This is a genomic window from Streptococcus entericus DSM 14446 (assembly GCF_000380025.1).
Classification (GTDB): domain Bacteria; phylum Bacillota; class Bacilli; order Lactobacillales; family Streptococcaceae; genus Streptococcus; species Streptococcus entericus.
Window position 1 is genome coordinate 32,225 of record NZ_KB904183.1, and the last position, 57,163, is coordinate 89,387.

Consider the following 57,163-nt stretch of genomic DNA (forward strand, 5'->3'; position numbering starts at 1 on the left):
TCCAGAGCCAACTCCAGATCCAGAACCAACTCCAGATCCAGAGCCAACTCCAGATCCAAATGATAACACACAACCACCGCGTCAAATTACTGACGTCAACCCTCAAACTGACTCAGGTATCATCGCAGAGGTTCAATCAGCGGATGCCAAGGTGGCAGGCTTGAGAGTGGTCTTCCACAAAGAAACCAATAACCCTGAAACACCAGCCATCCTCAAGGGCACCGACTACGACCTCTTTGATATCGAGCTGGTCGACAAGGATGGTAATGTCACCAAGCCAACTGCTCCGGTTGACGTTTACCTGCCGATTGATGACGGCAAAGATGTCGCTCAAGTGGTTTACTTGCCAAATAGTGACCAGAGCCAAAGCCTGTCATTCACAACAGTGACTCGTGATGGCAAGCGCTATGCCAAATTCACCGCAGAGCACTTCAGTGAGTATGGTATTGTTTATGAGCCACAATCAACACCAGATCCAGAACCAACACCAGATCCAGAACCAACACCGGATCCAGAACCAACACCAGATCCAGAACCAACACCGGTTCCAGAACCGACACCAAATCCGGATCCAAAACCAACACCGGATCCAACACCGGTTCCAGAACCAACGCCAAATCCTGTTCCAACCCCTGGAACCCCTGGTCAAGGTGGGGACACCTCAAATCCTGGTAACCCAGGCATTAACCAAGGTAACACACCAGACACTGGTAATACACCAAATAAACCTGTGGACAAGGATAAGTTGGCTACCGATTTGCTTAAAGCAATTGATGCATCTAACTTGACTGACGAGCAAAAGGGCGATTTGGCTGTCAAAGTGGCACTTGCAGAAACCGAAGCTGAACTCGAAGCTCTTGAAGCAGAGTTCAACAAACTTCGCCAAGCGTCACCAGCTGCTCCGACAATTGATTTGTCAGCAGGTCGTACTGATTTGCTTAAAGCAATCGATGCATCCAACTTGACTGACGAGCAAAAAGGCGATTTGGCTGTCAAGGTAGCATTCGCAGAAACTGAAGCTGAACTCGAAGCCATCAAGGCAGAAGTTGCTAAGCTTATTAAAGCGACAAGCCGACCAGCTACAGCTCCTGCAGCTTCAGCACCAGCCTCAGCGACAGNAGGTAAGAAGGGACTCCCTGCAACAGGCGATGCCCACACAGCTCTAGCCGCTGTCGGCGCAACAGCCCTCTTATCAGCCCTAGGCTTAGCCGGACTGAGAAGACGAGCTAAATAAGCTAATAAAAACTAGATTGGCCATGAGCCAGTCTAGTTTTTTAGCAAATACACACTTAAGTTAGAAAACCTCAATTATGTTATAATAAAAAAAGATAGCTATTCAAAGCAGTCGTTTCAAAGGAGGATATTGTGGACATTAGACTGGCTTTCCCAAGTGAAGTTAATCAAATCATGGAAATTATTGGTGATGCGAGACGCCATATCGCTGGCTATGGGAGTGACCAATGGCAGGGTGCTTATCCTGACCGTGAGATCATTGTTGAGGATATCTTGCAAGGCTATGGTCAAGTTGCTGTGGTAGACGGTCGAGTAGCAGCCTATGTTGCCATGATGGGTCATGAGCCAGCTTATGACTGTCTATTGACAGGGAGTTGGAGACAGCCTGATAAAACTGATTATCTTACCTTTCATCGGATAGCGGTCGCGGAGACCTTTCGTGGGCAAGGAGTCATCTTGGCCCTCTTGGAAGGTTTGATGGAAGTCCGTCAAACTAGGACATTTCGAGCGGATACTCACCCTGCCAATAAAGCGATGCAGCATATTTTTACCAAGCTAGGATTTCAGCAGGTAGGGATTGCTCAGTTACCAGATGGTGAGCGGTTGGCTTACGAAAAGGTAGCTTCAGAAAAAGGTTGATGGTCTTTGCCTGTGGCTGATCAATTTGACCAGTATAACGATTTTTTGGCATAGTTACAATTCATTAGATTTAGACTAGAGTAAATAAATTTCTGGACAGATAAGCAGAGTGGCGGTTTACTATACAAGTGTTCAATCACAAACTTCCAGCAGGAAGTTGCCCTATCGGCAATGGCAGTCCTGAACGGTGACTTTAGCGTTGACTTACCCACAAGATAGCTTCTTGTCTATTTGAATGACGGAGGCTATTTTGCTATAATGAAGAAAATAAGAAAAGGAGCAGACAGATGTTTTTTGAAGAAGCAGATAAAAAAGAGCGTAAGCGTGCAGAGAAAGAAGCAAGCAAGAAGGCTAAAGAAGGCCTTCGGGAACGATTTGAAGTCACTTACTTTACAGTGCCTAGTGATGGCTTGAGAACGTATAGTTTGTTGCTGGATAAGGAGACAGGCGTAGAGTATCTGTCAAATGGACATGGGCTGACGCCGCTTTTGAACGCAGAAGGCAAGCCAAAGGTGCGCCAGTGACTTTCATCAGAGCTTGCTATATATCTCCCATCGGCGAACTTTCCTTGGTAGCTGATGAGACAGGCTTGGTCGGTGCTTGGTTTCTGGGGCAAGCTCACTTTGAACGAGGGTTAAAAGAGCCTGTGGAAATGGGAGATTCTGTCATCCTTCAGCGGTCAGTGGAGTGGCTGGAGAGCTACTTTGCAGGTGAGGCGCCAAAAGTAGCTGTTCCCTTATCTCCTCAAGGCACTGCTTTTCAACAGCGGGTTTGGTCGGAGTTGGCAACCATTCCCTACGGACAGACCTGTACGTATAAGGCCTTAGCAGACCGCCTGCAATGCCGCTCTAGCCAAGCTGTTGGTGGAGCAGTTGGGAAAAATCCTCTGTCCATCTTTATTCCCTGTCACCGTGTATTAGGAAGTGATGGGAGTTTGACGGGTTACGCAGGAGGCTTGGAGCGAAAAAGTTGGCTGTTGGCACATGAAGAAAGTCTCTCCAAATCAACTGATTAGCTCTGCTATGAGACAAAAGAAAGGAAATATCATGACCTATCTCTACTATGAATACCCTAAATGCAGTACCTGTAAGGCTGCTAAGAAAGAGTTGACCCAGCTTGGTGTGGCGTTTGAAGCCATTGACATCAAGGAGACACCTCCGACAGCAAGCCAGCTCAAGGAATGGATGGCAGCGACTGGATTGGAGCTAAAGAAATACTTTAATACCTCTGGCAACAGTTACCGTGCCTTGGGGCTCAAAGACCGTTTTGACAGTCTGACAGAGGAAGAAGCCTTGGATTTGCTAGCGGCAGATGGCATGTTGATCAAGCGACCACTCCTCATCAAGGATGGGAAAATCCTGCAAATCGGCTACAAAACACCTTATGAAGAATTGGGGGTGCAGTAAGATGAGCCGTATCTACCAGATGAGTTTTGCTTCGGTCTACCAAGCCTTGGTCAACAAGGTGGAGCGAAAAGGCCATGCAGGTGCTGATGTCGCCCGAGTTACCACTTGGTTGACAGGCTACAGCATAGAAGAAGTGAGCGATTTTCGTCAATCAGAAGTAACCTTTGGTGATTTCTTTAGACAGGCTCCTGCCTACCATCCAGATCGCACTTTGATTACTGGCAAGATTTGTGGGGTGCAGATTGAGGAGATTACAGATCCTCTTATGCAGGAAATCCGCCGTTTGGACAAGTTGGTGGACTGGTTGGCCAAGGGAAAAACGGTGGAAGAAACATTGGCTAAGTACACCGCCGAAAAATAAAAATTGAGAGCGGGACAAAAATCGGTCATTCGTCAGAATTCGATGAGTCGTTAGCCCACCTCCGCATAGCTCAAACAGTCAGGGAAGTGACTGTTTGAGGTTGGAAATTTGGGAAAGACATTTCCCTCATTAGGGCTGTAAAAACTGATAAAATCAGCAAATTAGAGCCCACTCGACCATTGCGCCTTGCTTGAAAATTAAAAATTACTTGAGAGGTTAGGACTTTTGTCCCAACCTCAATTTATTTATACTTGAAAAGTAATCCTGCTAGAGCAACTAAGGCTCTTGGTTGAAGGCTCGCATTTTAGTTATAGCTAAAAACTATAACCAGCTCCATAAAAAGACTATTATGCAAACTATTTTTTGTCTGTTATAATAAATTCATCTTAAACATTAACCAAAAAGGGAGAGATGAAATGGTAAAAAAATACTTTGAACATGTTGGTAGTTTTTTGCGACCGGAGGCGTTGAGAGTAGCTCGCGAAGAGTTTACAGCAGGTAAAATTTCTGCTGAGGAGCTTACAGCGATTGAAGATAAGGCCATCACAGAACTTGTCGATAAGCAGATTTCGGCTGGCTTGGAAAAAGTCACAGACGGTGAGTTCCGTCGTCTTTACTGGCACTTGGATTTTTTCTGGGGGTTTAATGGTATCGACCATATCCAGGCAGCCGAGGGCTATAAGTTCCATGACGAGACGACCAAGGCTGACTCGGCCATCCTTTCTGGGAAAATCACCGGGCACAACCATCCGTTTGTTGAGCACTACAAATTTCTGGCTCAGCTGGTTGAGGGACGAGGTGTCGAAGCCAAATACACCATTCCAGCTCCTTCTCAGTTCTATTTTGAGTTGATTCGTGATGCTGAGCATGTGGCCAAGTTACAAGAGATTTACCCTGATGTTGAGGAGTTGCGTCGAGATATCCAGGCAGCTTACTTACAAGTGATCAATGATTTGGTTGCAGCTGGTCTCAAGACGTTGCAGGTCGATGACTGCACCTGGGGTGTCTTGGTTGATGACAACTTTTTGACGGCTTGGGGTGCCCTTCAAGGACAAACAAAGGATGAGGTGCGTGAGAGCCTTGCTCAGCTATTTTTAACCCTTAATAATGACGTCTATGAGCATGTGCCGGCTGGGCTTTTGGTCAATACCCATGTGTGCCGTGGAAATTACCACTCAACCTGGGCTTCTCAAGGTGGCTACAATCCAATTGCTAAGGAACTTTTTGCGGACGAAGCAGCAAAGACCTACTTCCTTGAGTTCGACAACGAACGCTCTGGTGGATTTGAGCCACTGGCAGAGTTCAAAGACCCTGACAAGGTTGCGGTATTGGGGTTGATTACTTCAAAATTCCCAGAATTAGAAGACAAGGCAGCGCTCATTGCGCGTATCAAGGAAGCTAGTCAATATATCCCGCTGGAGCAGCTCTGGATTTCTACCCAGTGTGGCTTTGCCTCAACGGAAGAGGGCAATATTTTGACTGATGAGGATCAGTGGAACAAGCTCAAACTGGTCAAAGAGGTTATTGACGAGGTTTGGGGATAGGACAGGAGGAATTACAGATGACAAAAAAATATTTTGAGCACGTTGGGAGCTTTTTGCGTCCTGAAGAATTAAAAATAGCTAGAGCCCAGTTTGCCGCGGGCGAAATCAGTCAAGAAGAGCTGACGGCTATAGAGGATCGTTTAATTACTGAGTTGGTCGATAAGCAGGTGGCGGTCGGTCTTGAGAAAATCACGGATGGCGAATTCCGTCGTGCCAACTGGCATGTGGATTTCTTCTGGGGATTTGAGGGCATTGAGCGGTCTCAGTACGGTGAGGGGTTACATTTTGCTGGTGTCGAGACCAATGACGACTCGGCGATTGTCACTGGTAAAATCAGCTTTAACAAAGCAACTCATCCCTTTATCCAACACTACCGCTTTATCAAACAGCTCGCTGATGAACGAGGAGTAGAGGCTAAGCTGACTATTCCAGCCCCAGCCCAGTGTTTGATTGAATTGCAGCGCGGTAGCAATCTCGAGAAGGCTTTAGCAGTTTACCCCAACCCAGCTGATCTAGCACAGGACTTAGCAGCGGCTTATCGTCAGGCTATTCTAGCTTTTTATGACGAAGGGGCTCGGACCATTCAGTTGGATGATTGTACTTGGGGAGCTATCATGGACGATGCCTTCTTCCAGTCGGTCATTAAAGGCGTGGACAAAGATTTCTTGAGAGAGAATTTCTTGCGAATCAATAATGCCGCCATCGTTGACCTGCCAGAAGACCTGCAAATCAATACTCACGTGTGCCGAGGCAATTACCAATCCACCTATCTGACGTCTGGCTCTTATACCCCAGTAGCGGAAACCCTCTTTGGTCGTGAAAATGCGACAGCCTATTTCCTAGAGTATGACAACGACCGTTCTGGTGGCTTTGAACCGCTAGCAGAGTTCAAAAACCCTGACAAGGTGGCTGTCCTAGGTCTTGTAACGACTAAGGACGGCAAACTGGAAGACAAAGAGCAGTTGATTGCCCGCATCAAGGAAGCTAGTCAACATATCCCGTTGGAACAGCTCTGGTTGGCAACCCAATGTGGCTTTGCCTCAACAGAAGAAGGAAACATTTTGACTGATGAGGACCAGTGGAACAAGCTGAAACTGGTCAAAGAGGTCATTGATGAGGTTTGGGGCTAATGAATACCCGTCGTCTGGCTCAAATTGCTTTACTATCAGCCCTTAGCGTAGCGCTTCGCTACGCTTTTGGCGCTTTTCCAAACATCAAACCAATCACCGCCATATTTCTCGTCCTATCCATTACCCTAGTTCTAGCAGATAGCCTGATGGTGATGGCATTGACCATGGTAGTCACCTCCTTTATCTTTGGTTTTGGTCCTTGGGTGCTCTGGCAGCTACTGGCCTACGGGGTGGTTCTATTTTTGTGGAAAATGCTGTGCTACCCCTTAACAAAGTCCTTAAAATCTGCTACAATAAGAGGAGTTGCCCAATCAGTTCTGGCTGGGCTGATGGGGATTTTATACGGTCTGGTGATTGATAGTGTGTCTGCCTTGTTCTACCAAATGCCAATCTGGGCTTATCTGCTCAACGGTATTAGTTTTAACCTGGCGCATGCGATCTCAACAGCCTTATTTTATCCGATTATTGTTACTATTTTTGCTCGACTAGAGCAACTAACCCACTAAAGGAGACCTCCCATGAGAAAACGACTATCATCTATCTTTGCCTTGATGGCAGTGCTCAGTGTGACAGGCTGTGCAGCTGTGCGATTGGAACAAGAAAAAACGACACCAGCAACAAGTCAGGTGTCAGAACAAATGGTACAGCTGGTCGTGAAGACTGGCGAAACACAGACAGAACAATCGGTGCCACTCAAAGAGGGCGAGACAGTACTTGACCTCTTGAAAGCTCATCACGATGTTGAAGAAACCGATGGCTTTGTTACGGCCATTGACGGTGTTAAGCAAGACGAGGCTGCTAAACTTTACTGGATGTACAAGGTCAACGATGTGATGGCAGATAAATCTGCGGCAGAGCTGACACCAAACGCCGGGGATGTGATTGAATTTTACCAAGAAAAATTTTAAATCGTTTTATCGCACCCGATCGGTGCGATTTTTTTAAGGTTGTGTAATACTTGACGAAATAAAGAGCCCAGCTTCCTTCTAAACAGTTGGGAAGCGGGCTTTAAAAGACAGTTAGCTAACTGATTAGCGTGGTTTTTTCATGTTCAGTCCACTTTTCTCACAAAAACGAGCTGTTGAGGATTGGAAAGTTCTTCTCTATAGTTGAACTGTTCGAAGCTTAGCTTTTTAAGTTGTTTAAGGGTGTTGACGTTTTTTTGTTGAGCTTGCTTGAGGAGAAGACCACGTCCTTTTTTGGAAATGGTAGAATGCGTTTTGAGCTGTCCAGCTTTTTCCTCATGGAAGAGCACTCTGACAAAACGCTCTTGAACAGTCGGTGAAAAGACTGTTTCAAACTCGCTTGAGAGGAGAGAAATCAAGAGGTCTTCGCCGCTGACAGCTTGGTCATAGAGTGGGCGCCAATAGGTTTTGAGGGAGTGACCGTCAATCTTGAGGTGCTGTTGGAAATCTAATCGATGCTCTGCGATGGGGAAAGTCGCCCCAATAACCCCATAGAGGGCGCTGGTGATAAGGACATGTTCTGCTAGGTAGTCAAGGTTCTCGCGATCAATTTGGCGGTACATGAGACCGTTGAAAAGCTGAATGGCTGGGTAGGACGATGCGGTGCCAGCTAGTAGATCCTGCCAACGTTGCCATTCTTTTTGGGCAGCAGCAGGGCTAATCTTGTAAAAAGCAGTCAGCTGGTCAGCTGACAGGCAAGAGACGGCAGCCAGGATAGCTTGGCTTTGTTCTGATAACTGTTGGGCTGGGATAGAGCCAGGATCGGCCATTTCCTTGGCAGTTGGTATTAAAAACTTCATAGCTCTATTGTAAAAGGAAGACTGGCATTTGTCAAAGCCCAGGGATAGATTGAGCGATAGCCGACAAGGGGGCAATTGTACACCTGTAAACCTGTACACCACTAAGATGAGTTTTCCAAAGCTTATCCACAAACCTGTGGACAACTTGTGCAAAAAGAGTGGAAAAGTCTTTCTTTATCCCCTAGAAAAGCAGATTTTCAAAGACATTTCCCACAAGAATAAAAGTTTCCCACAACCTGTGGGAAACTTTTATTCTGCCAGGCGAATCTGAATGCGGATACCGTCAGGATCCTGGAGGAGGAAGGTTTTTTGGTCGTCGCTGACCAGGGTCATCTGATGGAGGGCTGCCCGTTTTTTGGTGGCCAGGAAATCCAGTTCCTGCTTGAAGCTGATGGTCAAATGGTTGAGACCTGCTTGGCCTGGCTGACGTGCGGCAAGGTCTGTTCCTGCCCATTGGTTGAAGGCCAGGTGGTGGTGATAGGTGCCTGAGGCGATGAAGGAGGCTGTTGGCATGCTGAACTTGTCCCCCAGACCAAAGACCTTTTGGAAACGTTGGGAGCTGGTAGCGGCATCTGGCACGCTGAGGTGGACATGGCCCATGCTGGTGCCTGGAGGCAGCTGGTAGCCTTGGGGGCTAGGACTAGCTTGGGCCAGCAGGTCATCCGCAGCGAGTGCCACTGTTGTACCTAGGATGCGCCCATCCTCTAGGATATCCCACTGGCTGATAGGCTTGTCGGCATAGAGCTCGATGCCGTTGCCTTCGGGGTCTTGGAGGTAAATGGCTTCGCTGTAGCCATGGTCAGACCCGCCTTGGAGGGGAACCTGGTTAAGCAAGAGGTGCTTGAACACGGTGGCCAGGGCAGGACGGTCAGGCAGGAGCAGGGCCAGGTGGAAGAGGCCTGCGGTTGGCTCTGCTGGGGTTTGAGCTTGTCGTAGTTCAACCAAGACCTCTGGCTGGTCAGCCAGGCCCAATTGGCTACTGTCGCTGGTTTGCCCTAGCAGGCTAAGGCCGATGACCTGCTGATAGAAGTCGCTTTGCAGTTGCAGGTTGGTCACGTTGAGGACTACCTTGCCCAGGGTGATTTTACTGTCTTTTATCATCTCTAGTCTCCTTTAATGATTGGTGATAATCCCATTTTATCACTATGTAGTGAAAATGTAAATTGATTTGCTTAAAGGGAAAAAGGGGGTGCTCAGCTATTGGCAAAAAAAACAAGCCCCCAAAAGGGAGCTTGCGACTAAATAAAGAGCAGGAGGCTGAGGGCCATGACCAGCATGCCGACGATGAGGCCGTAGATGGACAGGTGGTGCTCGCCATACTCGTGGGCGGTGGGGAGGAGCTCATCCAGAGAGATGAAGACCATGATGCCGGCCACGCTGGCAAAGATGAGGCCGTAGACCATATCGTTCATGATGGGCATGAGCAGGAACCAGCCCATCAGGGCTCCGATGGGTTCGGCAAGACCAGACAGGAAGGAGTAGGTAAAGGCCTTTTTTCGAGAGCCTGTGGCCTGGTAGATGGGGACAGATACGGCCATACCTTCGGGGATATTGTGGATGGCGATGGCGACCACAATGGGGATGGCCAAGTTGGGGTCCTGGAGAGCAGAGATAAAGGTGGCTAGGCCTTCTGGGAAGTTATGGATGGCGATGGCCAGGGCAGTCATGACCCCCATTCGCATGAGCTTCTGTGGTTCCTGCTGGTCCAGGGTCTTGATTTCGTGGGGGTTCTCTTCAGATGGAATTAGCTTGTCAATCAGGGCGATCAGGAGTATACCACCGAAGAAACCAGCCACAGTGGCCCAGGTCCCTGCCCTGTCGCCCAGCTGGTGGCTGAGGAATTCCTGGGCTTTGGGGAAGATTTCGATGAAAGAGACATAAATCATGACTCCTGCGGAGAAACCGAGGCTGATGGAAAGAAATTTTTTATTGTCGCTTCGGGTAACAAAGGCAATCAGGCTACCGATCCCTGTGCTCAGACCCGCTAGGGCAGTGAGCAAAAAAGCGACGAGCAAATTGTCTGACATAGGGGAACTTTCTAGAGTGTTTATGGAAAAAGACTGACGAGGTCAGTCTCTCATGTTAAATAAAAAAAGCTGTATTGGTACCGGTGATTCACGTTTTGTATTGAACCCGCACACTAAAAGCAGGGGGGCGACACGTGCTTAACTTCAGTTGCTTCTGGGTGAGCCAGCCTGCATACTGTTAGGCAAATCTTGTCTCCCGGTAAATACAAAAAATAGTCGGTCAACACTTAGATGTGAATTCGTATACCACAGCCATTTCTTATGATTCTATAATACCAAAAATCTGGCAAAAGTCAAGCTCTTTTACGCAAACGTTCTCATTTTTTTTGGTCTAATCTAATATCAGTAAGGATAGGAGGGTCAGAATGGCTGGTCCGCCTTGGGTGAGGAGGATTTTGGGACTTGAGGTCACGGCTCCGTAAGTGGCTACGCCAGTCACAAACACAGCAAATAGGGTGATCATTTCTTGGTTGCTGGTTATCAAACTGTAGATCATTGCCAAGGCCAGACCTAGATTATAGATTCCTTGGTTTTTGAAGAGTGTGATGACGATTGGATTGGCCTGGTTCGCCTTGCTAAGGTCAAATACCTTAGCCGTCCGATGAGACTGAGGCACCAGGCTCTCCAGATAAAAGATGTAGACGTGTTCTAGGGCCACAAGACTGGCTAAAATTATAGTAATAGGGTGCATGTTGTTGAATTCTCCTTTAGTTGGGTTTGGCCTTGCGGCGGTCAATGGATTCTTTGATTTGCCCCAGAGCGCGCTCGTATTTGCCGGTTTGGTTTGGGGTAAAATAGCTGGCGCTTTTGAGCTTGTCTGGGAGGTACTGTTGGTTGACCCATTTTTCTGGGTAGGCGTGGGGGTAGAGGTAACCCTGAGCGTGACCGAGTTCCTTGCTGCCAGCGTAGTGCCCATCGCGCAAGTGTTTTGGAATGGGCAGGTGTCCATTGGTCTTAAGGTCGGCGATGGCAGCGTCCATAGCTAGGTAGGCAGAGTTAGACTTGGGAGACAGTGCTAGGTCAATGACAACATTGGCAATTAAGATACGAGCCTCGGGGAAGCCGATTTTCTGGGCGGCTTCAAGGGCAGTCACGGTGTGAACTTGAGCATCTGGATTGGCTAGTCCAATGTCCTCATATGCGATGACGGTCAGACGTCTGGCAAGGCTGGGCAAATCCCCTGCCTCAATCAGGCGGGCGGCGTAGTGGAGGCTGGCATCGACATCACTGCCTCGGATGGATTTTTGCAAGGCGGAGAGCACATCGTAATGCCCATCGCCGTCCTTGTCCATGGTGATGTAGGAGCGTTGTAGGCTATTTTCCATGATGTCAAGGGTGATATGTCGGACACCCTTGTCGTCTGGCTGGGTGGACAGCACTGCCAGTTCCAGTGAGTTATAGGCTGACCGCAGGTCGCCGTTGGTCGCTGTGGCGATGAAATCTAGGGCCTGCTCCGCTATGGTCACCGAAAACGCAAAGCCTCGCTCAGGGTCATCCACTGCACGGCGGATAGCGGTCTTGATTTGGTCCATCGTCAGGGGCTCCAGCGCAAAAATCTGGACGCGGCTGCGAATGGCGGGCGTGACGGAGAAAAAGGGGTTCTCGGTGGTGGCGCCAATCATGATGATGTCCCCACTCTCAAGGAGCGGCAGGAGAAAGTCCTGCTTGGTCTTGTCAAGGCGGTGAATCTCATCAAGCAGCAGGACTAGCCCACCTGAAAATTTAGCCTCTTCAGCGATTTCTTGGAGGCGTTTTTTACTGTCGGTGGTGGCATTGAAGGTGCGAAAGGCGTACTTGGTCGTGCCTGCGATGGCGGAGGCGATAGAGGTCTTGCCGATACCAGGCGGACCGTAGAGAATCATGGAGGAGAGGAGTTCGGCTTCAACCATGCGACGGATGATTTTGCCAGCGCCTACTAAGTGTTCCTGACCGATGACATCGTCAATGGTGCGTGGCCGCATGCGGATAGCGAGATTGTGGGGCATGGGAAGTCCTTTCTAATCCCAGTTGATGGTTAGAGAAAGACCAATCTGGTCAGCGAATCGTTGGAGGACGCGTTTTTTATTAGGAGTAGAGAGATTTCGGTAGACATGGATATGGGGCGTGACAGGAGAGGTTTGTCGGATTCCGGATTTATCAAATTTTTCGACGGTTCCCAATAAAAATCGTCCATTTGGCTCGCCTCTGATGACTAGTTCTAAAACTTTTTCAGAGTAGATTGGGGATGTGATGAGATGCTTGAAAAGATTGACGTAGCAAGCGGTAGGATTTTTTCCTGTGAGGATAGTACCATCAGCTAAGGCGATGGTGTAGCCTTGGTGGTGGGGATGGTACTCTTTTTCCGTTTCATTTGTAGAGAGTTCAAAGAGTGGGATATTGGCGACCTCTTCCAAGACATTTTGGGTAATATGCCAGATGTTATTGGCACGAATCTTGCTGATTTTATCAATCCAAGAAGAATTTCCTTGTGTAACATTTTCTAGCTCAAATCCTGCTTCTCGAAACTCTTTGATCAGTAGAGCCTCCAGATAATCCAGCTGAGACTTGTCCAAATGCCCATCTTCTCGACCAAAAAAGATGACTTGATTCCACCAATTTTTTTCCTTATCATGTTGGTGGAGACGAGTATATACGGATGTGGCTGCTTGTCCAATGTAGCGTTTATTTTCGCCAATGAGGATGTAAATACCAGCTTTTTGTGCTTCGGGTAATTGTTTTAGGGCGTTGAGGTCTGAGCGATGTGCTGCAGTTACGACGCCAGGCTCCTTGGTATAGACGGTGATGTTGTCCCGACCGTTGTCTTCTGCGATGATCGTGTGTTGTACCATAGCTTTCTCCTTGTCTTTTCCCCCTATTATACCAAAAAACACTGCCAGAAGCAGTGCTTTTACTTGTTTAGTTGTACTGAATGGTCACGGTGTCTTCGGCGTCTTCCATCAGCTGTCGTGAGGTTTCCAACTCCTGCAGTTGTTGCAGCTCTTGCTCTGAGAAATAGCTGGTATTGAGATAGTGTAAGAAGGGCGATAGGGATAAGATGGCTTTGTCAAGTAGGAGATTATATCCCTCAACTGTAAAAGAAATGGCTGACCAATCGTCTGTCTCAAACTGTGCCAATAAGTCAGTACGTGCGGCTTTGGCTTGTGGTTCTTCGGATTTGTAGAGCAGGTTGTCCAACTGCTGTCTGAACCCAGCTTTGTCCTTGATGAGGTCGTTGAGGGTAAAGGGTGATCCATCTGATTTAGCGTAGAACTGCTTGACGGTTTGTTCGTCTGAAAGCTGAACGTCTAGTCCTTTGGTGCGATAGGTGCGTTGCATCAAATCATAGGCAAGGACGTTTTCCAGCTTTGACTTGCTTGTTTGAGGGTAGATGACCAGCCATTCTTGGTTTATCAGAGACTGCCTTTGTGGTTTGATGTTGTCGATATAGGAATCGACCTGCTGGCGAATGCTGCTTGTCTCATCAGACTGACTGAAAAAGATAAGCTCACTCTCAAAAGCCTGGGTTGCCCGCTGCCCAATGGCATTGATGGTTGGAATATCTGTGATAATTGCCATGTTTAGCTCTTTAAACTCCTTGTTAAAGCGCTGCTGTTGCCAGTGACGTCCTCCAAAAAGTGCAAGCCCAGACAGGGCAAGAACGATCAGTAGAACAATGATAAAACGGTATTTTTTCATTCTGTGCACCTCCTTTCACTATTCATTATAGCATATCCAAGTTTTTTTGCAAACGCTATCTTTTTGCTGTATTGCTGAACAATTAGCGGGTGCTAGAGAGCTCAATAAATGGTATAATAGAGAGGATAGGAGGAGTAGGTAGGCCTTATTCGCTACGCGGTTGTATCATTGCGGTCAATGCCCTCCATCTGTCAGCTGAAAGACGAATGTGCTAGCTTAATTACCAGTACAAGAAGAATGTAACCCCATTTTTAACCGAAAAAGGAGCACCATCATGAGCAAATACGGATTTTTGAGCATTTTAGAGGAAGAGTTGGACAAGCACTTTTCCTACGATTTTGCCATCGACTGGGACAAGAAAAATCATGCAGTCGAGGTCAGCTTTGTCCTTGAAGCGGGACTGCCCGAGGGTGTCTCTTTGGAAGATAGCGGAGCAGATGATGAGGGCGTGGCTCTGGAAGAGTTTGTCCTCTTCTACCACCCAGACAAGTCCAGTTTTGACCCAGAAGACTACCTGGTCGCTCTGCCTTTTGACCCGAAAAAAGGCCTGTCACGAGAGTTTTTGAGCTACTTTGCCCAGTTCCTGCAAGCCACCGCCGACCAAGGGATGGACGACCTACTGGACTTCCTTGCCGATGACATAGCTGATGAGTTTGCCATGGCGTGGAATACAGAAGCCTTTGAACAAGGCAGAGCTGAATTCGAAGAGACAGAGTGGTATGGGTATCCGAGGTATTGAGAATAAATTTGTTGCACCAACAGTTTGAGTTTTCAGGCTGTAAAATAGCCTTGATTTATGACAATCACCTATTGACTATTTTAAGAGATAACAAGCTGGAGATTCCTTTTCCAAATATGTGGGAAATTCCTGGAGGTGGACGTGAGGGAGATGCCCCCCTTTTGATTGCGTATCACGTGAACTCTATGAATAACTAGTCATATTCATTACGGCTGAGCAAATCATCTGGAGTAAATGCTATCCGGGTATACTAAATCCTAGTAAGACAAGTATTTTTGTGGTCGGACATCTTCTTAAAAAGCAAGTTGACCAAATCGTGCTTGACGATGAAGGGGAAGGTTACCAATTCATGCCGATCAACCAGTTTTTAACAGACAAAATCGTTATTCAGCCATTTCAGGATCGATTTAGAGATTACTTAGATAATCATATTGAAAATAGCCAATAACTTCAAGCACGAGTTTAATGTTTAATATACGAAAGTGAGGATTTGAGCATGATCCATTTAAAACAAGCGGTATTTTCAGATTTGGATTGTATTGAAGCTATTCAACGATCCAGTTTTGAAGGATTATATACGAAGTATAGAGACAAAGATAATCCCTACTTAGAAAGTCGGGAGGCAATTGAGGAAAAATTTTCTCGTCCGACTAGCCACTATTATCTTATGGAAGCAAATGATAAGATTGTTGGTTTCTTGCGTGTGCAGATGAATATGGAGGAGACGGAAGGGTGGCTAGGGATTGTAGCAGTTTTACCCGAAGAGCAACAAAAAGGCTATGCTTACCAAGCCATCAACTTGTTAGATGCTACCTTTCCAAAGGTGAATAAGTGGGATTTGCGCACCATTCTCCAAGAAAAACATTTGGTCAGCCTTTATGAAAAATGTGGCTATCGTCAAACGCAACATATCGAAAACTTGCAAGACGGAATGGATTTGGTAGCTATGATAAAGGAAATATCATGCATAACATCTTAACAGATTACAAGACTATCTTAGCCACCTATCCAAATCCTAAACAATTGACCAAGTTAGATAGAAAAAAGCGACACCAACTGTTTCAGGAGTGGTTACAGAAGTCATATGAGAACTTACCAACTTTAGATGAAATCATCAGATTTGGAGATATCTATAAGCCATTATTACAAGCGACATTCTTTGAAAAGCTGTCCCCGGTTTTTTTAGCAGATATCAATACAGGTCATCTGACAGCCATCAAATGGTTACTTGGTGATGGGACAGTTTGTGCCTACAATGAACCATGGGCTTCTGCTTTTCAAGGCTTAAACCGATATACTATCGCTAAGCAAGTTTTAGCAAAGGAACCTGACTATCGTCCTGCTTTACTGTATCTGTATCATCTGATGAAACGACAGATTACTTTTGACCTGCATGAAGTGCCTTGGGGTGTTTTGGTGGAGAAGGGGACTTTGAAGGAGAATTTAGCCTATGTTGACCGCTTTGAGCAACTTAGTCAAAAGTTAGGCTTCTTTGAACAAGATGAGGCTATAGCTGATGAAGCTAGATACCATTACCGTGCATGGGAAAGCTATTTATCTGAGTTGGACAGCTATGAGCATTTTGCACATTATTTGCACAAGATAAAAAATAGAAAAGGACAAAACAATGACCACATGGAACGAAATAACGCTCACGGTAGACCGTGAGGCGCAGGAGGCTGTCAGCAATCTTTTGGTGGAGCTGGGCAGTCAGGGCGTGATGATTGAAGACAGCAGGGACTATCTGGACAAGGAAGACCTCTTTGGCGAAATCATCCCAGAGGTGGCACAGGATGACCGTGTGACCATCACAGGCTACTATCCTGACACGCAGGACTTAGCTGCCATTAAGACCAGCATCCAGGCAGGGTTAGCAGAGATGGTGGCGGCTGGGCTTGAGCTCGGCGAAACAACTCTTGCTAGTAGCGAACTCACCGAGGAAGACTGGGCGGACAACTGGAAAAAATACTACGAGCCGACCCGTATTACCCACGATTTGACCATTGTACCCAGCTGGACAGACTATGAGCCGACCGCTGGGGAGAAGGTTATCCGTCTCGACCCTGGTATGGCCTTTGGGACAGGGACCCATCCGACCACCAAGATGAGCCTCTTTGCTCTGTCGCAGGTCTTGCGCGGAGGTGAGACTGTCCTTGATGTCGGCACAGGCTCAGGGGTGCTCTCTATCGCTAGCTCTCTCTTGGGGGCTAAGGAAATTTTCGCATACGACTTGGACGAGGTGGCGGTGCGCGTAGCAGAGGAAAATATCCAGCTCAACGCGACCACGACCAACATTACCGTCAGCACGGGCGACCTGCTCCGAGGGGTGACGCAGGAGGCTGATGTCATCGTAGCCAATATTTTGGCGGACATCCTGATCCATCTGACCGCCGATGCCTATCGTCTGGTCAAGGATGAGGGCTACTTAATCATGAGTGGTATCATCGCGGACAAGTGGGAGATGGTGCGTGACAGTGCGGAGAGCGCAGGCTTTTTCCTTGAAACCCAGCTCATTCAAGGCGAGTGGAACGCCTGCATTTTCAAAAAAACCGCCGATCGCTCAGGCGTAGTAGGAGGCTAGATGCAGCAGTATTTTGTACATGGCAGAGCGCCGCAGGAGGGGCTGGTGACCATCACGGATAAGGAGACCGCCAAGCACATGTTTTCCGTCATGCGCTTGCAGCCAAACGATGAGGTGGTGCTGGTGTTTGACGATGCCATCAAACGTCGTGCCAAGGTCATCAGCAAAGAGGATCAGACCTTTGAGCTGGTCGAAGACTTGGCAGATATGGTCGAACTTCCAGTCTCTGTCACCATTGCGGTCGGTTTTCCCAAGGGAGATAAGCTGGAGTTTCTGGCTCAGAAGGTCACCGAGCTAGGTGCTAGCCAGCTTCAAGCCTTTCCTGCCGACTGGTCTGTCGTCAAATGGGACAGCAAAAAACTTGCCAAAAAAGCTGAGAAACTGGAAAAGATTGCCCTCGGAGCTGCTGAGCAGTCCAAACGCAATCGTATCCCAGCAGTCCAACTCTTTGAGACCAAGACCGCCTTTCTCCAGCAATTTACAGACTTTGACCATGTCCTCATCGCCTACGAAGAAGCCGCCAAGCAGGGCGAGACCAGCCAGCTTGTCCAAGCCCTAAGCAAGATGCAGTCAGGTGATAAAATCCTTTTTGTTTTCGGACCAGAGGGTGGGATTTCCCCAGCCGAAATCGACCAGCTGACCGCTCTAGGCGCAAAAACGGTTGGTCTTGGTCCTCGTATCCTCCGAGCCGAAACCGCCCCACTCTATGCTTTGTCAGTAGTGAGTTATGCCGTGGAGTTGAAAGGAAGTTAGATGTCAAACCAACTGTTCGCCATTGGCGATGTACATGGAAAATATCATTTATTGCAAGACTTGTTGCAAAAATGGGACAAAACGACCCAGCAGCTGGTCTTTATAGGAGACCTCATCGACCGAGGAGAAGACAGCAAGTCCTGTCTGGAGTTGGTTTGTCGGCTGGTGCGTGAGGAGGGAGCAGTCTGTCTCATGGGGAATCATGAGTGGATGTTTCTACGTTACCTAGATGACCCGACAGAGCGGTATGACCACTACCAGCGTAATGGCGGAGATACGACCATCAATTCGCTCTTGGGACGACCGCTGGATGCGCAGGTCGATCCTGTGTCGGATGCGGTAGCGATCGTAGGGCAGTATGCCGAGATGGTGGACCAGATTCGGCAGTTTCCCTATCTGTATGAGACGCAGGAGTATTTCTTCGTGCATGCAGGGTTGGATTTGAGCTTGCCGGATGTGCGTGAGACAGCCGACTATGACAAGGTGTGGCTGCGCCAACCTTTTCATGAGGGGCAAAACCAGACAGGGAAGCGGATTGTCTTTGGGCATACACCGACCAAATACCTTTTTGATCGTCAGGACTACCTTGACCAAATCTGGACAACAGAAGATGGCAAGATTGGCATTGACGGTGGCGCCGTATATGGCGGTGTCCTCCATGGTGTTGTCTTGGATAAGGAAGGCATCCGTAGGGTTTATTCAGCAGGGGAATCTATTCGTGTTGATTGAACTTTCTGCCGTTAATGTGCTGAAGGGGAAAAGAGTTGTCATATTGATAAAGATAATAAGGATCACGTCTCCGCCACACTGTTGTGGGAGTGGGGACGTGGTCTTTTTTGATTTCCCAAATCAGTTTACTCACAACTAATAGTTCATGTGCAGAAAAGTTAAATTTTTGCTTGACAAGTCCACGCAATCAGTTTATAATCAGAATATACTTAAAAAAAGAATATATAATTTTTAAAAACATGGAGGTCGAAATGGTCTTGCATTTTCCGATTCCTTCGCCACTTATCGAGTTTTTAGTGCTCGGCATTGTCGCCAAGGAACCCTCGTATGGTTATGAAATTAACCAGCGACTCAAGCAACTGACGCCTATCAAGGAGTCTACTCTCTACCCCATTTTGAAGAAAATGGAACTCAATGCCTATCTGGAGACCTACACGGAGTCCCATCAAGGTCGGCAACGAAAATACTATCGACGCACACCGACAGGTGTGGAACGCTTTGCTTTTTTGGAAGCAGAATGGGAACGGTACAGTCACAGTATCGAAGCAATGGCTAAAGGAAGGAGTTAGGTGATGACAAAAGAGATGTTTTTAGCCCAATTAGCAACTGAACTAAGCAGTTTGAGTGAGGCGCAACGCCAGGAAATTCTAGGTTATTTTGAGGAATATTTATCTGATTTAGCTGATAACAAGGAAGCCTTAGCTGAGTTAGGAGAACCCAGTTTGGTGGCACAAGAGCTATTGGCTGGTCTAAAAGAGCAGGAGATTCTTTTTCAAGTGCCGCAAGAAATGTCCTCATCTTCTGGTGTGCCAGCTGTTGACAGGATTTCATTATCTCTGCTGGACTTGGATATCAAACTCATGACGGATGCGGTGGAACAGATCACGCTCAAAATTCCTGAATCATTAAGGTCAGTTATTGAAGTCACGGAAGAAGCCCAGCATGTTTCACTGAGACAGACTGAACCATTGCAAGAACGCTTCAGATTTCATGGGTCGTTCGGTCACCATTTCTTTTCCAATGAGGAAATCAGGCTGATTTTGCCAGCTGCTAACTATCAAGACATCCAGTTAAACAGCCAATTAGGGGACATTCGAGTGGAACAGATTTCTTCTGAATACTTGTCTGTGACGGCGCAAAACGGTGATGTCCTGCTTAAGTCTTGCCAGTTAGGAGAGGCTAGTCTGTCCATAAAAAATGGCGATTTGGACCTTTCTCAAACGAGTGGCAACCAGTTGGATGTGCTGTTGCAAAACGGTGATTTGGCAATAGATACTGGGCAATTTGACCAGATTAGCGTTGAAGCTAAAAATGGTGATGTGTCTCTGAAAACGAGTCAACTCAAAAATGTCCTAGCTACTCTAACCAATGGCGATTTAGCCTGTGAGACGGTAAGGCTTGAACGCCTGATTGCCAAAGGGCAACGTGGGGATTTTGAGCTACATCAGGTTGATTTTTCAAAAGAAATCGTTGTAGAAACTCAGGCAGGGGATGTTGAGATGACATTGACCACCAATGACAAAGACGACATTTATCTGGATGTTGAGACGGCTTTTGGTGAGTATAAGGTGGATACGCTTGAGGGTCGTGTGACAGGTAGTAACGGACGCCTAGAGTTAGGAGATTCAGCAGCTCTACGTCAGATTAGGGCAAAGAGTATGTTTGGTGATGTTGAGATTCGTCGCTAGAGACGGTGATAGGGTTGGTCAGTAATCGGAGTATTATTAACATACCGACATTGTTAAAAGGGATAGCCTTTTGATGGTCAGCTCTCTTAAAATCTGTTATAATGAAAGTGTTATCCATTATTTTCTAACAAGGAGAATGCCATGAAATACATCGTCAATACGTCCAATGACCCTGCCTACAACATCGCTCTGGAGAGCTATGCCTTCCGCGAGCTGGTCAATGAGGATGAGATTTTTATCCTGTGGATCAATGAACCAGCCATCATCATCGGCAAGCACCAAAACGCTATTCAAGAAATCAACAAGGAATACACCGACAAACATGGCATCCATGTGGTGCGTCGTCTGTCAGGTGGTGGGGCGGTTTACCATGACCTCAACAACCTCAACTACACCATCATTTCAAATAAGGCAGATGAGGGGGCTTTTGACTTCAAAACCTTCTCCAAGCCTGTGATTGACACGTTGGCCAATCTCGGTGTGGAAGCCAACTTCACAGGGCGTAACGACATCGAAATCGATGGCAAAAAAATCTGTGGAAACGCTCAAGCCTACTACAAAGGTCGCATGATGCACCACGGCTGTCTGCTGTTTGATGTGGACATGACCGTCCTTGGCGATGCGCTCAAGGTATCGAAGGATAAAATTGAGTCAAAAGGTGTTAAGTCGGTCCGTGCCCGCGTGACCAACATCAACAATGAATTGCCAGAAAAGATTACGGTACAAGAGTTCAGCGATGCCATTCTCGCTCAAATGAAAAAAGAATACCCAGACATGACCGAGTATGTCTTTTCAGATGAGGAACTGGCTAAGATTCAGGACATTCGTGACACCAAGTTTGCGACTTGGGAATGGAACTTTGGCGAAACGCCAGATTATACAGTCGAGCGCAACGTCCGCTATGACGCTGGGAAAATCACCAGCTACATCAAGACAGAGAAGTCCGTTATCGAGTCTATCAAGATTTACGGGGATTTCTTTGGGATTGGTGATGTCAGCGATATCGAAGAGTTGCTGGTTGGCACTCGCTATGAGTATGCGGATGTCTTGGCCAAACTCCAAACCATCGACACGAGCCACTACTTCTCCCGCATGACGACAGAAGAAGTAGCCAAAGCTATCGTTGCCTAAATTCTTTCACCAACCTCTGCTGTCAGTCGTGCAGCAGAGGTTTTGACTATTCTCCTTACACCTTATTTTAGGAAATTTTTAGGGAAAAAGATTAGACTGATGATGTTATACGGTGTTTTCAATTGATTTCTATTGTTGACACTAAATTAAATGCAACAGAAAGGAAGGTTTGACATGACCTTTACCACACTGAGACCAAGAGAGCCACTGAAGTATCTAAAGTGGTGGGATGTGGTTGTTTTGAGCCTTATCATGTTTGGCCGTTTTATTCAGGACTCCATGATGACTTATATCAATTTAGACAACACAGCGACGGCGGAATTGCCAGAGTTTACCAGTGCAGTCAACTGGGCTGCTTTTTGGGGGCAGGTGCCTCTGCTATTGTCAGCATTTTTGTACCTCTGGTGGCGCAGATTTGATTTTTCAAGTTGGCCTATTAAAATCAACTTAAAATCCATTCTTTGGGGGATTTTACTCTTTATCGGCGTTGCTATCATTTTTGACCTTTATTTTATGGTGGCCTACAGTATTTTTCCACCTGAAGAGGCGCTGTCACAGACCAGTGAGGCCGTTCAGTATAGTGCCTCAACCATGCACCCATTCATTGAAAAACTTCAGTCGATTGACTTATCTTTAGTGATTTATTCCTTGTTAAATGGTTTTTACGAAGAGATTTTCTTTTTGGGGATGTGTTTGAGCGTGGAACCCCAGCACCGTAAACCAATTTTCTTTTATTCCCTGATTGTTCGCTATGCCTTTCATACCTACCAGGGCAATATTTCCGCCTTGGCAATTGGTTTCATGCTTGGAACGATTTACTATTTGCTCTACACTCGGATGAAAGAGAAAAATCTTTTCCCATTTTTCTGGGCTCATGCCATCAGTGACATGTTAGGCGTAGGGCTGTTGAGTTATTTCTTATTTTAGCTTTTGATGCTATTATTAGGTTGTTTAAGTTTTCTTTAAGTTTCTGTGGGTATAATTATTTCATTCCTAAAACTTTTTCATAAATCTCCGCAAATGACCTGCTAGTTCTCTAGTGGGTTGTTTGTTTTGTTGAACAAGTGTAGAAGTTTTCTGTAATAATCCTCGTCTCCCCTCGCTTTTCTGGTTTCCGAAGCGAGGGCGTCCAGGACCTCTCCCCAGGTCCTGTCCCTCCTAAAATTTTTTCATAAATCTCCGCAAACAACCTACTAGTTCTCTAGTGGGTTGTTTGTTTTATCTAGGGAGTGTATGCTATAATAAATAGAAAAAGGAGTGTATCATGCAACGTCGTTCACGGAAGTCGTCCTCTCAATCTGGCTTGATTGCTAGTTTATGTCTAGCTATAGCTGCCTTACTACTTGTTTTAGGCTTTTTAGGCAAACAAGTCTTTTTTGAACAAGCTGAACCACAAACGATAGCTCAGCAGCCATCTGTTAGTCAAACAGGGGAAGCAACGTCAACCAGTCGTCAAGAGGTATCGTCAACCTGGATCAAGCAACAGGAGCCTGTCAAAATTCCTATCCTCATGTACCATGCCATTCACGATATGGCACCAGAGGAAGCGCCAAATGCCAATTTGATTGTAGCACCTGACGTGTTTGAGAGCCACGTTAAGGCGCTGAAGGAAGCTGGTTATCACTTTTTGACACCTGCTGAGGCCTACCGTGCCCTAACCGAGAATGCTCTGCCGGCGAATAAAGTGGTTTGGCTGACCTTTGATGATAGCCTCTGGGACTTTCATGACGTAGCCTATCCCATTTTGCAAAAATACGGCGCCACGGCGACCAACAACGTCATCACAGGGCTAACGCAAGAACAGCAGGCTGGACACCTTACCGAAGCGCAGCTCTTGGAGATGCAAGCAGCAGGCATGACCTTTGAGGGGCACACGGTGACGCACCCAGATCTTAGTGCTACAGGGGTTGATGGGCAAATAGCAGAGCTGACCGACAGTAAAACCTATCTCGATCAGCTGCTTCATCAGGAAACCACGACCATTGTCTACCCAGCAGGGCGATACAACGAAGACACGCTAGCAGTAGCTAGTCAGGCAGGCTATAAACTCGGTCTAACCACAAATGAAGGTCTAGCCAGTCTGTCTAACGGCTTATTAACCCTCAACCGAGTGCGGATATTGCCGACCACCACAGCTGATGCTCTCTTGTCCTACATCAGCACCGAGTAACAGCACAACACAAACCGTTTGACCTGTCAGAGCAGGCAGTGTCTCATCAGGACATCAGCGATGCTGGTGTCTTTTTGTGATGGGCACAGTTTGTGCTATAATGAAATTAAGAACAGACAAAGAGAGAAGTTTATGTCAAAAATTATTGAATTACCAGAAGTCCTAGCCAACCAAATTGCTGCAGGTGAGGTGGTTGAGCGCCCAGCTAGTGTGGTTAAAGAGCTGGTTGAAAATGCTATTGATGCAGGCAGTCGTCAAATTACTATCACCATTGAAGAGGGCGGGCTCAAGCTGATCCAGGTAACTGACAACGGAGAAGGCATGGTGCCAGAAGATGTGCCTTTGAGTTTACGTCGACATGCCACCAGTAAAATCAAAAACCAAGGCGACCTCTTTCGTATCCGAACACTAGGGTTTCGGGGTGAAGCCATGCCTTCGATTGCCTCAGTCAGTCTGATGACCATCGAAACCCAGTCCGCAGAGGCAGAGCACGGTCTTAAACTGGTGGCCAATGGTGGTGTTATTGAGCAACAAGAGATTATTTCTCGTCCTGTCGGCACGCAAATCACGGTGGAAAATCTCTTTTTCAACACCCCTGCTAGGCTCAAATACCTGAAAAGTCTACAGGCTGAGACCTCAAGTGTCATCGATGTGATTAATCGCCTCAGTCTAGGACACCCAGAGGTGGCCTTTACCCTAATCAGTGATGGGCGTGAGCTGACCAAGACTGCTGGGACAGGCGACCTACGCCAAGCCATCGCTGGCATCTACGGTCTGGGAACAGCGCGCAAGATGATTGAGATTTCAGCCAGTGACCTGGATTTTGAAGTGTCGGGCTATGTCAGTTTGCCTGAGTTAACGCGTGCCAATCGCAACTACATCACCTTGCTGATCAATGGGCGCTATATCAAGAACTTTTTGCTCAGTCGTGCAATTTTAGATGGCTACGGGAGCAAGCTGATGGTGGGACGGTTTCCGATTGCAGTGATTGACATTCAGATTGATCCTTATTTGGCGGATGTCAACGTCCATCCGACCAAGCAGGAGGTGCGGATTTCTAAGGAAAAAGAGCTGATGGCACTGATTAAGCAAGCTATCGTAGCTAGTCTGAAAGAGCAAACCTTGATTCCAGATGCCTTGGAAAATCTAGCTAAATCCAGTGTTAAACGAGCTGAAAAGCCTGTTCAAACCAGTCTCAGTCTCAAGCAGACCAACCTCTACTATGACACAGAAAAGCAGGACTTTTTCCTCAAAGATCAGCCCCAATCAGTGGTGGTTGAGGAGCAGGTTGACAATCTTGTCAAGATGGTTGACAGCCCTGGTCCGACGGTTAGCTCTGCTATTTCCTCAGAAATTGAGCAAAGACCAGCCAGCGTCCAGTTTGCCCAGAGGGAGGCAGTTAATCTAGAGGACGGGGAACATGGCTGGCAGGCGGATCGCAAGAAACTGTCGCGCTTGGTGGCGAACTTGGAGCAGGAGGAACGGTCGAGCTTTCCAGAATTAGAGTATTTCGGGCAAATGCACGGGACCTACCTCTTTGCACAAGGGCAAGGCGGGCTCTACATCATCGACCAGCACGCCGCTCAGGAGCGGGTCAAGTACGAGTATTACCGGGATAAGATTGGCGAGGTTGACAGCTCGCTCCAGCAGCTCTTAGTGCCCTACCTCTTTGAGTTTTCAGCCAGTGACTTTTTGACCTTGCAGGCAAAGGCAGAGCTACTAAAAGAAGTGGGCATCAACCTTGATCCTTACGGACAGAACACCCTTATCCTACGTGAGCACCCTATCTGGATGAAGGAAGAGGAAATCGAAAGCGGCGTTTACGAGATGTGTGACATGTTGCTGTTGACCGATCAGGTCTCCATCAAGCAGTACCGAGCAGAATTGGCCATCATGATGTCCTGCAAACGCAGCATCAAGGCCAATCACAAGCTAGACGACTACTCCGCAAGGGACTTGCTGGTACAGCTCGCCCAATGTGACAATCCTTACAACTGCCCTCACGGTCGTCCTGTCCTTGTTAACTTTAGCAAGTCAGACATGGAAAAAATGTTCCGCCGCATTCAGGAAAATCATACTAGCTTGCGTGAGTTAGGGAAATATTAGGTTGACAGACTTGTCAACTTGAAGGTGCTAGCAACAGCATGTTCAAGACCTTTTACGCAGCAAATAGGCTCATGTCAACAGATTTTGACTAGGCATGGCGCGCTTAATCTGTTACCTTTAGGGAGGATAAATCAATGACTATCGGGGAGCGTTTGAAGTCTCTGCGACAAGAAAAGGGCTATACCCAAGACCAATTAGCCCAACTGTTGTTGCTGTCTCGTCAGACCATCATCAATTGGGAAAAAAATCGGACAGTGCCAGATAGTGATAATTTGGCTCGCTTGTCAGCATTTTATGGCATTTCGGTAGATGAGCTGCTAGGTCTGGCTAAGGACGCGTTGCCGTTACATCAGCCAACTCGTCGGCATCTCTGGCGATACCTGACGCTCTTATCAATTCTCTTGTTGGGGAGTTTGGTTGCTATCAAGGGCATGCCACTCTTTTCTCTAACACTGTTCGGGCTTCTACTCTTTTACGTTTGGTCGGAGATTTATCACGCTAAACAAAAGAGGTGACCTATGTCTCATAACCGTTCTCTCGTTCCTATTGGCTACCTGTTGCTCTATCTTTTTCTCGTCAAGGGAAAATTTCTGAGCGCCATTTTTCCGCATGGTGTCCATATCTTCGTGTCTTATGGCGTCTTAGCGTTCCTTGCAGCTTATCTCTTTCGGCAAGAGTTAAGGCAGTCTTTCCAAAAAGTGACCTCCTTGGGCTGGAAAATCCTGTGGTGGCTGCTAGGTGCTTATGTTGCTATGGTTTTATTGGGTACGCTTGGCGGGTTGCTGAGTGACACCTTGCTGAGCCTATTTGGCTTAAGTGGCTATCAGTTGCAAAATGATACAGCAATAACGCAGGTTCTGGCTCGGTTTCCAAAAGTTTTGATTTTATTAGTGTTAGGGGTATTGGGTCCCTTTGTCGAAGAAGTGGTTTACCGTCATATTATTTTTGGGTGGTGTCAGAACGTCATGCCTTATGCTCTATCGCTAAGTGTTCAGGCCTTGTTATTCGGAATGATTCACATGCATCAGCTGAGTTGGGCAGAGCTGTTCAGTGTTCTTCCTCACGTCATGAGTGGTCTGGTTTTGGGTTATCTCTATAACAAGGGACAAGGGCTCTGGCTACCTTGGTGGCTGCACAGTTTTGAAAATCTATCTGCCTTTCTGGGAAGTTTTTAAGTCATAAGCCGTGCGGAAAAAGAATGGAAAGTAAAAAGCGTCAGTCGACGCTTTTTGTTCAGCCTAAAAATGCAAGCTGCCAGCCACCCAGCCACCGCAGAGGGCTGCAGTGATGTTAAAGCCGCCCGTGTGGGCGTTGATATCCAGCACCTCGCCGACAAAATGAAGCCCAGGCACCTGTTTGCTCTCTAGGGTTTTGGGGTTAATTTCTTGTAAGTCAACGCCGCCCTTGGTCACAAAGGACTTGGCTAGGCTCATCTTGCCTGTGACAGGGATAGGCAGGTGTTTGAGACGATTGAGCAGTTCCTCACGCTCTTTGTGCGTTAACTGTTTGACCTTTTCAGGAAATGGCTGAGCGATAAAGTCCGCCATCCGTTCTGGCAGGAGGGATTTCAGGGCATTTTTCAAGGATTTTTCACGCTCGCGCTCCAGGTAAACCTCAAGCTCAGCTCGGCTATGGTCAGGTAAAACATCCAAATAAATGGTCTCACCACCCTTAACAAAGGAGGATAGGCGCAGGGCAGCAGGTCCAGACAGTCCAAAATGAGTAAAGAGCAAATCGTGGGTGATGACGTGTTTGCCGTAGGATAAGGTCACTTCGTCCAAGGAGATACCTTGCAAGGCCTTGTGGGGAAAGTCTGTGAGTAAGGGGCTTTCAGCCGCCTCGAGCGCTGTGACTGCTAGCTTGAAGTGCCTAGCGATGTCATGACCAAAGCCTGTCGAGCCTGTTGAAGGATAGGATTTGCCCCCTGTCGCGACGATAAGGCGGTCACAGGTCAGTTGCTCATCTGCTGATTTGACCTGAAAGGTGCCATCACTTTTTTTCACCGAGACGACCTCAAACTGGGTTCGCACCTGTCCGCCCAGCTCTGCGATTTTTCCAACCAAGCAATCAATGATGGTCTTGGATTTGTCCGTGACGGGGAACATGCGACCATGGTCTTCCTCCTTGAGCTTGACCCCATTGTCTTCAAAAAAGCGAATCAAATCATGGTTGTCAAACTGGGAGAAGACACTGTACAAGAAGCGTCCGTTGCCAGGTATACCTGCGATGAGGTCTTCTAAGGTTCCGTTGTTGGTCACGTTGCACCGACCGCCACCTGTGCCAGAGAGTTTCTTGCCAAGTTTTCTGTTTTTATCAACCAATAGGGTCTTCTGTCCGTAGTAGCTGGAGGCTATGGCAGCCATCATGCCAGCAGGTCCTCCGCCGATAACGATTGTGTCATAATGTGTCATAGGTTTATTGTACCATAGTGCAGACAGAAAGTTGCTTATTTTATCTTAACCATAAGGGTTACCACTTTGATTGACGACAGCAGTGATGGTTTGACTGCTGCACGGCTTGTTTCCAGTAGCTTTTGGTAGTCAAAAAAGATGACGCAGATCAGGTGTGACAGTCTATCTCCTAGTTTCAACGCAAAAAATCGAGGAGCAAGCAGCCTCGATTTTGTTTATTTTTTGCTGTAGTCGTCATAAAACTCATCATAAAATTTGTTGTACAGAGATCTTATCACGATGACGCCATGAAATAAAAAGAGAAAAAATCCGTAAAACAAAGTCGCCTGTAAGGAAAATTGCTCTTTGTAATAGAGAGCGCTGACGACAACTAAGTCAACGAAAAATAGTTGCAGTACTGCCTGATTTAGAATTTTTTTCATCCTATAACCTCCTTGAAAATGTGCCAGAAATGTTATCGCTTGCATGTTATCTATCTTTATTTTATCACAAAAGTGGCAAAAAATCGATTGACAAGAAAGTCAGGATAGCTTAACGGCTAACTAATATCAAGGTTTTGTACAGGTAGCGAAGTGGATAGGTTTACTTCCCAAACCGCTCTTCCTCAGCAGGGATGAGTTTATCTCTGATTAAGGTCGAGATGTTTTCCCAAGAATAAATCATCACGCTGACGGTCAGAAGAAGGAGGGCACTTTTTATCCAGTTCTCCCCATGTCTGAGAGCCGAAATGAGACTGCCGATACAGATTCCTGCTGCCAGCCAGAGGGCGTTGAGGGTGTAGCGTAAACGTTTATCTAGTTTTTTCATCTTGTTTTCCTTAGTTGTTGTAGCTTGTGGCTTATAGTAAGTTTTTGAGTTCATAGAGAGCATTCATGGCTTCCATAGGGGTCATGGTCATGACATCCATGTCTCGGAGCTTGGCGTCGATTAGGGAATCAGGTCCTTGCTCAAAGAGGTCTAACTGCCCAGTGGTTGCTTGACCGTCTCTGGTATCGGGTTTGTCTGCTCGGCTATTGTCCAACAAAACAGGCGAAGCCGTCTCCAAGTCGTGAAGGACCCTCTCCGCCCGAGATAGGAGGCTGGTCGGGAGGCCAGCGATTTTGGCAACGTGGATGCCGTAGGACTTGTCGGCAGGGCCATCTGCGATTTTATGGAGAAAGGTCACCTCGCCGTCCTTTTCCAGCGTGGTCACGTGAACGTTGACGAGGTGGGACAGGGTGTCGGCTAGACTGGTGAGCTCGTGATAGTGAGTGGCAAAGAGGGTCTTTGCGCCGATATGGTCATGAAGATGTTCGATGATGGATTGTGCTAGCGCCATGCCATCATAGGTAGCCGTGCCTCGACCGAGTTCGTCAAAGAGAATGAGTGACCGGTCACTGGCACGTCTGATGGCTTGATTGGCTTCCATCATTTCCACCATAAAGGTCGATTGCCCTGAAATCAAATCATCAGAAGCACCAATACGTGTGAAAATAGCGTCAAAGAGTGGCAGGTCACAGCTCTCAGCTGCGACATAAGCTCCCATTTGTGCCATAATGACGGTGAGCGCTAGCTGCCTCATATAGGTAGACTTACCTGCCATATTCGGTCCCGTGATGAGCTGAATGGCTGTGGTCTGGTCAAGGTGAATCGAATTTGGTACATAAACCTGCTTGCCCATGACTTTCTCAACGACGGCATGTCGACCGTCAATGATGGCAATGCGAGCATCTTGGTTAAAGGTCGGTCTGATGTAGTGATTGGTTTCTGCCACAGTCGCAAGGCTTTGAAGCACATCAACCTCGGCTAAGGTTTTGGCCAGGCTCTGCAAACGCCCGATGTAGGTCTCGACTTGCTGCCTGATACGCATGAAAATATCGTACTCCAAGCTGGCAGACTGCTCTCTGGCTTCCAGCATCTCACCCTCAATTTTGGCAAGTTCTGCTGTGCCGAAGCGTTCGGAATTTTTCAGGGTCGCCTTACGGTAAAAATGGTCTGGAACATGGCTGAGCTGTGAGTTGGTCACATGGAAGTAGTAGCCATCTTTGCGATTATAGTCGATTTTTAGGTTGCTAATACCTGAGTTGGCGCGTTCTTTGGCTTCAATGTCTGCAATCCATCCAGTCCCTTCGCGGATGACCTTGCGGTAGCGATCCAGTTGCTCGTCAAAGCCTGTTTTGATGATGTTACCTTCGGTTATCGTATTTGGGGCGTCAGGGTCAATAGCAGAGCTGATGAGGCTTTCTAACTCTGGCAGGCTGTCTAGACGTGTCACCAAGTCTTCCAGACAAGAAGCCCCAAAGCTTGTCAGAATTGCACGGATATAGGGCACCTGAGCCAGGGTCTGTCCCAGCTGTAGCAGGTCACGAGGGTTGGCCTTGCCAAAAGAGACCCGACTAGCCAGTCGCTCAATATCATAAACCCCTCGGAAACTGTCGGTTAGATCATGACGCGTGATAAAGTCATCTAAGAAGGTCTGGATAATCTCCTGCCGATTGCTAATCGCAGCCAAGTTAATCAGAGGGCGGTCGATCCATGCCCGCAAGAGCCTTGTTCCCATGGCAGTCTTGGTGGCATCTAGGAGCCAAAATAAGCTCCCTTGTTTTTTATGTGTCCGACTGTTTTCCAGCAGGTCAAGGCTGGTCTTGGTCGCGTAACTCATCTGGAGATAGTCTTTTGTTTCGTAATGCACAAGAGGTTGCAGGTGCGTGAGTTCCCGTTTTTGGGTATTTTGGAGGTATTGGAGCAACTTGCCCGCAGCAGAGCGTTCAACAGCTGATAATTGCTGGTCTAATAAATGATCGGCTGTGCCCTCTGTTTTTTCCTCTGACAGGAGGAGGTTGAGTTGCTTGGTCAGCAGTTGCTCTTCTGTGTTTGACAAGTCATAGCCGACAACGACTTCTCTAGCTCTCAAGGTTTGGATTTCGCTACAGACTGCCGTAAAATCACTGAGCTGGGTTGCAAAAAACTCACCAGTTGAGACGTCCATATAAGCCAGTCCAAAGCTGCCTGCAAGGCGATCGATGGCAACAAGGAAGTTATTGGCGGCATCTGGCTTGGTCATATCAACCGCCGTGCCTGGGGTGATGACCTGAACGACATCTCTTTTGACCACACCAACAGCAGACTTAGGGTCTTCTAACTGCTCGGCTATGGCTACCTTATACCCTAAATCAATCAAGACATCAATGTACTGCTGGGCAGAATGATGGGGCACGCCAGCCATGGGAATAGGATGTTCAGCATTTTTATTGCGGCTGGTCAAATTGAGTTCTAAGAGTTGAGCAGCCTTGACAGCATCCTCGTAGAAGAGTTCATAGAAATCCCCCATGCGAAAGAGTAAAAAGGCATCAGGGTATTGGGCCTTGATGTCTAAATACTGTTGCATACCAGGGGAAATTTTTTCTTTAGACATGGTCACCTCCGTCAGTTCATTTTTTCCAGTATAGCAAAAATCACGATTTTTTTCAGCCTTTTTCATCTTTGCCTTAGCTTTATTTTGTGGTAAAATAAAAGGAAAAATAATTTTTGGAGACAGATTATGACTGCAAAACAACTCATTGCTCAAGAGCTGGCCAAGCATATTGACCAGTTGGACGAGCAGGCCATCGCTAACCTCTTAGAAAAACCAAAGCATGCGAGTATGGGAGACTTGGCCTTTCCGACCTTCAGTTTGGCTAAGGCTCTTCGTCGGGCACCGCAGGCTATCGCCAGTGACATCGCCGAGCAGATTGACCAGACACAGTTTGATAAGGTTGAAGCAGTTGGTCCATACCTTAACTTTTTCTTAGATAAACGCCAGATTTCAGCAGAAGTATTGTCAGAGGTCATCGCGGCAGGTGAACGTTATGGTGACCAGGCTATTGGGGCAGGACAGACCGTTGCGATTGACTTATCTAGTCCCAACATCGCTAAGCCATTTTCTATCGGACATCTACGTTCGACCGTTATCGGGGATAGTTTGGCCAAGATTTTCCAAAAAATTGGTTACAAAACTGTCCGTATCAACCACCTCGGTGACTGGGGCAAGCAGTTTGGTCTGCTCATTGTGGCTTACAAAAAATGGGGCAATGAAGAAGCAGTGAAAGCAAACCCGATTGCAGAGTTGCTGAAACTTTACGTTCGGATCAACGATGAGGCCAAGGCTGACCCTAGTCTTGACCAAGAAGGTCGAGACTGGTTCCTCAAATTGGAAAACGGCGACCAAGAAGCGCTCGAGCTCTGGCAATGGTTCCGCGATGAGAGTTTGGTGGAGTTCAACCGTATCTATGCTGAACTGGGGGTTCAATTTGACAGCCTCAATGGTGAAGCCTTCTACAATGACAAGATGGACGAAGTGGTTGACCTGCTGGAAAGCAAGGGCTTATTGCAGCTCTCAAATGGTGCTCAGGTAGTCGATTTGACCAAGTACGGCATCGAACACCCTGCCTTGATTAAAAAATCAGATGGTGCTACGCTTTACATCACCCGTGACTTGGCAGCGGCGCTTTACCGCAAGCGCACCTACGATTTTGCTAAGAGCATCTATGTGGTCGGTCAGGAGCAGTCTGCCCACTTCAAGCAGCTCAAAGCTGTGCTTAATGAAATGGGTTATGCTTGGCACCAAGATGTTGAGCATGTGTCCTTTGGGTTGGTGACCAAGGGTGGTCAGAAGCTCTCGACCCGTAAGGGCAATGTGATTTTACTTGAGCCAACCATCGCAGAAGCTGTCAGCCGAGCTAAGGCGCAGATAGAGGCGAAAAATCCTCATCTGGCCAACAAAGATGCGGTGGCTCATGCTGTTGGTGTCGGTGCCATCAAGTTCTATGACCTCAAAACTGACCGCAACAATGGTTATGATTTTGATTTAGAAGCCATGGTATCTTTTGAAGGAGAAACTGGTCCCTATGTTCAGTATGCCCATGCTCGGATTCAATCAATCCTGAGAAAGGCTGATTTTCAACCAGCAGCAGGAGCTTCTTACAGCTTAGATGATGCGGATGCTTGGGAGATTATCAAACTCTTGCAGGAATTTCCAGCCACCATCACACGGGCAGCTGATAAGCTAACGCCTGATGTCATTGCTAAGTTTGCAATCAATCTCGCTCAGAGCTTTAACAAGTACTATGCCCACACTCGGATTTTGGACGATAGCCCAGAACGAGATAGCCGTCTAGCTCTCAGCTATGCGACCGCTATCGTGCTTAAGCAAGCCCTCGCCTTGCTCGGTGTTGAAGCACCAGATGAAATGTAAGAAATTTTGCATGGTTATAGGTTTATTGTTCGGATAGTCCTGTTAACAGCTCATAAGGACTGACGAAAAAATTCCTCTAACCAGTAAAAATAGTTCCACATTTGCCTAAAATATGGTAAAATAGGCTGTATATTATTTTTTTAAGGAGTGTGACAGCATGTCTGCAACATTTGAAAACAAAACAACCAACCGTGGTGTGATCACTTTCACCATCGGTCAGGAGCAAATCAAGCCAGCTCTTGACAAGGCATTCAATAAAATCAAGAAAAATCTTAACGCCCCAGGTTTCCGTAAAGGCAACATTCCACGTGCCGTCTTCAACCAACGTTTTGGTGAAGAAGCTCTCTACGAGGAAGCTCTTAACAGCATCTTGCCTAGCGCTTATGAGGCTGCTGTTGCGGAGCTTGGTTTGGACGTGGTTGCCCAACCAAAAATCGATATCGCTTCTATGGAAAAAGGTCAAGACTGGACCATCACAGCTGAAGTGGTGACGAAGCCAGAAGTAAAACTTGGTGACTACAAAAACTTGGCTGTCGACGTCACTGAAACTAAAGAAGTAACTGACGAAGAAGTAGATGCTAAAATCGAGCGTGCGCGTCAAAACTTGGCTGAATTGGTCGTTAAAGACGGTGCGGCTGAGGACGGAGACACTGTTGTTATCGACTTCGTTGGTTCTGTTGATGGTGTTGAGTTTGACGGCGGTAAAGGTGAGAACTTCTCACTAGCGCTTGGTAGCGGTCAATTTATCCCAGGCTTCGAAGACCAGTTGGTTGGTAGCAAGGCTGGTGAGACGGTCAATGTTAACGTGACTTTCCCAGAAAACTATCAGGCAGAAGATTTGGCTGGCAAAGACGCCCTCTTTGTCACAACTGTCCATGAAGTCAAAGCTAAAGAAGTTCCTGCCCTTGATGACGAATTGGCAAAAGACATCGACGAAGACGTTGAAACTCTTGACGACTTAAAAGCGAAGTATCGCAAAGATTTGGAAGTTGAAAAAGCTGTTGCTTATGACGATGCGGTCGAAGGGGCTGCGCTCGAACTCGCTGTCGCTAATGCAGAAATCGTTGACCTCCCAGAAGAAATGGTTCACGACGAAGTTCACCGTGCCATGAACGAGTTTATGGGTAACATGCAACGCCAAGGCATTTCACCAGACATGTACTTCCAGTTGACAGGAACAACACAAGATGACCTTCACAAGCAATTTGAAGGCGATGCTGAAAAACGTACTCGTACAAATCTTGTTATCGAAGCGATTGCTAAAGCAGAGGGCTTTGAGGCAACTGATGAAGAAATCGAAAAAGAAATCAACGATTTGGCAACAGAATACAACATGCCAGTTGAACAAGTGCGTAGCCTCCTTTCACCAGAGATGCTCAAGCACGATGTTGCGATGAAAAAAGCAGTTGAAGTTATCACCAGCACAGCAACTGTCAAATAAATTTAAAAAATCCGTCCCCTTGGGCGGATTTTTTATCTTACAAGTTCTGATTAGCAATCTCCCAGTCCCCTTGGTAAGGGACTTTTTGATCATTGATGATTTGGTAGGCATCCCTGCCTTTGCCAGCGATGATAACAGCATCCTGACTGGTTTTGGTTTGTGAGAGAGCAAGTCGGATAGCTGCTTCACGGTCCACTTCGATGGTGACAGGACGGTTAATGTGGCTAGCGATTTCTTGGCAGATGGCAAAAGGATCTTCTCGGTTGGGGTCATCTGCCGTTAAAATAATCTGTAGTTCAGGGTAGTGATTGATGACGCGTCCAAAATCGGCACGGCGACTTTCAGCCTTATTGCCTGTCGAGCCGATAATGAGAAAGACCTGTCCTGTTTGGGCAGTTGTCACCACCTTGATGAGTTTGTCGAGGCTGTCACCGTTGTGAGCATAGTCAACAAAAACCTTGGCACCGTTCGTTTGAGTTAGGATCTCCATCCGACCTGGCACGGTGGTTTGAGCGATGCCTAACCTGATGTCAGTTAAGCTAGCCCCCAATCGTAGACAGGCTAATCCAGCAGCGATAGCATTGTCTTGGTTGAAATCCCCCAGCAGTTGGATGCTGTACTGCCCAGCTAATTTTCCTGTCGCTGTAAAGTCAAAGGCAGATGAGGTCACGACACGGTTATCAGAATCCTTACCGTAAGTGTCAAGGTCTCTACCTGCCACCTGCTCAAGCACAACCTCGGCATGGTCCATGCCTGCGTTGATGATAACCGCTCGGCTATTGTCCAATAAGAGCCTCTTGTGAGCAAAATAGTCCTCAAAATTCGGGTGCTCAATGGGGCTGATATGGTCGGGCGTGATGTTGAGAAAGACCCCGACATCAAAGGTTAGTCCGTAGACCCGCTTGGTCAGGTAGGCTTGGCTGGACACCTCCATGATGAGGTGGGAGCGACCGTTTTTGACCGCTTCAGCCATCATGGCAAAGAGATCCAGACTTTCAGGTGTGGTCAGCTGGGACTTGAAAAAGGTCTCGCCGTCTAGGGTTGTGCTCATGGTCGATAGCAGAGCAGGCTTGTGGCTTTGGCGCAAGATATGGTAGGCAAAGTAGGCAGCAGTGGTCTTACCCTTAGTGCCCGTAAAGCCCAACAGTTTCAGCTTATCCTGTGGATTGTCGTAAAAGCGCATGGCAATCAGGCTCATGGCACGTTTGACATCTTTGACGACAATAGTAGAGCAGGAAACATCGTAGGTTTTTTCTGCCACATAATAGGTCAGACCAGCCTGAACAGCCTGCTCCAGATAAACAGGGTCAAAGCCAGCCCCCTTGACGAAAAAGAGGGTATCTGCATCGACCTGACGGCTATCGTAGCTGAGTTTGGTAAAACTGGTGTCAGCCCAGCTAGGAGCGAGAGTGACAAGGTTGTCATCTGCTTTCAATATCTCAAAAATCTCTAATAGGTTTATCATACCTCTATTGTAAACCCAAAGCTGGCATTTTACAAGTGACAGGTAAAAGTTTATAATAAAAAGATAGACTATAGAAAGATTAGGATAACACGTGGTAGAAGAAAACAGTCAAACAAACCAGCTCAGCCGAGAAGAGAAGATGTTACGAGGGACAGCCTGGTTGACTTTCGCTAACATCGCAGGACGTTTGCTAGGGGCGGTTTATATCATTCCGTGGTATGCTTGGATGGGTAAGGTTGCACCACAAGCTAACGCTCTTTATGGCATGGGCTACACCCTCTATGCGACTTTTTTGGTGCTATCCACGACAGGGATTAACACAGCAATTTCAAAACAGATTGCTAAGTATAATGCGATTGACCAAGAAGCCAAAGGGATTGGACTAGCTAAACAATTTATCGGCATCATGTTCCTGTCGGGTCTTATTTTCGCCTCTATTTTATACCTTGGGGCACCGCTCTTATCACGGTTGTCAGGCGCAGAACAGACCTTAGTTCCTGTGCTTAGAAGCTTGACTTTGGCTGTCCTGGTCTTTCCGATGATGAGTGTGTGTCGAGGTATTTTTCAGGGCTATCACCATGTTAAACCAAATGCTCTCAGTCAGTTAGCAGAACAGCTTATCCGTGTCATTTGGATGCTGTTGACCACTTTTTACATCATGAAAATGGGGTCAAAAGACTACGTGTCAGCTGTCACCCAATCGACATTTGCTGCCTTTGTTGGTATGTTTGCTAGCTTTGCTGTGTTGGGGTATTATTTTTGGCAGTCTGGGCTCTTGAGTAAATTTCTGAAAGCATCGCCAATTAAGGTGCAGTATCAGGAAAGTTTGCAACTCATCAAGGAAACGTTTCGGACAGCGATTCCGATGATTTTGACAGGAGTTGCCATTCAGCTGTACCAGTTAATCGATCAAGCAACCTTTGTTAACGTTTTGTTATTCCTCACGGAAGATAGTAAGGAGCGCCTGACCGTTATTTATGCCTACCTATCTGCCAATCCCAATAAGATAGTTATGCTGATTGTGGCGGTGGCAATTACGATTGGTGATGTCGGTATCCCATTATTGACGGAGAGCCACCTCAAGGGAGATAAGCGCGGGGTTGCTCGTCTGATGCTCAATGGTTTTCAAATGCTGACAGTCTTTGCTCTGCCTGCATTGATGGGGGCTATTCTACTGGCAGAACCACTTTATGTTGTCTTCTATAACCCGTCAGAAAATTTGGCCATAGGCTTGTTTATCGCGACACTTGTTCAGACCTTCTTGCAATGTACCTATTTTGCCCTATCACCAGTCCTACATGCGGTCAATGAAAGCCGGGCGGCAGTCCGCTATTTCTACTATGGTGTGGTGGTGAAGTTGCTCACTCAACTGCCCTTGCTATTCCTGTTTCAGGCTTATGGGCCAGTGTTATCGACAGCTTTAGCCTTGTTAGTCCCATCAATCCTCTTCTATCGTCACTTGCGTGCGGTTACTCAGTTTAATCCCAACATTTTAGTCAGAGATACTGCCCTCATCGCTCGCAATACCTTGCTCATGTGTGTGCCTGTTTTTGCTGTTTATTGGAGCTTGAGTTTAGTTATCCAACCGTCTAGCCGTTTACTGGCGGCTGTTCACCTTGTTGTTGGTGCAAGTGTCGGAATGATGGTCTATGGGTATCTATCTCTCAAAACACGCAGTCTCGATAAGTTGCTAGGTCAACGCGCCCAACGTTTAAGGGACATTTGCCGGATTCGTTAACGCTTGAAGCGGTTTAGACAGCTGTGTTGAACAATGAGGTAACCGAGCGGCATAAAAATCGAATAAATAATAAAACTGTGAGAAAAAGGCATAAGGTCAAGGGCGAGGGCTTGACCTTATGCACTTTTTGTTATGATTGAAGCTCTTTTGTAGTGTTATCAGTGCGATTTAATCCTTCTGGGTAGCTAGCTTGGTTTTTTAGACGATCGTCTAGTGTTGTTGTCATTGTTGCTGTTTCAAAAACTGCTTCTGAAGAACGGCTAACAGTGATGTCTGTCCTGATAGGAGTGGCGTGAAAAAACTTTGTTTTTGCTCTGCTATTGTTCCGAAATCATGGTAAAATAGAAAGAAAAAGAACAAATGGAGATGGTTATGGATTATAAGGAATTGAAATTAGAGACGCAGCTGGCGCAGGCAGGTATTCGGATGGACGAGCAGACTGGGGCTTTGGTGTCGCCCATCCACTTCTCAACGACCTACCAGCACCCAGAGTTTGGTCAGTCGACAGGTTTTGACTACACCCGCACTAAAAACCCTACCCGCACTAACTTGGAGCGAACCTTGGCGGCGATTGAGGGAGCAGATTATGCGATGGCGACTAGCTCAGGCATGAGTGCGCTTATGCTGGCCATGGAGATTTTCCCTGTGGGGGCAAAAGTGCTAGCCTGCCGTGACCTTTATGGTGGGTCCTTCCGCTGGTTTGATAAGGTAGAGCAGCAAGGGCGGTTTCGTTTTGTCTATGCCAATACAGAAGATGATATGCTGACGTTACTGGATGAGACGGTGGATGTGGTTTTCATCGAAACGCCGACCAATCCGCTGATGAACGAGTTTGATATTGCGACAATTGCTCGTAAGGCTAAGACTGTCGGAGCTAAAACCGTCGTTGATAATACCTTCTATACACCGATTTATCAGCGGCCAATTGAATTGGGGGCAGATTTAGTCATTCACTCGGCGACCAAGTACTTGGGTGGGCACAACGATGTGCTGGCTGGAGCTGTAATCACTAATGATCAAGCCATCTACGATCAGCTCTTTTTCAATCTCAACACAACAGGGATTGTCTTGTCGCCTTTTGACAGTTACATGCTCATGCGAGGGCTCAAGACCCTCAAGCTTCGTATGGAAAAAGCTACCGCTAATGCCCGTGACTTGGTCAGCCATCTGGAGAACTCTCCTCACATCAAGGAAGTCCTTTATCCAGGGAAGGGTGGCATGCTGTCCATCAAGCTGCAAGACGAGCGCAAGATTCCAAGTTTGCTCAATAAGTTACAGATTTTCACCTTTGCGGAAAGTTTGGGTGGGGTTGAGAGTCTAATCACCTATCCGACGACCCAAACGCATGCGGATATTCCTGCTGAGACCCGTCATGCCTACGGTTTGACTGACGACTTGCTCCGTCTGTCCATCGGTATTGAGGATGTGACTGATTTGATTTGGGATTTAGAACAGGCGCTAGCTGACTAGGGGGATAAGATGCCAAAAACAGAAGCAGTTATCTTAACCAACATGTGCATGGTGACAGATGGGACCAAGGTCTTGGTGCAGAACCGTAAAGACCCTGACTGGCCTGGTCTTGTTTTTCCAGGTGGGAAAATTGAACCACAAGAAAGTGTTGTCCAATCTGTCATCCGTGAAGTTAAAGAAGAAACAGGATTGACAGTTTCCGATTTGCAACTCTGCGGGATTAAGCAGTTTACCCATAATAAAGGTCTATATCGCTACATTGTCTTTCTTTACAAGACCAGTACCTTTTCAGGTGACTTGAGCTCGTCTGATGAGGGGGAGGTCTTCTGGATGGAACGATCAGAGCTTACAGCGGCTGATTTAGCGGACGGTTTTGCAGAGATGCTGCCGATTTTTGAAGACGAGAAGCTATCTGAACTTTACTTTTACCACGATCAGGATGACTGGCACTACCGCCACCTTTAAAGGAGGAAGATGCGATGACACGATATAATTTCACCAGCTTACCAGACCGTCTCGCCACCAATGCGATTAAGTGGCAAAAGACGCGTGAGGACAAGGACTTATTGCCGTTGTGGATTGCGGACATGGACTTTCAGGTTTTTCCTGAGATGACTGCTGCCCTGACCCAGTTTGCCCAGCGCTCGGTCTTTGGTTACGATGCGCCAGCTGATAGCCTTTTTGAAGCGATTATCGACTGGGAGAAAACCCAGCATGGGGTTGAGGTGGCACGCGAGGACATCGTTCTCATTGAGGGGGCTGTGCCAGCCATTTCAACGGCGATTCAGGCCTTTACGGAGGAAGGAGACGCTGTCCTGATCAACACCCCTGTTTACCCCCCTTTTGCTCGCTCGGTCAAGCTCAATAAACGCAAACTTGTGACTAACTCGCTGGTCGTTGAGGACGGTCGTTTTGCCATTGATTTCGATCAGCTGGAGCGTGACATTGTCGACAATAGCGTGAAGCTCTATATTTTCTGTAATCCTCATAACCCTGGTGGGCGAGTTTGGGACATGGCAGAGCTGAAACGTTTGGGGGAGATTTGCCGTCAGTATGGGGTCATCATGGTGTCTGATGAAATCCATCAGGACTTGACCCTCTGGGGCAAGAGACATCAGTCTTTTTATACAGTGGATCGCAGTTTTGCTGAGTTTGCTATTATTTTGGCTTCAGCAACTAAGACCTTTAATATCGCAGGAACAAAGAACAGTTTTGTCCTTATTAAGAATCCTGACTTGAGGAAAGCATTTACCGACCGTCAGCTGGCCAACAACCAACATGAGATTTCAAACCTCGGTTTTGTGGCTACGGAGGTGGCCTTGAGGGAAGGGCTACCGTGGTTGACAGAACTAAAAGTGGTGTTGGAAGATAATATCAGCGACCTGCTCGGCTATTTTGCCAAAGAACTCCCAGACCTTAGGGTTATGAGACCAGAGGCGACTTATCTGCTTTGGCTGGATTTTTCTGCTTATGGGCTCAAGCACAGTGAGGTTGCGAGACGTTTGGAGGAAGAGGCCAAGGTGCAGCTCAATGACGGGCTGACCTTTGGGCGCGAGGGCAAGTGCTGTTTCCGTCTCAATGCCGCTGCACCTAAAGCCCTTATTATGGAAGCTGCTGCGCGGATCGCAGGAGCATTTAACAATGAAAGGACATGATGAACATGACACGTTTAGAACGGTTTTTAGAGAAATTGAGGGCTGAAGAGCTTGATGGCTTTTTGGTGACGGGTGAGAAAAATATTTATTACCTGACAGGATTTTGGGGCTCTGCTGGAACGGTTTTTATCAGCCAGCAACGCCGTATTTTTGTCACCGATAGTCGCTATATCCTCATCGCTAAGCAGGTGATTACTGACTTTGAAGTGGTGGATAGCCGCGATGCGCTGGGTGAGATTGCTCGGCTCATTGCCGATGAGCAACTGGCTACTATCGGTTTTGACAATCAGATATCTTATGCTTATTATCAGGCACTGGCTAACCGCTTTGAGGGTTATGAGCTCAAGCCTGTTTATGGATTTGTGGAAGAGTTGCGTCAGATTAAAGACGCTTCTGAGCTTGCCATCATTCGTCAGGCCTGCCAGATTTCTGACCAAGCTTTCTTGGATGCGCTGGACTTTATCAAACCTGGCAAGACCGAGCGTGAGGTAGCTAACTTCCTCGACTTTCGCATGCGTGAGCTAGGGGCAACTGGCGTGTCCTTTGAGACCATCGTTGCTTCAGGATACCGCTCTGCCATGCCCCATGGGGTCGCTAGCGACAAGGTTATCGCTCAGCATGAGAGCCTGACGCTGGATTTTGGTTGTGTTTTTGAGCATTATGTGAGCGACATGACGCGGACCATTCACATCGGGCAGACGACCGACGAGGAGCGTGCCATTTATGAGGTTGCCCTGCAGGCTAATGCTGCGCTGATTGAGCGAGCACAGGCTGGGCTCAGTTTCGCAGACTATGACGGGGTGCCGAGAGGCATCATTGCTGACGCTGGCTATGGGGAGCATTTTACCCACGGTATCGGTCACGGCATGGGACTGGATGTTCATGAGGAGCCGTTTTTCGGTCGTGGTACTGGTCACTTGCAGGCTGGTATGGTGGTGACTGATGAACCTGGGATTTACCTCGATGGGCGCTACGGTGTCCGTATCGAAGATGACCTCTATATCACCGAAACAGGCTGCGAAGTCCTGACCAAGGCGCCTAAGGAATTGATTGTGTTATAAGCATAGGAGAAAAGAGATGAGCAATCGCCTATCCTGGGAAGACTATTTCATGGCAAATGCCGAACTGATTTCCAAGCGGTCAACGTGTGACCGTGCCTTTGTTGGTGCAGTTCTGGTCAAGGATAACCGCATCATTGCCACGGGCTACAACGGCGGGGTATCAGCAACTGATAACTGCGATGATGCAGGGCATTATATGGAAGATGGGCACTGTATTCGCACTGTCCATGCGGAGATGAATGCGCTCATTCAGTGCGCCAAGGAGGGGATTTCGACCAATGGGACGGAGCTTTACGTGACCCATTTCCCTTGTATCAACTGCACCAAGGCTCTCTTGCAAGCAGGCATCAGTAAGATTACCTACAAAACAGCTTATCGGTCTCATCCCTTTGCCATTGCCCTCATGGACAAGAAAGGCGTTACCTGTGTCCAACACGATGTACCGACCTTGACCTTGGGGGGAAAATAGCCCTATCTGGCTAGCATAAGTAAGGAGAAATCTGATGAAAAGATCGTCTATTTTAGTTCAGTTGCTTCTAAGTTCTTTGGGTCTTGTCGCCTGTAGTCAACAAGTTCAGAAACCGACCGCCCCATCTTCGTCGCAACTATCAACAACAACGAATACAGCGACCAGTTCGACGTCTTCGTCATCGACGACCACTAAACCTGCATCTTCTGAGCGGACGGGGGGGTGGACGGAAGAAAAATCTGCTCAGTTGAAAGACTATATCTTAACCGACTGGGGACCGGCTTTGGGGCAAACCTATAAATCTTACACGCCAGCAACTTTAGGAAACTTTTTTGGGGTGCCGATTCCAGATGGCGTATTGACAGCAACTGCTACCATGACTGCAGATATGAATGGTCAAACCCCAGAACTCTTCTGGAGCATGGACGGTCATGCCCAGTCAAATCAGCTTGCGGTCGTAGCAGTCTATGCGGACAGTGAGGACAATCGTTCTATGTCCCAACACCTTTACCTTTTCACGCTTAATCCTCAAGGTGAAGGCCAGGTTTGGATTACCCAGCAGAACCAAGGCAACCCAGAAAACCGACTGTATTTTACAGAAACAAAGAACGAGGATCTGAGACACTTCTTTACTCAATTGGTTGGTCAACCATAATTGAACCTCTTAAGCTGGAGTTATGGCAGTCATTGTTTTGAGGAGATGTTTTGGTCTTTGCTCTGCCATTTCCCAAAAGAAAAGATTTGAGTAAATAGCCCATTTGTGGTAAAATGAAGTGATAATATGAATTTTAGAGGTGAATACACATGATTGAAGCAAGTAAATTACGTGCGGGCATGACCTTTGTTGCCGCTGATGGCAAGTTGATTAGAGTGTTAGAAGCTAGCCACCATAAGCCAGGTAAAGGCAACACCATTATGCGGATGAAATTGCGCGATGTGCGTTCAGGGTCAACGTTTGATACGACTTACCGTCCAGATGAAAAGTTTGAGCAAGCCATCATCGAGTCTGTGCCAGCTCAGTACCTCTACCAGATGGATGGAACAGCTTTCTTCATGAACCTAGAGACTTATGACCAGTACGAAATCCCAGTGGCCAATGTCGAAGAAGAGCTTAAATACATCCTTGAAAATGCTGAAGTGAAAATCCAATTCTTTGGCACAGAAGTGATTGGTGTTACTGTTCCAACAACGGTTGAATTGACGGTTGTTGACACACAACCATCTATCAAAGGAGCAACCGTGACAGGTTCAGGTAAACCAGCGACTCTTGAGACAGGTCTGGTGGTTAACGTCCCAGACTTTATCGAAATCGGTCAGAAATTGATCATTAACACAGCTGAGGGTACTTATATTTCTCGTGCCTAGGGCAATGAGTAGAGCATAGCTTGGCAGTATTGCCAAGACAGAAAGGACGAAAAGATGACACAAGTAGCAGTTGGTGATATTGTTATCGCTCCTCGTGTATTGGAGGTCATTACTGGTATCGCAACAACCAAAGTTGAGGGGGTTCACTCGCTCCACAACAAAAAAGTGGCGGATACCTTTAGTAAAACTAGCCTTGGTCGCGGTGTCTATATCGATGGTTTAGAAGATGGTAGCTTGGCAGTTGATCTTTATGTTTATCTCGAGTATGGGGTCAATGTTCCAGCCGTTTCGATTGCTATCCAAAAAGCTGTAAAGGCTGCGATTCATGACATGGCAGAGTTGGATGTTTCTGCCGTTAACGTACATGTCGTGGGGATTGTGGCGGATAAGACACCTAAACCAGATCTCAAATCCCTCTTTGACGAGGATTTTCTGGATGACTAAGGCAATAACAGACAGCAGACGTGACTTACGGGAGCGCGCCTTTCAGGCGCTTCTCAGTTTAGAATTTGGTGGAGATGTGGTGACAGCTAGCCAGTTCGCCTATACGCATGATAAGGATTTTGCAGAAGATGATGTGGTGAACGTGCCAGTCTTTTTGCTCAGTTTGGTTCAAGGTGTGACTACCCATAGGATTGAACTAGATGCACAAATTGAAACCAAGCTCAAGACAAAGTGGAGCTTGGAGCGTTTAACTTTAGTTGATAAAACGCTTCTTCGCTTGGGGTTATACGAGATGGTTTATTTCGATGAAACCCCTGATCGCGTCGCTCTTAACGAGATTATCGAGATTGCCAAGACCTATTCTGATACGACTTCAAGCAAATTTGTCAATGGGCTGTTGAGACAGTTTATCACTGAATAAGGTAACAAGAGTTGGGCTTCCCAGCTCTTTTGGTATAATGGAAGAACACATCACTAAAAACCTTGCAAGGGAGTTTTAACAACTTTGTAGCTGTTCCCTTCCTGTGACTGATAGGAGATGTTCTGTTGTTATCAATCGGAGAATAGTTGATCTGTTTTTCGGCTAACAAGGAGGTTTTATGTCACTGTCCAATCGTTTTAATAAAAATTTAGACCGGATTGAGGTTTCTCTCATTCGGCAATTTGACCAGTCGATTTCGAGCATTCCTGGAATCGTTCGTCTAACCTTGGGGGAACCGGACTTTACCACGCCCGACCATGTCAAGGAAGCAGCCAAGGCTGCCATCGATGCTAATAAGAGCCATTACACAGGTATGGCAGGCTTGTTAGAGCTACGTCAGGCAGCTGCTGACTTTGTGCGTGACAAGTACCAGCTCAGCTATGACCCTGACAAGGAAGTTCTCGTGACCATCGGGGCAACAGAGGCTTTGTCAGCAACCTTGACAGCTATCTTAGAGGCGGGTGATACCGTGCTTTTGCCAGCACCTGCTTACCCTGGCTATGAACCAATCGTCAACCTCATGGGCGCGGATGTTGTTGAGATTGATACCAGGGCCAACGGCTTTGTCCTGACGCCTGATATGCTGGAGGCGGCTATCCTTGAGCAAGGGGATAAGCTCAAGGCAGTTATCCTTAATTACCCAACGAATCCGACAGGGGTAACGTATTCGCGAGAAGAGATTAAGGCTCTGGCGGATGTGTTGCGCAAGTACGAGATTTTTGTCATCAGTGACGAGGTCTACTCAGAGCTGACCTATACTGATGAGTCCCATGTATCTATCGGAGAATACCTCCGCGACCAAACTGTGGTCATAAATGGCTTGTCTAAATCCCATGCCATGACTGGCTGGCGACTGGGCTTGATTTTTGCGCCTGAAGCGATTGCCAAGCAGCTGATTAAGAGCCACCAGTACCTGGTGACAGCTGCCAACACGGCGACCCAGTACGCAGCTATTGCAGCTCTGACGGTCGGCAAAGACGATGCTCTGCCGATGAAGGCGGAGTACATCAAGCGTCGTGACTACATCATCGAGCAGATGACCGCTATGAATTTTGAGATTATCCGTCCAAATGGCGCCTTTTATATCTTCGCTAAAATTCCCGTCAAAGAAGGACAAGATTCTTTCGCGTTTTTGCAAGAGTTTGCCCAGCAAAAGGCTGTTGCCTTGATTCCGGGTGTGGCCTTTGGTCAGTACGGTGAAGGCTACCTGCGGATTTCCTATGCGGCTTCTATGGAGACTATTCAGGTAGCTATGGAGCGGCTCAAAGAATTTATGGTCCAGTATGGAGCTTAGGGAGAGCAGGGGGCTAATCCTCTACAATCGTAACTATCGTGAAGATGACAAATTGGTCAAGATATTTACCGAGCAGCTGGGCAAACGGATGTTCTTCGTCCGTCATGCGAGCCAGTCGAAACTTGCCTCGGTTATTCAGCCGTTGACTGTGGCAGATTTTATCCTAAAAATCAATGAAACAGGGCTCTCCTATATCGAGGACTATCGTTCTGTTCAGACCTTTAAGCGGATTAACGATGATATTTTTCTACTGGCTCACGCGACTTACATCGTGGCGCTGGCAGATGCGGCAATTGTGGACAATGTCTATGATAGTCAGCTTTTTGCCTTTACTTGCAAGACCTTAGAGCTGATGGAAGAGGGCATGGATCATGAGGTTCTGACCAATATTTTTGAAATCCAGCTTTTGGATCGACTGGGTGTTCAGCTCAACTTCAACGAGTGTGTCTTCTGTCACCGAGTGGGTCAGGCCTTTGATTTTTCCTTCAAGTATTCAGGGCTTATTTGCCCTGCACATTACCATGAGGATGACCGGCGTAGCCATCTCGATCCCAATGTGCCTTATCTGCTCAATCGGTTTCAGGCCATTTCCTTTGACGACTTACAAAAAATCTCCCTAAGTCCTGAGATGAAAGCTAAACTACGGCTGGTTATCGATCAACTCTATGAGGACTATGTCGGTATCAAGCTCAAGAGTAAGACATTTATCGATGATCTTCAGAAGTGGGGAGATGTGATGAAAAACCGAAACGGCTGATTTTTCAGCTGTTTTTTGCTATAATTGAGAAAAACGTGAAAGGAAATGACTGATGACAAAACACATCATTGCAATTGATGCCATGGGAGGGGACCATGCTCCTCAAGCTGTGGTAGAGGGAGTTAATCGTGCTCTGGCAGAGTTCTCCGACCTATCTGTCGTGCTATATGGTAAGGAGGATGCCATCAGGCAGTACCTTACAGCGACAGAGCGCGTGAGCATTGTCCACACGGATGAAAAAATCGACTCAAGCGATGAGCCGACGCTGGCTCTTCGTCAGAAAAAGCAGGCTTCTATGGTTTTAGCGGCTAAGAGTGTCAAGGCCGGGGAAGCTCATGCTGTCATCTCGGCAGGGAATACAGGTGCCTTGCTTGCTGCTGGACAGCTGATTATCAAGCGCATCAAGGGCATTGACCGTCCGGGTCTCATGTCCACCCTGCCAACCATGGATGGCAAGGGCTTTGACATGATGGACTTGGGAGCAAACGCAGAGAGTAAGCCCGAGCACCTGCACCAGTATGCGGTTCTAGGAACATTCTACTCCCAAAAGGTGCGTGGCATCGCCCGACCTCGTGTCGGTCTGCTCAATAACGGAACGGAATCGACCAAGGGAGACCCCTTGCGCTTAGCGGCCTATGATCTGTTGAGCAAGGACCCCGCCATTCATTTTATCGGAAATGTTGAAGCCAGAGACCTGCTCGAGGGTGTCTGTGATGTGGTCGTTTCTGACGGATTTACGGGCAATGCAGTGCTGAAAGCCATCGAAGGAACAGGCAAAGCCGTTGTCAGTCAGGTCAAATCGGCGGTAAAAACAGGTGGCGTGCTGGCTAAAATCGGCGGTCTTCTCCTCAAATCAAGCCTGACACAGGCTTTAGGTGCCATGGACTATAAAAAAGCTGGCGGCGCCGTCCTCTTGGGTTTGAAGGCTCCAGTCGTCAAGGCTCACGGCTCATCTGATGCCACCGCAATTTACTACACAATCAAACAGACCAGAACCATGCTGGAGAGTGGAGTTGTGGCAGCCTCTGTTCAAATGTTTTCAGAGGAGACTAATTGAAAGTTCTGATGGTATTCTCAGATCCTCACGGTAGTAGCCGTGGGGATGTTTTTTTGATAAAAGTTCGGTTTTTGACTTGAAAAATATTATTCTCATAAAAATATTATAAAATTCCTTGAAAAAACAAATATTTTTTGTTAACATGAAGAAAAATGTTAGCGAGGTTTGTTCATGTCAACTCAACTCTTATACCAAGGGAAAGCTAAAGATATTTATGGTACAGATGATCCTGACCAGATTATCTCTGTCTACAAGGATCAAGCCACCATGCTTAATGGGGCGAGAAAAGAAGAGATAGCAGGTAAAGGACGGCTCAATAATCTTATTTCTAGTCTGATTTTTGAGCGTTTAAACAAAGCCGGTGTAGCGACTCACTTTATTAAACGCTTATCAGAAACCGAACAATTAAACAAAATGGTGTCTATTATTCCTTTGGAAGTTGTGTTGCGAAATCGTACCGCAGGGTCGTTTTCCAAGCGATTTGGATTGAAAGAAGGGCTGGTTTTAGAGACACCGATTATCGAGTTTTATTATAAAAACGATGATTTGGATGATCCCTTTATCAATGATGAGCATGTGACCTTTTTGGGCTTAGCGACCAGTGATGAGGTGGCTTATCTCAAGTCAGAGACCCGTCGTATCAATGAGTTGTTGAAGGAGTGGTTTGCTGAGATTGGGCTGACCTTGGTGGATTTTAAGCTGGAATTTGGCAAGGATAAGGATGGTCAGATTCTTTTAGCAGATGAGTTTTCGCCAGATAATTGTCGGCTCTGGGATGCGAAAGGGAACCATCTGGACAAGGATGTCTTCCGGAGAAATTTGGGGTCTTTGACGGAAGTGTATGCTAGGGTATTGGAAAGATTGCAGGCAGTAGCTGAAAAGGAGGAATAGATGGACAAGCGGATTTTTGTGGAGAAAAAGAATGCTTTCGGAGTTAAGGCGACCAGCTTACTAGGGACCTTGCAACGGCAATTGGGGCTTGAGACTCTAACGAGCTTGAGAGTGTTGCAGGTTTATGATGTCTTTGGTTTGGCTGATGAACTGATGACATTAGCAGAGCAACAGATCTTTTCAGAACCTGTGACAGATAAGCTCTTAACTAGTGATGACCTCCATTTATCAGCTTACCGCAGTGTGGCAATCGAAGCCTTACCAGGGCAATTTGACCAACGGGCGGCGTCTGCTCAGGAAGCCTTGCAGCTTCTGGGAGCAGATCAACAGGTGAAAGTCAAGTCCGCTCAACTCTATCTTTTTAACTCTGATTTATCGGATGCTGATTTGGCATTGGTGACTAGCTATCTGCTCAATCCGATTGACTCACGAATCAAGAATTTGACGGCAGGTTTGATAGCTGAAGAGGAGGCTGTTGTTCAGGCTCAGATTCCCTACCTGACTTTTTTTGAGACAGCGAGCGAAGCAGACTTTGCAAATTATAAGGCAGAGGCTGGGCTTGCCATGGAAGTGGCAGATTTGCTCTTTATTCAAGACTATTTCAAGTCCATCGGTCGGGTACCGACAGAGACAGAGCTCAAGGTGCTGGATACCTACTGGTCTGATCACTGTCGTCATACCACCTTTGAAACGGAGTTAGTGGGTATTGATTTTTCCGCGTCAGCTTTTGCCAAAAACCTCCAAGAGACCTATGACAAGTATCTGGCGATGAGGGCGGAACTAGGGCGTGAGGATAAGCCTATCACCCTGATGGACATGGCGACGATTTTTGGGCGCTATGAAAGAGCCAATGGGCGCTTGGATGACCTTGAGGTTTCGGACGAAATCAACGCTTGCTCGGTAGAAATTGAAGTGGATGTCAATGGGGTCAAAGAGCCATGGCTTCTCATGTTTAAGAATGAGACCCATAATCACCCAACAGAAATCGAGCCATTTGGTGGGGCTGCGACCTGTATCGGTGGGGCGATTCGGGATCCCTTATCAGGTCGTTCCTATGTCTATCAGGCGATGCGGCTTTCGGGTGCAGGGGACATCACAGCGCCTCTGTCAGCCACTCGAGCAGGCAAGTTGCCCCAGCAGGTTATCTCAAAAACCGCTGCACATGGCTACTCCTCTTATGGGAACCAAATTGGTCTTGCGACAACCTATGTCAAGGAATATTTCCACCCAGGCTTTGTTGCCAAACGGATGGAGCTTGGTGCGGTTGTTGGTGCTGCCCCTAAGGGAAATGTGGTGCGTGAGAAACCAGAAGCAGGAGATGTCGTGCTTCTCCTTGGTGGAAAAACAGGGCGTGATGGCATCGGCGGGGCAACAGGGTCGTCTAAGGTACAGACGGTGGCATCTGTTGAGGCGGCTGGTGCGGAAGTTCAAAAAGGGAATGCCATCGAAGAACGCAAAATCCAGCGCCTTTTCCGCAATGGGAATGTTACCCGTCTGATTAAGAAATCCAATGACTTTGGGGCTGGCGGGGTCTGTGTCGCTATCGGTGAGTTGTCAGATGGGGTGAGCATTGACCTCGATAAGGTGCCGCTCAAGTATGCTGGTCTAAATGGTACTGAAATTGCCATCTCAGAAAGTCAGGAGCGGATGGCAGTAGTGGTTCGTCCGACTGATGCGGATACCTTTATTTCAGCCTGTGCGACGGAGAATATCCATGCGGTTGCTGTGGCGACCGTGACAGAAAAACCACATCTCGTCATGACTTGGAATGGTCAAACTGTCGTGGATATTGAGCGACGTTTTTTGGATACCAATGGGGTACGTGCTCAGGTCAGCGCTAAGGTTGTTGATTGTCAGGTCGAGCAACCTTACCAGAGAACGACAGATTTAGCTAGTCTCGAGGAGGATTTGCAGGCAGTTTTGTCTGACCTCAACCATACTAGCCAAAAGGGCTTGCAGACCTTGTTTGACAGTTCGGTCGGACGTTCAACGGTCTTACATCCACTTGGTGGACATCACCAGCTGACTCCAGCTGAAAGCTCAGTGCAAAAACTCCCTGTCCAAGAGGGAATGACGCCGACAGCATCTGTCATGGCTGCTGGTTATAATCCTTATTTGGCATCGTGGTCTCCTTATCATGGAGCAATTTACGCTATCATCGAAGCGACCGCTCGTTTGGCAGCAACAGGAGCTAAGTGGGACAAGGCACGCTTCTCTTATCAGGAATATTTTGAGCGGATGGATCGGATCCCTGAACGATTTGGGCACCCTGTAGCAGCTCTGTTGGGGGCGATTGAGGCTCAGAGCCAGCTAGGTTTGCCAGCTATTGGAGGCAAGGACTCCATGTCTGGCACCTTTGAAGATTTGAACGTACCACCGACCTTGGTAGCCTTTGGGGTGACAACGGCAGATAGCCGTCGTATCTATTCGCCAGAGTTTAAGGCGGCAGGTCAGTACATTTACTATCTGCCAGGAGTGAGCTTGTCTGCCGAGGTAGACTTTGAGCAGGTTCGGCGTCATCTGACAACCTTGTCTGCTTTGCAAGAGCAATATCAACTCACTGCGATTTCCGCGGTTAAGTATGGTGGTTTGCTGGAGAGCTTAGCCCTCATGATGTTTGGTAATGGCATCGGTGCACAGGTCGACTTGACAGATGTGTCAACCAGCTTGACAGGTCAACTGGGTGGCTTTGTCTTTACTTCTGCGACAGAAATTGCTGGTTTGGAGCCAATCGGTCGCACAGTGGCAGACTTTGCCTTGACTGTGAACGACCAAGTCCTGTCAGGTGACAAGCTCTTGGCAGCCTATGAAGGAACTTTAGAAGACGTCTATCCAACAAAATTTACCCAATCTGATGTGCTGGAAGCTGTCCCAACAGTCGCTCTGCCATTTGTCAAAAGAGCGGAAAAACCAGTGGAGAAACCACTGGTTTACATCCCAGTTTTCCCAGGAACCAACTCGGAATACGACTCGGCTAAGGCCTTTGAGCAGGCAGGAGCTGAAGTACGGCTAGTGCCTTTTGTGACCTTGGATGCTCAGACCATCGCCCAGTCGGTTGACACTATGGTTGACAATCTTGACAAGTCTCATATCGTTTTTTTCGCAGGTGGGTTTTCGGCGGCGGATGAGCCAGATGGATCGGCCAAGTTTATCGTGACCATCTTGAGGCAGGAGCGTGTGCGAGCTGCGATTGACCGCTTGATTGAGCGAGGAGGTCTTGTCATCGGTATCTGCAATGGCTTTCAAGCCCTGGTCAAATCAGGTCTCTTGCCTTATGGTAATTTTGAAGACTTGAGCGAGACCAGTCCAACTCTCTTTTACAATGATGCCAACCAACACGTGGCCAAGATGATACGGACACGGATTGCCAATACCAATTCACCGTGGCTAGCAGGTCTATCTGTCGGAGATGTTCATACGGTGCCCGTTTCTCATGGGGAGGGTAAATTTGTCGTCACCGCTGAAGAATTTGCCCGTCTTCGTGATAAGGGGCAGATCTTCAGTCAGTATGTCGATGATGAGGGCAATCCTAGCATGGATAGTCGCTATAATCCCAATGGCTCTTATTACGCTATCGAGGGTATTACCAGCGAAAACGGGCAGATCATCGGTAAGATGGCGCATTCTGAGCGGACAGAAGACGGTCTTTTCCAGAACGTGCCGGGCAACAAAGACCAGAAACTGTTTGAAAGTGCTGTGAAGTATTTTACAGGGAAGTAGCAAGCAACAGTGAGTTTGCATGAAATAAAAAGGAAAAATCATGGTTTACGAAGTCAAATCTCTCAATGAAGAATGCGGTGTCTTTGGTATTTGGGGACATCCTCAAGCGGCTCAAGTGACTTATTATGGTCTCCATAGTCTCCAGCACCGTGGTCAAGAAGGGGCAGGTATTCTGGCTAATGACAGAGGCAAATTCAAACGCCATCATGGTTTAGGGTTGCTGGCTGAGGTCTTTAAGCAGCAAGAGAATCTGGACAAACTGGTCGGTCAAGCGGCGATTGGTCACCTGCGTTATGCGACATCTGGTGCTAGTTCTATCAACAATATCCAACCCTTTCATTTTCGTTTTTCAGACATGAAGGCAGGTCTGGCTCATAATGGCAATCTGACCAATGCCGTGTCACTCAAGAAAGACTTGGAAGCTCAGGGAGCAATTTTCTCTAGCTCTTCGGATACGGAGATTCTCATGCACCTGATTCGTCGTAGTCAGCAAGCCAATCTGATGGACAAGATTAAGGAATCCCTTAATACGGTCAAGGGTGGCTTTGCCTACTTGCTCCTTTTGGAGGATAAATTGGTCGCAGCGCTTGATCCTAACGGCTTTCGTCCCCTGTCTGTCGGTCAGATGACGAACGGGGCTTGGGTGGTTTCTTCTGAGACTTGTGCCTTTGAAGTCATCGGTGCCAAGTGGGTACGAGACATGCAGCCTGGGGAAATCGTGGTGTTTGATGATGAGGGGATGCACATTGATACCTACACGACAGAGCGTCAGCTGGCGATTTGCTCTATGGAGTATGTCTACTTTGCCCGCCCTGATAGTGTGATTCACGGGGTCAATGTCCATACTGCTCGTAAAAACATGGGGCGTCAGCTGGCGAGGGAATTCTCCCATCAAGCGGATATTGTAGTTGGTGTGCCGAACTCATCTCTCAGCGCAGCCATGGGCTTTGCCGAAGAATCAGGTCTGCCAAATGAAATGGGGCTCATCAAAAACCAGTACGTCCAGCGAACCTTTATCCAGCCAACTCAGGAGCTACGAGAGCAGGGTGTGCGGATGAAGCTGTCTGCTGTGTCTAGCGTGGTCAAGGGCAAGAGAGTGGTCATGGTGGACGATTCCATTGTGCGAGGGACGACCAGTCGAAGGATTGTGAGCTTGCTCAAGGAAGCTGGGGCGGCTGAAGTTCACGTGGCGATTGCCAGTCCAGAGCTCAAGTATCCTTGTTTTTATGGCATTGACATCCAAAGTCGTAGGGAGCTCATTTCTGCTAATCACACAGTTGAGGAAGTCTGTGAGATTATCGGTGCGGACACGCTGACCTATCTGTCTCTGGACGGGCTGATAGCTTCTATCGGAATTGACACCCAAGCTCCTAATGGCGGGCTCTGTGTCGCTTACTTTGATGGGGACTATCCGACACCGCTCTACGATTACGATGAAGAGTACAAGCGTAGCTTAGCTGAAAAAACTAGTTTTTATATTGAGAATGTGAAGTAGAAGCTCTGCTATTTCCGAGATGAAAGGAAACGATTATGACCGAAAACAAAAATGCCTACGCCGCCTCTGGTGTTGATGTCGAGGCTGGCTACGAGGTCGTTGAGCGGATCAAGAAGCATGTGGCACGCACGGAGCGTCTGGGCGTTCTGGGGGCTCTCGGTGGCTTTGGTGGCATGTTTGATCTCAGCCAGCTGGACGTCAAAGAACCGGTGCTTGTGTCTGGTACGGACGGGGTTGGCACCAAACTTATGCTAGCCATCCAGTACGACAAGCACGATACGATTGGTCAGGACTGTGTCGCCATGTGTGTTAACGACATCATCGCAGCAGGCGCTGAGCCGCTTTACTTTCTTGATTACATCGCTACTGGAAAAAATGTGCCTGAAAAGCTAGAACAAGTTGTGGCTGGTGTGGCTGAAGGCTGTGTGCAGGCGGGCTGTGCCCTCATTGGTGGCGAGACGGCCGAGATGCCTGGCATGTACGGCGAAGACGACTACGATTTGGCTGGTTTTGCGGTCGGTATCGCCGAGAAGTCCCAGCTCATCGACGGCAGTAAAGTTCAAGCAGGCGATGTCCTCTTGGGACTGGCCTCCAGCGGTATCCATTCTAACGGCTATTCCTTGGTCCGCAAGGTCTTTTCTGACTATACGGGTGAAGAAGTCCTGCCAGAATTAGAAGGGCTCAAACTCAAGGAAGTCCTCCTTGAGCCGACCCGTATCTATGTCAAGCAGGTTCTTCCGCTGGTCAAGGCAGGGCTGATTAATGGCATTGCCCACATCACAGGCGGCGGCTTTATCGAAAACGTGCCCCGCATGTTCAGCGATGACCTAGCTGCCTATATTGACGAGGCTAGCATTCCCGTTCTTCCTATCTTCACCGCCTTGGAGAAGTATGGCAAGATTCCACATCAGGAAATGTTTGAAATCTTCAACATGGGAATTGGTCTGGTCTTGGCAGTTTCTCCAGAAAATGTTGACAAAGTTAGAGAACTGGTGAACGAAGAGGTCTATGACATCGGGCGGATTACCGAAAAAACGGATAAGAGCGTGGTGATTGCCTCATGACCAAGAAGATTGCCGTGTTTGCCTCTGGCAATGGCTCTAACTTTCAAGTGTTGGCGAAACAATTTCCCATCGCTCTGCTATTTTCCGACAAAAAAAGCGCCTATGCTCTAGAGCGGGCGGAAAAGTTAGGCGTGCCCAGCTACAGTTTTGAGCTCAGGGACTTTGCTGACAAGGGAGCCTACGAACAAGCCTTGGTTGAGCTTTTGGATCAGCACCAGATTGATTTGGTCTGCTTAGCTGGCTATATGAAAATTGTCGGCCCAACCCTCTTGTCAGCCTATGAAGGGCGGATGATTAACATTCATCCAGCTTACTTGCCAGAATTTCCTGGTGCCCACGGCATTGAGGACGCTTGGCATGCTGGTGTTGTTCAATCTGGCGTAACCGTCCACTGGGTGGATAGTGGCGTTGACACAGGTCAAATCATCAAGCAAGTCCGCGTCCAACGCTTGCCAGAAGACACTTTAGAAACATTTGAAGCACGGATACATCAGGCGGAGTATGAACTCTATCCTCAAGTGGTGAGGGAGTTATTAGGAGAGGACTAATCATGAAAAAACAAGAATTTAAAAAGAATTTATTTGATGCATTGAATCAAAATATTGATGATATGATTTTTGAAGAGAAAATCCTATTTATTGAAAAACTACTAGTAGATTATCAAAAGGATAATGATAGTAATTTTGATAAAAGTAATAAAGGTAAACCGTGGACAGATGCTGAATTAAAAATAATATTATCTGATGCGGCTACAAAGTATAATTGCATGAAGTACGCAAAGCTTTTTAAAAGAGGTTATGGCAGCATCGAACAAATTTATCGCTGGTCAACAACTTCAGAAAAAGAAATTACCGAAAAAGGAAAGGGAGACGATAAATTTATCCAGCAAATTAAACGAGTTTATAAAGAACTTGGATTAGTATCTTGATTCGTCATATCTTTTGAAATAAATAAGGAGACCCCATGACTAAACGTGCTTTAATTAGCGTATCAGATAAGGCAGGCATTATCGAGTTTGCCCAAGCATTGACAGCCCAAGGTTGGGAGATTATCTCAACTGGCGGGACGAAAACAGCCCTTGATAATGCAGGGGTAGCAACTATTGCCATCGACGATGTGACAGGCTTCCCTGAAATGATGGACGGTCGTGTCAAAACTCTCCATCCAAAAATCCACGGTGGTCTCTTGGCCCGCCGCGATCTGGACAGTCATTTGGAGGCGGCCAACCAGCATGAGATTGGTCTGATTGACCTTGTCGTGGTAAACCTCTATCCCTTCAAGGAGACTATTCTGCGCCCAGACGTGACCTATGATTTGGCGGTGGAAAATATCGACATCGGTGGCCCATCCATGCTTCGCTCGGCAGCTAAAAATCACGCCAGCGTGACGGTTGTTGTAGATCCAGCAGACTATGCAGTGGTACTGGATGAACTCAAGGCTGATGGCGAAATCACCTATGCGACCCGTCAGCGTTTGGCTGCCAAGGTTTTCCGTCATACCGCAGCCTACGATGCCCTGGTTGCAGAGTACTTCACAGCGCAAGTTGGCGAAACCAAGCCAGAAAAATTGACCCTGACCTACGACCTCAAACAGCCGATGCGGTACGGGGAAAACCCGCAACAGGATGCGGACTTCTACCAAAACGCTCTTCCGACAGCCTATTCTATCGCTTCAGCTAAACAGCTCAACGGTAAGGAACTCTCTTTCAACAATATCCGTGATGCGGATGCAGCGATTCGCATTATCCGTGATTTCAAGGAGAAGCCAACCGTGGTCGCTCTCAAGCACATGAACCCTTGCGGTATCGGTCAGGCTGATGACATCGAGACAGCTTGGGATTATTGCTACGAGGCAGACCCTGTGTCCATTTTCGGTGGGATTGTTGTGCTGAACAGAGCCGTAGATGGTGCGACAGCAGAAAAGATGAGCAAGATTTTCCTTGAAATCATCATCGCACCGAACTATACGGCAGAAGCGCTAGCTATTTTCCAGAAAA

Annotated in this window: 58 protein-coding genes, 1 other RNA gene and 1 pseudogene (1 of these 60 only partly in view); 47 read left to right on the forward strand and 13 right to left on the reverse strand. The window is 47.4% G+C overall.

Annotated features, from left to right (window positions below):
- The first annotated feature begins 820 nt into the window (after positions 1-820).
- The 10 genes from A3GW_RS12265 (at position 821) to A3GW_RS0108575 (ending at position 7,221) form a co-directional block, all read left to right on the forward strand.
- The gene (locus A3GW_RS12265) at positions 821-1,234 is read left to right on the forward strand and encodes an LPXTG cell wall anchor domain-containing protein (protein ID WP_473965405.1); all 414 of its coding nucleotides are present in this window, start codon (positions 821-823) and stop codon (positions 1,232-1,234) included.
- 131 nt (positions 1,235-1,365) lie between these two features.
- Positions 1,366-1,872, forward strand: a complete 507-nt coding sequence (locus A3GW_RS0108535; protein WP_018368867.1) for a GNAT family N-acetyltransferase — start codon at positions 1,366-1,368, stop codon at positions 1,870-1,872.
- Positions 1,873-2,159: 287 nt separating this feature from the next.
- On the forward strand, positions 2,160-2,396 hold the full coding sequence (locus tag A3GW_RS11050; protein WP_018368868.1) for a DUF6440 family protein: 237 nt from the start codon (positions 2,160-2,162) through the stop codon (positions 2,394-2,396).
- Entirely contained in the window at positions 2,393-2,887 is a 495-nt protein-coding gene (locus A3GW_RS0108545) for a methylated-DNA--[protein]-cysteine S-methyltransferase (RefSeq protein WP_018368869.1), read from the forward strand. Before A3GW_RS11050 ends, A3GW_RS0108545 begins: the two co-directional genes overlap by 4 nt.
- Positions 2,888-2,918: 31 nt before the next feature.
- Positions 2,919-3,278 (forward strand): arsenate reductase family protein, encoded by a 360-nt coding sequence (locus A3GW_RS0108550; protein WP_018368870.1) that lies wholly within the window; start codon positions 2,919-2,921, stop codon positions 3,276-3,278.
- Position 3,279: 1 nt separating this feature from the next.
- Positions 3,280-3,639 (forward strand): DUF2200 domain-containing protein, encoded by a 360-nt coding sequence (locus tag A3GW_RS0108555; protein ID WP_018368871.1) that lies wholly within the window; start codon positions 3,280-3,282, stop codon positions 3,637-3,639.
- A 416-nt stretch (positions 3,640-4,055) separates the two neighbouring features.
- Complete coding sequence (locus A3GW_RS0108560; RefSeq protein ID WP_018368872.1) at positions 4,056-5,183, forward strand: 5-methyltetrahydropteroyltriglutamate--homocysteine S-methyltransferase; 1,128 nt, start codon at positions 4,056-4,058, stop codon at positions 5,181-5,183.
- A gap of 17 nt (positions 5,184-5,200) precedes the next feature.
- Complete coding sequence (locus A3GW_RS0108565) at positions 5,201-6,313, forward strand: 5-methyltetrahydropteroyltriglutamate--homocysteine S-methyltransferase (protein ID WP_018368873.1); 1,113 nt, start codon at positions 5,201-5,203, stop codon at positions 6,311-6,313.
- Entirely contained in the window at positions 6,313-6,819 is a 507-nt protein-coding gene (locus A3GW_RS0108570; RefSeq protein ID WP_018368874.1) for a hypothetical protein, read from the forward strand. The genes A3GW_RS0108565 and A3GW_RS0108570 overlap by 1 nt, the downstream gene beginning before the upstream one ends.
- Before the next feature lie 12 nt (positions 6,820-6,831).
- Positions 6,832-7,221, forward strand: a complete 390-nt coding sequence (locus tag A3GW_RS0108575; RefSeq protein WP_018368875.1) for a DUF4430 domain-containing protein — start codon at positions 6,832-6,834, stop codon at positions 7,219-7,221.
- 143 nt (positions 7,222-7,364) lie between these two features.
- Here the strand turns inward: A3GW_RS0108575 and yaaA are convergent, their stop codons facing one another.
- The 8 genes from yaaA to A3GW_RS0108610 form a co-directional block, all read right to left on the reverse strand.
- Positions 7,365-8,078 (reverse strand): peroxide stress protein YaaA, encoded by a 714-nt coding sequence (gene yaaA, locus A3GW_RS0108580; protein WP_026216673.1) that lies wholly within the window; start codon positions 8,076-8,078, stop codon positions 7,365-7,367.
- A 249-nt stretch (positions 8,079-8,327) separates the two neighbouring features.
- Positions 8,328-9,179, reverse strand: a complete 852-nt coding sequence (locus tag A3GW_RS0108585; RefSeq protein ID WP_018368877.1) for a VOC family protein — start codon at positions 9,177-9,179, stop codon at positions 8,328-8,330.
- Positions 9,180-9,316: 137 nt separating this feature from the next.
- Entirely contained in the window at positions 9,317-10,105 is a 789-nt protein-coding gene (gene zupT / locus A3GW_RS0108590) for a zinc transporter ZupT (RefSeq protein ID WP_018368878.1), read from the reverse strand.
- A gap of 62 nt (positions 10,106-10,167) precedes the next feature.
- Positions 10,168-10,363, reverse strand: a non-coding RNA gene (gene ssrS, locus A3GW_RS11585) — 6S RNA.
- Between the two features lie 73 nt (positions 10,364-10,436).
- Complete coding sequence (locus A3GW_RS0108595) at positions 10,437-10,796, reverse strand: DUF1304 domain-containing protein (protein WP_018368879.1); 360 nt, start codon at positions 10,794-10,796, stop codon at positions 10,437-10,439.
- A 16-nt stretch (positions 10,797-10,812) separates the two neighbouring features.
- Entirely contained in the window at positions 10,813-12,090 is a 1,278-nt protein-coding gene (locus A3GW_RS0108600) for a replication-associated recombination protein A (protein ID WP_018368880.1), read from the reverse strand.
- A 12-nt stretch (positions 12,091-12,102) separates the two neighbouring features.
- The gene (locus tag A3GW_RS0108605) at positions 12,103-12,933 is read right to left on the reverse strand and encodes a GIY-YIG nuclease family protein (RefSeq protein ID WP_018368881.1); all 831 of its coding nucleotides are present in this window, start codon (positions 12,931-12,933) and stop codon (positions 12,103-12,105) included.
- Between the two features lie 67 nt (positions 12,934-13,000).
- Positions 13,001-13,780 (reverse strand): hypothetical protein, encoded by a 780-nt coding sequence (locus A3GW_RS0108610; RefSeq protein WP_018368882.1) that lies wholly within the window; start codon positions 13,778-13,780, stop codon positions 13,001-13,003.
- Between the two features lie 274 nt (positions 13,781-14,054).
- Here A3GW_RS0108610 and A3GW_RS0108615 point away from each other — a divergent pair, with 274 nt between their 5' ends.
- The 15 genes and pseudogenes from A3GW_RS0108615 (at position 14,055) to A3GW_RS0108685 (ending at position 26,852) form a co-directional block, all read left to right on the forward strand.
- Complete coding sequence (locus A3GW_RS0108615; protein WP_018368883.1) at positions 14,055-14,519, forward strand: DUF3013 family protein; 465 nt, start codon at positions 14,055-14,057, stop codon at positions 14,517-14,519.
- Positions 14,516-14,967 (forward strand): annotated as a pseudogene (locus tag A3GW_RS11055) (NUDIX hydrolase). The gene A3GW_RS0108615 and the pseudogene A3GW_RS11055 overlap by 4 nt, the downstream one beginning before the upstream one ends.
- Before the next feature lie 48 nt (positions 14,968-15,015).
- Positions 15,016-15,498: a GNAT family N-acetyltransferase gene (locus A3GW_RS0108625; RefSeq protein ID WP_018368885.1), complete on the forward strand. Its 483-nt coding sequence runs from the start codon at positions 15,016-15,018 to the stop codon at positions 15,496-15,498.
- On the forward strand, positions 15,483-16,187 hold the full coding sequence (locus tag A3GW_RS0108630) for a hypothetical protein (RefSeq protein WP_018368886.1): 705 nt from the start codon (positions 15,483-15,485) through the stop codon (positions 16,185-16,187). The genes A3GW_RS0108625 and A3GW_RS0108630 overlap by 16 nt, the downstream gene beginning before the upstream one ends.
- Positions 16,147-17,100, forward strand: coding sequence for a 50S ribosomal protein L11 methyltransferase (gene prmA, locus A3GW_RS0108635; protein ID WP_018368887.1), 954 nt, complete (start codon positions 16,147-16,149; stop codon positions 17,098-17,100). Before A3GW_RS0108630 ends, prmA begins: the two co-directional genes overlap by 41 nt.
- Positions 17,101-17,853 (forward strand): 16S rRNA (uracil(1498)-N(3))-methyltransferase, encoded by a 753-nt coding sequence (locus tag A3GW_RS0108640; RefSeq protein WP_018368888.1) that lies wholly within the window; start codon positions 17,101-17,103, stop codon positions 17,851-17,853.
- Positions 17,854-18,582 carry a metallophosphoesterase family protein gene (locus tag A3GW_RS0108645; protein ID WP_018368889.1) on the forward strand — a complete coding sequence of 243 codons (729 nt, stop codon included), beginning with the start codon at positions 17,854-17,856 and terminating at the stop codon, positions 18,580-18,582.
- A 257-nt stretch (positions 18,583-18,839) separates the two neighbouring features.
- Positions 18,840-19,151, forward strand: a complete 312-nt coding sequence (locus A3GW_RS0108650) for a PadR family transcriptional regulator (protein ID WP_026216674.1) — start codon at positions 18,840-18,842, stop codon at positions 19,149-19,151.
- 3 nt (positions 19,152-19,154) lie between these two features.
- Positions 19,155-20,270 (forward strand): DUF4097 family beta strand repeat-containing protein, encoded by a 1,116-nt coding sequence (locus tag A3GW_RS0108655; protein ID WP_018368891.1) that lies wholly within the window; start codon positions 19,155-19,157, stop codon positions 20,268-20,270.
- A gap of 141 nt (positions 20,271-20,411) precedes the next feature.
- On the forward strand, positions 20,412-21,401 hold the full coding sequence (locus tag A3GW_RS0108660) for a lipoate--protein ligase (protein ID WP_018368892.1): 990 nt from the start codon (positions 20,412-20,414) through the stop codon (positions 21,399-21,401).
- A gap of 174 nt (positions 21,402-21,575) precedes the next feature.
- The gene (locus A3GW_RS0108665) at positions 21,576-22,328 is read left to right on the forward strand and encodes a CPBP family glutamic-type intramembrane protease (RefSeq protein ID WP_018368893.1); all 753 of its coding nucleotides are present in this window, start codon (positions 21,576-21,578) and stop codon (positions 22,326-22,328) included.
- 337 nt (positions 22,329-22,665) lie between these two features.
- On the forward strand, positions 22,666-23,571 hold the full coding sequence (locus A3GW_RS0108670) for a polysaccharide deacetylase family protein (RefSeq protein ID WP_018368894.1): 906 nt from the start codon (positions 22,666-22,668) through the stop codon (positions 23,569-23,571).
- Between the two features lie 132 nt (positions 23,572-23,703).
- Positions 23,704-25,677 (forward strand): DNA mismatch repair endonuclease MutL, encoded by a 1,974-nt coding sequence (gene mutL, locus A3GW_RS0108675; RefSeq protein WP_018368895.1) that lies wholly within the window; start codon positions 23,704-23,706, stop codon positions 25,675-25,677.
- A gap of 134 nt (positions 25,678-25,811) precedes the next feature.
- On the forward strand, positions 25,812-26,192 hold the full coding sequence (locus tag A3GW_RS11285; RefSeq protein ID WP_018368896.1) for a helix-turn-helix domain-containing protein: 381 nt from the start codon (positions 25,812-25,814) through the stop codon (positions 26,190-26,192).
- A gap of 3 nt (positions 26,193-26,195) precedes the next feature.
- Positions 26,196-26,852 carry a CPBP family intramembrane glutamic endopeptidase gene (locus A3GW_RS0108685; RefSeq protein WP_018368897.1) on the forward strand — a complete coding sequence of 219 codons (657 nt, stop codon included), beginning with the start codon at positions 26,196-26,198 and terminating at the stop codon, positions 26,850-26,852.
- 63 nt (positions 26,853-26,915) lie between these two features.
- On the opposite strand, the gene aao is transcribed toward A3GW_RS0108685, so the two are convergent.
- The 4 genes from aao to mutS all read right to left on the reverse strand — a co-directional run bounded on the left by aao (position 26,916) and on the right by mutS (position 31,482).
- A complete protein-coding gene (gene aao, locus A3GW_RS0108690) occupies positions 26,916-28,088 on the reverse strand; it encodes an aminoacetone oxidase (protein ID WP_018368898.1) in 1,173 nt (390 codons plus the stop codon).
- A 215-nt stretch (positions 28,089-28,303) separates the two neighbouring features.
- Positions 28,304-28,510: a hypothetical protein gene (locus tag A3GW_RS0108695; protein ID WP_018368899.1), complete on the reverse strand. Its 207-nt coding sequence runs from the start codon at positions 28,508-28,510 to the stop codon at positions 28,304-28,306.
- Positions 28,511-28,670: 160 nt separating this feature from the next.
- Complete coding sequence (locus A3GW_RS0108700) at positions 28,671-28,895, reverse strand: hypothetical protein (RefSeq protein WP_149036288.1); 225 nt, start codon at positions 28,893-28,895, stop codon at positions 28,671-28,673.
- 31 nt (positions 28,896-28,926) lie between these two features.
- Entirely contained in the window at positions 28,927-31,482 is a 2,556-nt protein-coding gene (gene mutS / locus A3GW_RS0108705) for a DNA mismatch repair protein MutS (RefSeq protein WP_026216676.1), read from the reverse strand.
- Positions 31,483-31,608: 126 nt separating this feature from the next.
- Here mutS and argS point away from each other — a divergent pair, with 126 nt between their 5' ends.
- Entirely contained in the window at positions 31,609-33,300 is a 1,692-nt protein-coding gene (gene argS, locus A3GW_RS0108710) for an arginine--tRNA ligase (protein WP_018368902.1), read from the forward strand.
- Positions 33,301-33,457: 157 nt separating this feature from the next.
- Positions 33,458-34,741, forward strand: a complete 1,284-nt coding sequence (gene tig, locus A3GW_RS0108715; RefSeq protein WP_018368903.1) for a trigger factor — start codon at positions 33,458-33,460, stop codon at positions 34,739-34,741.
- 37 nt (positions 34,742-34,778) lie between these two features.
- Here tig and A3GW_RS0108720 read toward each other — a convergent pair whose 3' ends face one another.
- Positions 34,779-36,206 carry a UDP-N-acetylmuramoyl-L-alanyl-D-glutamate--L-lysine ligase gene (locus tag A3GW_RS0108720; RefSeq protein ID WP_018368904.1) on the reverse strand — a complete coding sequence of 476 codons (1,428 nt, stop codon included), beginning with the start codon at positions 36,204-36,206 and terminating at the stop codon, positions 34,779-34,781.
- Positions 36,207-36,345: 139 nt separating this feature from the next.
- On the opposite strand from A3GW_RS0108720, the gene A3GW_RS0108725 reads away from it, so the two are divergent.
- The 20 genes from A3GW_RS0108725 to purH all read left to right on the forward strand — a co-directional run.
- Complete coding sequence (locus A3GW_RS0108725) at positions 36,346-37,944, forward strand: putative polysaccharide biosynthesis protein (RefSeq protein ID WP_051070805.1); 1,599 nt, start codon at positions 36,346-36,348, stop codon at positions 37,942-37,944.
- A 372-nt stretch (positions 37,945-38,316) separates the two neighbouring features.
- Entirely contained in the window at positions 38,317-39,414 is a 1,098-nt protein-coding gene (locus tag A3GW_RS0108730; protein WP_018368906.1) for a cystathionine gamma-synthase, read from the forward strand.
- A 9-nt stretch (positions 39,415-39,423) separates the two neighbouring features.
- Entirely contained in the window at positions 39,424-39,879 is a 456-nt protein-coding gene (locus A3GW_RS0108735; RefSeq protein WP_018368907.1) for an 8-oxo-dGTP diphosphatase, read from the forward strand.
- A gap of 14 nt (positions 39,880-39,893) precedes the next feature.
- Positions 39,894-41,069, forward strand: a complete 1,176-nt coding sequence (locus tag A3GW_RS0108740) for a MalY/PatB family protein (RefSeq protein WP_018368908.1) — start codon at positions 39,894-39,896, stop codon at positions 41,067-41,069.
- Positions 41,069-42,130, forward strand: a complete 1,062-nt coding sequence (locus tag A3GW_RS0108745; RefSeq protein ID WP_018368909.1) for a M24 family metallopeptidase — start codon at positions 41,069-41,071, stop codon at positions 42,128-42,130. The genes A3GW_RS0108740 and A3GW_RS0108745 overlap by 1 nt, the downstream gene beginning before the upstream one ends.
- Positions 42,131-42,146: 16 nt before the next feature.
- Positions 42,147-42,599, forward strand: coding sequence for a deoxycytidylate deaminase (locus tag A3GW_RS0108750; protein ID WP_018368910.1), 453 nt, complete (start codon positions 42,147-42,149; stop codon positions 42,597-42,599).
- A gap of 34 nt (positions 42,600-42,633) precedes the next feature.
- Positions 42,634-43,254, forward strand: coding sequence for a DUF4767 domain-containing protein (locus tag A3GW_RS11065; RefSeq protein WP_018368911.1), 621 nt, complete (start codon positions 42,634-42,636; stop codon positions 43,252-43,254).
- 149 nt (positions 43,255-43,403) lie between these two features.
- On the forward strand, positions 43,404-43,964 hold the full coding sequence (efp, locus tag A3GW_RS0108760; RefSeq protein ID WP_018368912.1) for an elongation factor P: 561 nt from the start codon (positions 43,404-43,406) through the stop codon (positions 43,962-43,964).
- 54 nt (positions 43,965-44,018) lie between these two features.
- Entirely contained in the window at positions 44,019-44,408 is a 390-nt protein-coding gene (locus A3GW_RS0108765) for an Asp23/Gls24 family envelope stress response protein (protein ID WP_018368913.1), read from the forward strand.
- Positions 44,401-44,829, forward strand: a complete 429-nt coding sequence (gene nusB / locus A3GW_RS0108770) for a transcription antitermination factor NusB (protein WP_018368914.1) — start codon at positions 44,401-44,403, stop codon at positions 44,827-44,829. Before A3GW_RS0108765 ends, nusB begins: the two co-directional genes overlap by 8 nt.
- Before the next feature lie 178 nt (positions 44,830-45,007).
- Entirely contained in the window at positions 45,008-46,183 is a 1,176-nt protein-coding gene (locus A3GW_RS0108775; RefSeq protein WP_018368915.1) for a pyridoxal phosphate-dependent aminotransferase, read from the forward strand.
- Positions 46,173-46,940, forward strand: coding sequence for a DNA repair protein RecO (recO, locus tag A3GW_RS0108780; protein WP_018368916.1), 768 nt, complete (start codon positions 46,173-46,175; stop codon positions 46,938-46,940). Before A3GW_RS0108775 ends, recO begins: the two co-directional genes overlap by 11 nt.
- A gap of 52 nt (positions 46,941-46,992) precedes the next feature.
- Positions 46,993-47,997 carry a phosphate acyltransferase PlsX gene (plsX, locus tag A3GW_RS0108785; protein WP_018368917.1) on the forward strand — a complete coding sequence of 335 codons (1,005 nt, stop codon included), beginning with the start codon at positions 46,993-46,995 and terminating at the stop codon, positions 47,995-47,997.
- 171 nt (positions 47,998-48,168) lie between these two features.
- On the forward strand, positions 48,169-48,888 hold the full coding sequence (gene purC, locus A3GW_RS0108790) for a phosphoribosylaminoimidazolesuccinocarboxamide synthase (RefSeq protein ID WP_018368918.1): 720 nt from the start codon (positions 48,169-48,171) through the stop codon (positions 48,886-48,888).
- Positions 48,889-52,608 (forward strand): phosphoribosylformylglycinamidine synthase, encoded by a 3,720-nt coding sequence (locus tag A3GW_RS0108795; RefSeq protein ID WP_018368919.1) that lies wholly within the window; start codon positions 48,889-48,891, stop codon positions 52,606-52,608.
- Positions 52,609-52,648: 40 nt separating this feature from the next.
- Positions 52,649-54,103: an amidophosphoribosyltransferase gene (purF, locus tag A3GW_RS0108800; protein WP_018368920.1), complete on the forward strand. Its 1,455-nt coding sequence runs from the start codon at positions 52,649-52,651 to the stop codon at positions 54,101-54,103.
- Between the two features lie 35 nt (positions 54,104-54,138).
- Complete coding sequence (gene purM, locus A3GW_RS0108805) at positions 54,139-55,167, forward strand: phosphoribosylformylglycinamidine cyclo-ligase (protein WP_018368921.1); 1,029 nt, start codon at positions 54,139-54,141, stop codon at positions 55,165-55,167.
- Complete coding sequence (gene purN / locus A3GW_RS0108810; RefSeq protein ID WP_018368922.1) at positions 55,164-55,715, forward strand: phosphoribosylglycinamide formyltransferase; 552 nt, start codon at positions 55,164-55,166, stop codon at positions 55,713-55,715. The genes purM and purN overlap by 4 nt, the downstream gene beginning before the upstream one ends.
- 2 nt (positions 55,716-55,717) lie before the next feature.
- Positions 55,718-56,095, forward strand: coding sequence for a hypothetical protein (locus tag A3GW_RS0108815; RefSeq protein WP_018368923.1), 378 nt, complete (start codon positions 55,718-55,720; stop codon positions 56,093-56,095).
- 35 nt (positions 56,096-56,130) lie between these two features.
- On the forward strand, positions 56,131-57,163 hold the 5' portion of the coding sequence (gene purH / locus A3GW_RS0108820; protein ID WP_018368924.1) for a bifunctional phosphoribosylaminoimidazolecarboxamide formyltransferase/IMP cyclohydrolase. The gene runs 512 nt beyond the window's last position; only the first 1,033 of its 1,545 coding nucleotides appear in the window; it begins with the start codon at positions 56,131-56,133; its stop codon lies beyond the right edge, outside the window.

Bases quoted from the DNA above. Each gene is read 5' to 3' on its own strand.
- A3GW_RS11050 (WP_018368868.1), top strand. From the start codon at position 2,160: ATGTTTTTTGAAGAAGCAGATAAAAAAGAGCGTAAGCGTGCAGAGAAA.
- A3GW_RS0108550 (WP_018368870.1), top strand. From the start codon at position 2,919: ATGACCTATCTCTACTATGAATACCCTAAATGCAGTACCTGTAAGGCT.
- A3GW_RS0108555 (WP_018368871.1), top strand. From the start codon at position 3,280: ATGAGCCGTATCTACCAGATGAGTTTTGCTTCGGTCTACCAAGCCTTG.
- A3GW_RS0108560 (WP_018368872.1), top strand. From the start codon at position 4,056: ATGGTAAAAAAATACTTTGAACATGTTGGTAGTTTTTTGCGACCGGAG.
- A3GW_RS0108565 (WP_018368873.1), top strand. From the start codon at position 5,201: ATGACAAAAAAATATTTTGAGCACGTTGGGAGCTTTTTGCGTCCTGAA.
- A3GW_RS0108570 (WP_018368874.1), top strand. From the start codon at position 6,313: ATGAATACCCGTCGTCTGGCTCAAATTGCTTTACTATCAGCCCTTAGC.
- A3GW_RS0108575 (WP_018368875.1), top strand. From the start codon at position 6,832: ATGAGAAAACGACTATCATCTATCTTTGCCTTGATGGCAGTGCTCAGT.
- yaaA (WP_026216673.1), bottom strand. From the start codon at position 8,078: ATGAAGTTTTTAATACCAACTGCCAAGGAAATGGCCGATCCTGGCTCT.
- A3GW_RS0108585 (WP_018368877.1), bottom strand. From the start codon at position 9,179: ATGATAAAAGACAGTAAAATCACCCTGGGCAAGGTAGTCCTCAACGTG.
- zupT (WP_018368878.1), bottom strand. From the start codon at position 10,105: ATGTCAGACAATTTGCTCGTCGCTTTTTTGCTCACTGCCCTAGCGGGT.
- A3GW_RS0108595 (WP_018368879.1), bottom strand. From the start codon at position 10,796: ATGCACCCTATTACTATAATTTTAGCCAGTCTTGTGGCCCTAGAACAC.
- A3GW_RS0108600 (WP_018368880.1), bottom strand. From the start codon at position 12,090: ATGCCCCACAATCTCGCTATCCGCATGCGGCCACGCACCATTGACGAT.
- A3GW_RS0108605 (WP_018368881.1), bottom strand. From the start codon at position 12,933: ATGGTACAACACACGATCATCGCAGAAGACAACGGTCGGGACAACATC.
- A3GW_RS0108610 (WP_018368882.1), bottom strand. From the start codon at position 13,780: ATGAAAAAATACCGTTTTATCATTGTTCTACTGATCGTTCTTGCCCTG.
- A3GW_RS0108615 (WP_018368883.1), top strand. From the start codon at position 14,055: ATGAGCAAATACGGATTTTTGAGCATTTTAGAGGAAGAGTTGGACAAG.
- A3GW_RS0108625 (WP_018368885.1), top strand. From the start codon at position 15,016: ATGATCCATTTAAAACAAGCGGTATTTTCAGATTTGGATTGTATTGAA.
- A3GW_RS0108630 (WP_018368886.1), top strand. From the start codon at position 15,483: ATGCATAACATCTTAACAGATTACAAGACTATCTTAGCCACCTATCCA.
- prmA (WP_018368887.1), top strand. From the start codon at position 16,147: ATGACCACATGGAACGAAATAACGCTCACGGTAGACCGTGAGGCGCAG.
- A3GW_RS0108640 (WP_018368888.1), top strand. From the start codon at position 17,101: ATGCAGCAGTATTTTGTACATGGCAGAGCGCCGCAGGAGGGGCTGGTG.
- A3GW_RS0108645 (WP_018368889.1), top strand. From the start codon at position 17,854: ATGTCAAACCAACTGTTCGCCATTGGCGATGTACATGGAAAATATCAT.
- A3GW_RS0108655 (WP_018368891.1), top strand. From the start codon at position 19,155: ATGACAAAAGAGATGTTTTTAGCCCAATTAGCAACTGAACTAAGCAGT.
- A3GW_RS0108660 (WP_018368892.1), top strand. From the start codon at position 20,412: ATGAAATACATCGTCAATACGTCCAATGACCCTGCCTACAACATCGCT.
- A3GW_RS0108665 (WP_018368893.1), top strand. From the start codon at position 21,576: ATGACCTTTACCACACTGAGACCAAGAGAGCCACTGAAGTATCTAAAG.
- A3GW_RS0108670 (WP_018368894.1), top strand. From the start codon at position 22,666: ATGCAACGTCGTTCACGGAAGTCGTCCTCTCAATCTGGCTTGATTGCT.
- mutL (WP_018368895.1), top strand. From the start codon at position 23,704: ATGTCAAAAATTATTGAATTACCAGAAGTCCTAGCCAACCAAATTGCT.
- A3GW_RS11285 (WP_018368896.1), top strand. From the start codon at position 25,812: ATGACTATCGGGGAGCGTTTGAAGTCTCTGCGACAAGAAAAGGGCTAT.
- A3GW_RS0108685 (WP_018368897.1), top strand. From the start codon at position 26,196: ATGTCTCATAACCGTTCTCTCGTTCCTATTGGCTACCTGTTGCTCTAT.
- aao (WP_018368898.1), bottom strand. From the start codon at position 28,088: ATGACACATTATGACACAATCGTTATCGGCGGAGGACCTGCTGGCATG.
- A3GW_RS0108695 (WP_018368899.1), bottom strand. From the start codon at position 28,510: ATGAAAAAAATTCTAAATCAGGCAGTACTGCAACTATTTTTCGTTGAC.
- A3GW_RS0108700 (WP_149036288.1), bottom strand. From the start codon at position 28,895: ATGAAAAAACTAGATAAACGTTTACGCTACACCCTCAACGCCCTCTGG.
- mutS (WP_026216676.1), bottom strand. From the start codon at position 31,482: ATGTCTAAAGAAAAAATTTCCCCTGGTATGCAACAGTATTTAGACATC.
- argS (WP_018368902.1), top strand. From the start codon at position 31,609: ATGACTGCAAAACAACTCATTGCTCAAGAGCTGGCCAAGCATATTGAC.
- tig (WP_018368903.1), top strand. From the start codon at position 33,458: ATGTCTGCAACATTTGAAAACAAAACAACCAACCGTGGTGTGATCACT.
- A3GW_RS0108720 (WP_018368904.1), bottom strand. From the start codon at position 36,206: ATGATAAACCTATTAGAGATTTTTGAGATATTGAAAGCAGATGACAAC.
- A3GW_RS0108725 (WP_051070805.1), top strand. From the start codon at position 36,346: ATGTTACGAGGGACAGCCTGGTTGACTTTCGCTAACATCGCAGGACGT.
- A3GW_RS0108730 (WP_018368906.1), top strand. From the start codon at position 38,317: ATGGATTATAAGGAATTGAAATTAGAGACGCAGCTGGCGCAGGCAGGT.
- A3GW_RS0108735 (WP_018368907.1), top strand. From the start codon at position 39,424: ATGCCAAAAACAGAAGCAGTTATCTTAACCAACATGTGCATGGTGACA.
- A3GW_RS0108740 (WP_018368908.1), top strand. From the start codon at position 39,894: ATGACACGATATAATTTCACCAGCTTACCAGACCGTCTCGCCACCAAT.
- A3GW_RS0108745 (WP_018368909.1), top strand. From the start codon at position 41,069: ATGAACATGACACGTTTAGAACGGTTTTTAGAGAAATTGAGGGCTGAA.
- A3GW_RS0108750 (WP_018368910.1), top strand. From the start codon at position 42,147: ATGAGCAATCGCCTATCCTGGGAAGACTATTTCATGGCAAATGCCGAA.
- A3GW_RS11065 (WP_018368911.1), top strand. From the start codon at position 42,634: ATGAAAAGATCGTCTATTTTAGTTCAGTTGCTTCTAAGTTCTTTGGGT.
- efp (WP_018368912.1), top strand. From the start codon at position 43,404: ATGATTGAAGCAAGTAAATTACGTGCGGGCATGACCTTTGTTGCCGCT.
- A3GW_RS0108765 (WP_018368913.1), top strand. From the start codon at position 44,019: ATGACACAAGTAGCAGTTGGTGATATTGTTATCGCTCCTCGTGTATTG.
- nusB (WP_018368914.1), top strand. From the start codon at position 44,401: ATGACTAAGGCAATAACAGACAGCAGACGTGACTTACGGGAGCGCGCC.
- A3GW_RS0108775 (WP_018368915.1), top strand. From the start codon at position 45,008: ATGTCACTGTCCAATCGTTTTAATAAAAATTTAGACCGGATTGAGGTT.
- recO (WP_018368916.1), top strand. From the start codon at position 46,173: ATGGAGCTTAGGGAGAGCAGGGGGCTAATCCTCTACAATCGTAACTAT.
- plsX (WP_018368917.1), top strand. From the start codon at position 46,993: ATGACAAAACACATCATTGCAATTGATGCCATGGGAGGGGACCATGCT.
- purC (WP_018368918.1), top strand. From the start codon at position 48,169: ATGTCAACTCAACTCTTATACCAAGGGAAAGCTAAAGATATTTATGGT.
- A3GW_RS0108795 (WP_018368919.1), top strand. From the start codon at position 48,889: ATGGACAAGCGGATTTTTGTGGAGAAAAAGAATGCTTTCGGAGTTAAG.
- purF (WP_018368920.1), top strand. From the start codon at position 52,649: ATGGTTTACGAAGTCAAATCTCTCAATGAAGAATGCGGTGTCTTTGGT.
- purM (WP_018368921.1), top strand. From the start codon at position 54,139: ATGACCGAAAACAAAAATGCCTACGCCGCCTCTGGTGTTGATGTCGAG.
- purN (WP_018368922.1), top strand. From the start codon at position 55,164: ATGACCAAGAAGATTGCCGTGTTTGCCTCTGGCAATGGCTCTAACTTT.
- A3GW_RS0108815 (WP_018368923.1), top strand. From the start codon at position 55,718: ATGAAAAAACAAGAATTTAAAAAGAATTTATTTGATGCATTGAATCAA.